The organism is Luteimonas sp. TWI382, from assembly GCF_039674545.1.
In the GTDB taxonomy this organism is placed as follows: domain Bacteria; phylum Pseudomonadota; class Gammaproteobacteria; order Xanthomonadales; family Xanthomonadaceae; genus Luteimonas.
Map to the genome: position 1 here is coordinate 1 of NZ_JBDJNS010000023.1, position 57,671 is coordinate 57,671.

General features: G+C 69.3%; 44 protein-coding genes and 1 riboswitch (1 of these 45 running past the window's edge). Of the genes, 25 read left to right on the forward strand and 19 right to left on the reverse strand.

Features of this window, described 5'->3' with window-relative positions; genetic code table 11:
- Positions 1–106: 106 nt before the first annotated feature.
- On the reverse strand, positions 107–520 hold the full coding sequence (locus tag ABE505_RS13280) for a hypothetical protein (RefSeq protein WP_346445050.1): 414 nt from the start codon (positions 518–520) through the stop codon (positions 107–109).
- Positions 521–618: 98 nt separating this feature from the next.
- On the opposite strand from ABE505_RS13280, the gene sufT reads away from it, so the two are divergent.
- The 4 genes from sufT to ABE505_RS13300 all read left to right on the forward strand — a co-directional run bounded on the left by sufT (position 619) and on the right by ABE505_RS13300 (position 6,404).
- Complete coding sequence (gene sufT, locus ABE505_RS13285; protein ID WP_346445113.1) at positions 619–1,170, forward strand: putative Fe-S cluster assembly protein SufT; 552 nt, start codon at positions 619–621, stop codon at positions 1,168–1,170.
- A gap of 436 nt (positions 1,171–1,606) precedes the next feature.
- A complete protein-coding gene (locus ABE505_RS13290) occupies positions 1,607–3,340 on the forward strand; it encodes a S8 family peptidase (RefSeq protein ID WP_346445052.1) in 1,734 nt (577 codons plus the stop codon).
- Between the two features lie 133 nt (positions 3,341–3,473).
- The gene (locus ABE505_RS13295) at positions 3,474–5,795 is read left to right on the forward strand and encodes a pre-peptidase C-terminal domain-containing protein (protein WP_346445054.1); all 2,322 of its coding nucleotides are present in this window, start codon (positions 3,474–3,476) and stop codon (positions 5,793–5,795) included.
- A gap of 204 nt (positions 5,796–5,999) precedes the next feature.
- The gene (locus ABE505_RS13300; RefSeq protein ID WP_346445056.1) at positions 6,000–6,404 is read left to right on the forward strand and encodes a hypothetical protein; all 405 of its coding nucleotides are present in this window, start codon (positions 6,000–6,002) and stop codon (positions 6,402–6,404) included.
- 15 nt (positions 6,405–6,419) lie between these two features.
- Here the strand turns inward: ABE505_RS13300 and ABE505_RS13305 are convergent, their stop codons facing one another.
- From ABE505_RS13305 to wrbA, 3 genes are all read right to left on the reverse strand, one after another.
- On the reverse strand, positions 6,420–6,908 hold the full coding sequence (locus tag ABE505_RS13305) for an asparaginase domain-containing protein (RefSeq protein ID WP_346445058.1): 489 nt from the start codon (positions 6,906–6,908) through the stop codon (positions 6,420–6,422).
- A 109-nt stretch (positions 6,909–7,017) separates the two neighbouring features.
- The gene (locus tag ABE505_RS13310) at positions 7,018–7,365 is read right to left on the reverse strand and encodes a DUF2069 domain-containing protein (protein WP_346445060.1); all 348 of its coding nucleotides are present in this window, start codon (positions 7,363–7,365) and stop codon (positions 7,018–7,020) included.
- Positions 7,362–7,955 (reverse strand): NAD(P)H:quinone oxidoreductase, encoded by a 594-nt coding sequence (wrbA, locus tag ABE505_RS13315; RefSeq protein WP_346445062.1) that lies wholly within the window; start codon positions 7,953–7,955, stop codon positions 7,362–7,364. Before wrbA ends, ABE505_RS13310 begins: the two co-directional genes overlap by 4 nt.
- 109 nt (positions 7,956–8,064) lie before the next feature.
- On the opposite strand from wrbA, the gene ABE505_RS13320 reads away from it, so the two are divergent.
- Both ABE505_RS13320 and ABE505_RS13325 read left to right on the forward strand, forming a co-directional pair.
- Entirely contained in the window at positions 8,065–9,339 is a 1,275-nt protein-coding gene (locus tag ABE505_RS13320) for a YihY family inner membrane protein (protein WP_346445064.1), read from the forward strand.
- Entirely contained in the window at positions 9,336–9,890 is a 555-nt protein-coding gene (locus ABE505_RS13325) for a TlpA disulfide reductase family protein (RefSeq protein ID WP_346445066.1), read from the forward strand. The genes ABE505_RS13320 and ABE505_RS13325 overlap by 4 nt, the downstream gene beginning before the upstream one ends.
- 39 nt (positions 9,891–9,929) lie before the next feature.
- On the opposite strand, the gene ABE505_RS13330 is transcribed toward ABE505_RS13325, so the two are convergent.
- Positions 9,930–11,345 carry a serine hydrolase domain-containing protein gene (locus ABE505_RS13330; RefSeq protein ID WP_346445068.1) on the reverse strand — a complete coding sequence of 472 codons (1,416 nt, stop codon included), beginning with the start codon at positions 11,343–11,345 and terminating at the stop codon, positions 9,930–9,932.
- Between the two features lie 84 nt (positions 11,346–11,429).
- On the opposite strand from ABE505_RS13330, the gene ABE505_RS13335 reads away from it, so the two are divergent.
- A complete protein-coding gene (locus ABE505_RS13335) occupies positions 11,430–12,032 on the forward strand; it encodes a LemA family protein (RefSeq protein ID WP_346445070.1) in 603 nt (200 codons plus the stop codon).
- A 92-nt stretch (positions 12,033–12,124) separates the two neighbouring features.
- The gene (locus ABE505_RS13340) at positions 12,125–14,035 is read left to right on the forward strand and encodes a M48 family metallopeptidase (RefSeq protein WP_346445072.1); all 1,911 of its coding nucleotides are present in this window, start codon (positions 12,125–12,127) and stop codon (positions 14,033–14,035) included.
- On the opposite strand, the gene ABE505_RS13345 is transcribed toward ABE505_RS13340, so the two are convergent.
- The gene (locus ABE505_RS13345; RefSeq protein ID WP_346445073.1) at positions 14,036–15,628 is read right to left on the reverse strand and encodes a GMC family oxidoreductase N-terminal domain-containing protein; all 1,593 of its coding nucleotides are present in this window, start codon (positions 15,626–15,628) and stop codon (positions 14,036–14,038) included. It lies immediately after the preceding gene.
- A gap of 116 nt (positions 15,629–15,744) precedes the next feature.
- Between ABE505_RS13345 and ABE505_RS13350 the strand changes: the two genes are divergently transcribed.
- A complete protein-coding gene (locus tag ABE505_RS13350; protein WP_346445075.1) occupies positions 15,745–17,091 on the forward strand; it encodes an MFS transporter in 1,347 nt (448 codons plus the stop codon).
- A 31-nt stretch (positions 17,092–17,122) separates the two neighbouring features.
- On the opposite strand, the gene ABE505_RS13355 is transcribed toward ABE505_RS13350, so the two are convergent.
- Together ABE505_RS13355 and ABE505_RS13360 are read right to left on the reverse strand one after the other, a co-directional pair.
- On the reverse strand, positions 17,123–17,536 hold the full coding sequence (locus ABE505_RS13355) for a hypothetical protein (RefSeq protein WP_346445077.1): 414 nt from the start codon (positions 17,534–17,536) through the stop codon (positions 17,123–17,125).
- A gap of 73 nt (positions 17,537–17,609) precedes the next feature.
- Positions 17,610–20,093, reverse strand: a complete 2,484-nt coding sequence (locus ABE505_RS13360) for an acyl-CoA dehydrogenase (RefSeq protein ID WP_346445079.1) — start codon at positions 20,091–20,093, stop codon at positions 17,610–17,612.
- 180 nt (positions 20,094–20,273) lie between these two features.
- Between ABE505_RS13360 and ABE505_RS13365 the strand changes: the two genes are divergently transcribed.
- Positions 20,274–20,894, forward strand: a complete 621-nt coding sequence (locus ABE505_RS13365; protein WP_346445081.1) for a TetR/AcrR family transcriptional regulator — start codon at positions 20,274–20,276, stop codon at positions 20,892–20,894.
- A 134-nt stretch (positions 20,895–21,028) separates the two neighbouring features.
- Here the strand turns inward: ABE505_RS13365 and ABE505_RS13370 are convergent, their stop codons facing one another.
- From ABE505_RS13370 to ABE505_RS13380, 3 genes are all read right to left on the reverse strand, one after another.
- Complete coding sequence (locus tag ABE505_RS13370) at positions 21,029–23,980, reverse strand: TonB-dependent receptor (RefSeq protein ID WP_346445083.1); 2,952 nt, start codon at positions 23,978–23,980, stop codon at positions 21,029–21,031.
- 252 nt (positions 23,981–24,232) lie between these two features.
- Positions 24,233–25,084, reverse strand: a complete 852-nt coding sequence (locus tag ABE505_RS13375; protein WP_346445085.1) for a hypothetical protein — start codon at positions 25,082–25,084, stop codon at positions 24,233–24,235.
- Between the two features lie 105 nt (positions 25,085–25,189).
- Complete coding sequence (locus tag ABE505_RS13380) at positions 25,190–26,095, reverse strand: Hsp33 family molecular chaperone HslO (protein ID WP_346445086.1); 906 nt, start codon at positions 26,093–26,095, stop codon at positions 25,190–25,192.
- Positions 26,096–26,224: 129 nt separating this feature from the next.
- Here ABE505_RS13380 and mtgA point away from each other — a divergent pair, with 129 nt between their 5' ends.
- Both mtgA and ABE505_RS13390 read left to right on the forward strand, forming a co-directional pair.
- The gene (mtgA, locus tag ABE505_RS13385) at positions 26,225–26,932 is read left to right on the forward strand and encodes a monofunctional biosynthetic peptidoglycan transglycosylase (RefSeq protein ID WP_346445088.1); all 708 of its coding nucleotides are present in this window, start codon (positions 26,225–26,227) and stop codon (positions 26,930–26,932) included.
- Positions 26,933–26,940: 8 nt separating this feature from the next.
- Positions 26,941–27,933, forward strand: coding sequence for a glycosyltransferase family 2 protein (locus tag ABE505_RS13390; RefSeq protein WP_346445114.1), 993 nt, complete (start codon positions 26,941–26,943; stop codon positions 27,931–27,933).
- Between the two features lie 3 nt (positions 27,934–27,936).
- Here the strand turns inward: ABE505_RS13390 and ABE505_RS13395 are convergent, their stop codons facing one another.
- The 4 genes from ABE505_RS13395 to ABE505_RS13410 all read right to left on the reverse strand — a co-directional run bounded on the left by ABE505_RS13395 (position 27,937) and on the right by ABE505_RS13410 (position 33,141).
- Positions 27,937–29,916, reverse strand: a complete 1,980-nt coding sequence (locus tag ABE505_RS13395; protein WP_346445090.1) for an AsmA family protein — start codon at positions 29,914–29,916, stop codon at positions 27,937–27,939.
- Between the two features lie 115 nt (positions 29,917–30,031).
- On the reverse strand, positions 30,032–30,685 hold the full coding sequence (locus ABE505_RS13400) for a hemolysin III family protein (protein ID WP_346445092.1): 654 nt from the start codon (positions 30,683–30,685) through the stop codon (positions 30,032–30,034).
- 84 nt (positions 30,686–30,769) lie between these two features.
- Entirely contained in the window at positions 30,770–32,374 is a 1,605-nt protein-coding gene (locus tag ABE505_RS13405; protein WP_346445093.1) for a peptide chain release factor 3, read from the reverse strand.
- Between the two features lie 71 nt (positions 32,375–32,445).
- Positions 32,446–33,141, reverse strand: coding sequence for a M23 family metallopeptidase (locus ABE505_RS13410; RefSeq protein ID WP_346445094.1), 696 nt, complete (start codon positions 33,139–33,141; stop codon positions 32,446–32,448).
- A gap of 409 nt (positions 33,142–33,550) precedes the next feature.
- Positions 33,551–33,679, forward strand: a riboswitch (SAM riboswitch).
- Between the two features lie 96 nt (positions 33,680–33,775).
- Between ABE505_RS13410 and ABE505_RS13415 the strand changes: the two genes are divergently transcribed.
- The 4 genes from ABE505_RS13415 (at position 33,776) to ABE505_RS13430 (ending at position 38,025) form a co-directional block, all read left to right on the forward strand.
- Positions 33,776–34,834, forward strand: coding sequence for a homoserine O-succinyltransferase (locus tag ABE505_RS13415; protein WP_346445095.1), 1,059 nt, complete (start codon positions 33,776–33,778; stop codon positions 34,832–34,834).
- Positions 34,831–36,066 (forward strand): O-succinylhomoserine (thiol)-lyase, encoded by a 1,236-nt coding sequence (locus ABE505_RS13420; protein ID WP_346445096.1) that lies wholly within the window; start codon positions 34,831–34,833, stop codon positions 36,064–36,066. Before ABE505_RS13415 ends, ABE505_RS13420 begins: the two co-directional genes overlap by 4 nt.
- Positions 36,063–37,151: a homoserine dehydrogenase gene (locus ABE505_RS13425; protein WP_346445097.1), complete on the forward strand. Its 1,089-nt coding sequence runs from the start codon at positions 36,063–36,065 to the stop codon at positions 37,149–37,151. Before ABE505_RS13420 ends, ABE505_RS13425 begins: the two co-directional genes overlap by 4 nt.
- 139 nt (positions 37,152–37,290) lie before the next feature.
- Positions 37,291–38,025: a DUF1521 domain-containing protein gene (locus tag ABE505_RS13430; RefSeq protein ID WP_346445098.1), complete on the forward strand. Its 735-nt coding sequence runs from the start codon at positions 37,291–37,293 to the stop codon at positions 38,023–38,025.
- Positions 38,026–38,106: 81 nt separating this feature from the next.
- Here ABE505_RS13430 and ABE505_RS13435 read toward each other — a convergent pair whose 3' ends face one another.
- Positions 38,107–39,489 carry an L-serine ammonia-lyase gene (locus tag ABE505_RS13435; protein ID WP_346445099.1) on the reverse strand — a complete coding sequence of 461 codons (1,383 nt, stop codon included), beginning with the start codon at positions 39,487–39,489 and terminating at the stop codon, positions 38,107–38,109.
- A 49-nt stretch (positions 39,490–39,538) separates the two neighbouring features.
- Between ABE505_RS13435 and ABE505_RS13440 the strand changes: the two genes are divergently transcribed.
- Complete coding sequence (locus ABE505_RS13440) at positions 39,539–39,772, forward strand: glutaredoxin family protein (protein WP_346445100.1); 234 nt, start codon at positions 39,539–39,541, stop codon at positions 39,770–39,772.
- A gap of 17 nt (positions 39,773–39,789) precedes the next feature.
- Here the strand turns inward: ABE505_RS13440 and ABE505_RS13445 are convergent, their stop codons facing one another.
- From ABE505_RS13445 to ABE505_RS13455, 3 genes are read right to left on the reverse strand one after another with little or no spacing between them, the layout of a single operon-like run.
- Positions 39,790–40,350 carry a YceI family protein gene (locus tag ABE505_RS13445; RefSeq protein WP_346445101.1) on the reverse strand — a complete coding sequence of 187 codons (561 nt, stop codon included), beginning with the start codon at positions 40,348–40,350 and terminating at the stop codon, positions 39,790–39,792.
- Positions 40,351–40,353: 3 nt separating this feature from the next.
- Positions 40,354–40,932: a cytochrome b gene (locus tag ABE505_RS13450; protein WP_346445102.1), complete on the reverse strand. Its 579-nt coding sequence runs from the start codon at positions 40,930–40,932 to the stop codon at positions 40,354–40,356.
- Positions 40,929–41,594 carry a YceI family protein gene (locus ABE505_RS13455; protein WP_346445103.1) on the reverse strand — a complete coding sequence of 222 codons (666 nt, stop codon included), beginning with the start codon at positions 41,592–41,594 and terminating at the stop codon, positions 40,929–40,931. Before ABE505_RS13455 ends, ABE505_RS13450 begins: the two co-directional genes overlap by 4 nt.
- A 151-nt stretch (positions 41,595–41,745) precedes the next feature.
- Between ABE505_RS13455 and ABE505_RS13460 the strand changes: the two genes are divergently transcribed.
- The 8 genes from ABE505_RS13460 to ABE505_RS13495 all read left to right on the forward strand — a co-directional run.
- Positions 41,746–45,297 carry an ATP-binding protein gene (locus ABE505_RS13460; RefSeq protein ID WP_346445104.1) on the forward strand — a complete coding sequence of 1,184 codons (3,552 nt, stop codon included), beginning with the start codon at positions 41,746–41,748 and terminating at the stop codon, positions 45,295–45,297.
- A gap of 80 nt (positions 45,298–45,377) precedes the next feature.
- On the forward strand, positions 45,378–46,382 hold the full coding sequence (locus ABE505_RS13465; RefSeq protein ID WP_346445115.1) for a ligase-associated DNA damage response exonuclease: 1,005 nt from the start codon (positions 45,378–45,380) through the stop codon (positions 46,380–46,382).
- 25 nt (positions 46,383–46,407) lie between these two features.
- Positions 46,408–48,114, forward strand: a complete 1,707-nt coding sequence (locus tag ABE505_RS13470) for an ATP-dependent DNA ligase (RefSeq protein WP_346445105.1) — start codon at positions 46,408–46,410, stop codon at positions 48,112–48,114.
- Between the two features lie 61 nt (positions 48,115–48,175).
- Positions 48,176–50,674, forward strand: a complete 2,499-nt coding sequence (locus ABE505_RS13475; protein ID WP_346446217.1) for a ligase-associated DNA damage response DEXH box helicase — start codon at positions 48,176–48,178, stop codon at positions 50,672–50,674.
- Positions 50,667–51,341, forward strand: a complete 675-nt coding sequence (gene pdeM / locus ABE505_RS13480) for a ligase-associated DNA damage response endonuclease PdeM (protein ID WP_346445107.1) — start codon at positions 50,667–50,669, stop codon at positions 51,339–51,341. Before ABE505_RS13475 ends, pdeM begins: the two co-directional genes overlap by 8 nt.
- 146 nt (positions 51,342–51,487) lie before the next feature.
- Positions 51,488–52,120, forward strand: coding sequence for a hypothetical protein (locus tag ABE505_RS13485; protein ID WP_346458285.1), 633 nt, complete (start codon positions 51,488–51,490; stop codon positions 52,118–52,120).
- A gap of 48 nt (positions 52,121–52,168) precedes the next feature.
- Positions 52,169–54,154 (forward strand): hypothetical protein, encoded by a 1,986-nt coding sequence (locus ABE505_RS13490; protein ID WP_346445109.1) that lies wholly within the window; start codon positions 52,169–52,171, stop codon positions 54,152–54,154.
- A gap of 105 nt (positions 54,155–54,259) precedes the next feature.
- On the forward strand, positions 54,260–57,671 hold the 5' portion of the coding sequence (locus ABE505_RS13495; protein WP_346445110.1) for a DNA repair ATPase. The gene runs 1,907 nt beyond the window's last position; the window shows 3,412 of its 5,319 coding nt (coding positions 1–3,412); the start codon lies at positions 54,260–54,262; the stop codon falls past the right edge of the window.

Here is a 57,671-nt window from a genome sequence, read left to right on the forward strand (position 1 = left end):
GGGCATGTTTATGCAGGTTCATCCGGGGCTCCTGGGGCTGGGTTGGCTTCGTAACCCCCCATCTTCCAGAGACGCCCCGGATGAACAACCTACTGAAAGATCACACCTAGCGGGCGAGGACCGCCGCGATCACCAGCCCTGCGCCGAGCCACGCCAGATCAGTCGGCGTATTGGCCAGGCCGGCCAGCGTCCAGGCGTGGTGCGGCCCGAGCTTGAGTGCCGACTCCCAGGGCATGAGCCCCATCGGGCGGGCGAGCTGGGTGGCGACGATGCCCCAGTTGGCGATGACGATCGCCAGCAGCGTCGCGGCCGTGCCGGCGAGTGCACGTACCAGCCCGGGGCGGAGCCGGGCCAGGCGCACCAGCAGCGCGGCATCGAGCGCGGCCACCACGGCCATCCAGGCGCCTTGCGCGCCCAGCGCGTCGGCCAGCAGGATCCAGGCGGCGGCGATGCCGGCGCTGCCGAGCAGCAGCAGACCGATCGCCAGCGGCCAGCGCCGGGCGCGGGCGGGTTCGGACATGGAAGACAGCATCGCGGGAATGGTGGGTCAGCATACCGGCGCGCGGCGATACAATGACAGCCTTGTCGCGGCCACTTCCGGCCCTCATGTCCTGGGCCATGTACTCCCGCAGCAGCGAACCCGTCCGTTTCGAACGCGATTGCGAAGCCGTCCTCGTTCCCCAAGGCGAGGAGGTGACGCTGCCTGCCGGCAGTGCCGGCTACATCACCCAGGCGTTGGGCGGCAGCTACACCGTGTTCGTCGAGGGCAACCTGTTCCGGATCGCGGGCCGCGATGCCGATGCGATCGGCAAAGAGCCGCCGGTGCCGCTGGAACTGCCCGACGACGCCGACGACGCTGCGGTCGAACGCATGGTCTGGCACCAACTGCGCACCTGCTTCGACCCCGAGATCCCGATCAACGTCGTCGACCTGGGCCTGGTCTACGAGGCCGTGGTGATTCCTGTCGACAATGGGCACCGCAAGGTCGAGGTGCGGATGACGCTGACAGCGCCGGGCTGCGGCATGGGCGAGATCCTGGTCGACGACGTGCGCAGCAAGATCGAGCTCATCCCGACAGTCGACGAGGCCGACGTCGAGCTGGTGTTCGATCCGCCGTGGAACCGGTCGATGATGTCCGAGGCCGCGCAGCTCGAGACCGGCATGCTCTGACGGCGCCACCGCGCCGCGCATCCTCAGATCCCAGGGCCAGGCGCGCCGGGCGTGCGGCTGCGTGCCGGTGGGCGCGGTGATCCGATGCCAACGGCACGTGCCTGCCGGTATGCCGTGCACCCGCCCCAATGCGTTCTGACGTATCGCGCGCGGTGCGCGACACCTGCCCGGGCCACCTCCAAGCCGTCAGGGGTCAGAGGTGCTGCTCACATGGCTGAACGCAAGGCATCATGCAGAAGTGTGATGCCAGTCGCATTTATTATCGAAAAATTAATGGAAACCGCCATTGCACGCGAACATGGCTGTCGCGTAGCGTCAGTTTGCGGTCAGTTTCGTCATGTCCGCGTTCGTTGCGGGCCGGCCATCGCCATCGCGATGCACCCGGCTCCGGCCCCGCGCCGCGGCTCCGGCGCACCCACCGTCTCGGGGGTTTTCCATGTCGAACACGTTCATTCCCTCCCGCCGCCTTCGGCGCCGCGTGCTTGCGGCGGCCACGCTGGTGGCCCTTGCCGCGCCGCTGGCCGCGACCCAGGCCGTCGAGCGGCTCGATCTTGCGGGGTTGCAGTCGGCCGAACAGCACGATCGCTTCATCGTCAAATACCGTGAGGGCAGCGCCGCGCAGGCACAGCCGGCCTCGATCAACGCGGCGCTGGGGACCGTGGCCGGTCGCCTGGCCGTCGGCGGCGGCAAGCAGCTGCGGCTCGAGCACCTGCGACGCACCGCGGTCGGCGCCGATGTCGTGCGCACCAGCCGCAAGCTGGACCGGGCCGATGCCGAGTCGGTGATGCGCCAACTCGCGGCCGATCCCGATGTCGAGTACGTCGAGGTCGACAAGCGCAACCGCGTGTTCTGGACCCCCAACGATCCGCGCTTCAACCAGCAGTACGGCTTCGGTACCGGCCCCGGGGGCATTCGTGCGACCACCGCCTGGGACGTGACGCGCGGTGCGGGTGCCGTCGTCGCGGTGCTCGATACCGGCATCACCTCGCACAGCGATCTCAATGCCAACATCCTGCCCGGCTACGACTTCATCACCGATCCGGCGATCGCAGGCGATGGCAACGGTCGCGATGCCGACCCCAGCGACCCGGGCGATTTCGACGGCATTTATCCCTCGAGCTGGCACGGCACGCACGTCGCGGGCACGGTCGCGGCGGTGACCAACAACGGCATCGGCGTTGCCGGCACGGCGCCGCTGGCCAAGGTGGTGCCCGTCCGTGTCCTCGGCCGTGGCGGCGGCTACGACTCCGACATCGCCGACGCGGTGATCTGGGCCTCGGGCGGCACGGTCGCCGGGGTGCCCGTGAACCAGAATCCGGCCGAGGTCATCAACCTGAGCCTGGGCGGACGCGGCACCTGCGGCAACACGATGCAGAGTGCGATCAACGGCGCGGTCGGTCGCGGCACCACGCTGGTGATCGCCGCCGGCAACAGCAACGCGAACGTCTCGGGCTTCTCGCCGGCCAACTGCGCCAACGTCATCGCGGTGGCCTCCAACACCAGCACCGGCGCACGTTCGAGCTTCTCCAACTACGGCACCGGGATCACGCTCTCGGCGCCCGGCTCAGGGATCGTGTCCACGCTCAACAGCGGCCAGACCACGCCGGGCAGCGAGAGCTACGCCTCTTACGACGGCACCTCGATGGCGGCGCCGCATGTCGCCGGTGTGGTCGCGCTGGTGCAGTCGGTGTCCAATCCGGCCAAGACGCCGGCCCAGATCAAGGCCCTGCTGACCAGCACGGCACGCCCGTTCCCCTCGACGCCGTCCCAGCCGATCGGCGCGGGCATCGTCGATGCGAAGGCCGCGGTGGATGCCGCGTCGGGGGGCGGCGGCACCGGCCCGGGGCCCGATCCGGGCGATGGCAGCCTGGTCGTCGGCACGCCGATCACCGGCCTGTCGGGCGGCACCGGCAGCAGCCAGTTCTGGACGGTGAATGTGCCGTCGGGGGCGACCAACCTCGTCATCGCGCTGTCTGGGGGCAGCGGCGATGCCGACCTGTACGTCCGGTACGGTGCGCAGCCGACGACCTCGACCTGGGACTGCCGTCCCTATCGGTCGGGCAACAACGAAAGCTGCGCGTTCGCCGCGCCGCAGGCCGGGACGTACCACGTCCTGGTGCGCGGTTATTCATCGTTCTCGGGGGTCACGTTGCGCGCCGATCACGACTAGCGCGGCGGGGATGCAGGGCTCGGGGATAGAGGGCAGGCGGCACGCCATGATCGTCGCGCGTGTCGCCGGCGGAGCACACCGGTCTTCGGCGTGCTCCGTTTTTTCGGTGCAATCCAACGAGGGGTAGAAAGGGATGAAGACTCTGATCGCAAGCCTCACCGCCGGCGCGTTGTCGCTCGGCATCGCGACGGCGGCACCGCGCGACGCGCGACCCGCGGCGTTCGCCAACCGGTTGCCGGCCGAACACACCGTCGAGCTCAAGCGCATGCCGGGCGTGGATGTCGCCCGGCTGCGCGCCGAGGACGCCCGGCAATCGCGCACCCAGGGGCTGCGCCCGGTGCGGTTTGCCGCACCGCTGGCCGTCGACCTGACCCCGGGCGATGCCGGTGACTGGGACGAGATCGCCGGCGGCAACCTGGTCTGGCGGCTGCGTGTGGAATCGAAGGATGCGCTGTCGTTGAACTTCGGCTTCTCCGAATACCACATGCCCGAGGGCGGGCGTCTGCTGGTCTATCCGGCGGGCCTGGACCGCAACGCCGACCCCGAGGCGATCCGCGCTTTCGACGCCGCCGACAACAAGCCGCACGGCGCGCTGTGGACGCCGATCGTGCCGGGCGACAGCGCGGTGCTGGAGGTCGTGGTGCCGAAGGCCAAGCTGCCCCAACTCAAGCTGCGGCTGACCAGTGTCAACCACGACTATGTCGGCTTCGGCCGGCTCGCGCGCGAGGGCGCGCTGGCGCAGACCAAGGGCGCGTCGGGCAGCTGCAACGTCGATGTGGTGTGCCCCGACGGCGACGACTTCCGTGAGGAGATCCCCTCGGTCGGTGCGTACTCGCGCTTCGGTATGTTCTATTGCAGCGGATCGTTGCTCAACAACACCGCCGGCGACCGCAAGATGTACTTCCTGACCGCGCACCACTGCAACATGGGCACGGCGGACGCGGCGGCCAGCATCGTCGTGTACTGGAACTACGAGAACTCGACCTGCCGCACGCCGGGCAGTTCCGCCAGTGGGGCCAACGGCGATGGCAGCCTGGCGCAGAACCAGACCGGTGCGGTCGTGCGCGCGACCAACGCAGGCTCGGACTTCACCCTGCTCGAGCTCGACACGCCGGCCGACCCGGCGTTCGCACTGAGCTGGTCGGGCTGGGACCGCCGCGACCTCGCCCCGAGCGGCGCCACCGGCATCCACCACCCGCGGGTGGCCGAGAAGCGCATCACCCATTCCGACAATCCGTTGCGCGTGGAAGGCTATCTGGGCGCCAGCGGTAACAGCCATCTGTGGGTGCAGTGGAACCCGCGCGGCACCACCGAAGGCGGATCCTCGGGCTCGCCGCTCTACAGCCCCGAGGGCCGTGTGATCGGTCAGCTCCACGGCGGCTACGCCTCGTGCACGACGACCGGCGCCGACCACGTCGACTGGTACGGCCGGCTGTTCACCTCCTGGACCGGCGGCGGCACCGCGGCGACCTCGCTGGCGAGCTGGCTCGATGCGAGCGGCACCGGGGCGCAGTTCGTCGACACCCTGACCGCCGACGGCGGCCTCGAGCCGGGTGCGCCGACCGCCGACTTCACCTACGCGATCGATGCCGACACGCTGACCGTGACCTTCACTGACACCTCCAGCGCAGGCGAGGACGCAATCGACAGCCGCGCCTGGACGTTCGGCGACGGGGCCAGCTCGACCCAGGCCAGCCCGGTGCACACCTATGCCGAGGCCGGGACCTACACGGTCACGCTGACGGTCACCGACACCGAGGGCCGCAGCCACAGCCGCAGCGAGACGCTCGAGGTCGGCGACACCGGGCCGGACGCGATCGCGATCGAGAATGGCGTGGCGGTCCCGGGCCTGGGCGGCGCGGCGGGCAGCGAGCAGCTCTACAGCCTCGTCGTGCCCGAAGGCGTCAGTGGCCCGCTGCTGATCACGACCTCGGGCGGCACCGGCAACGTTTCGCTGTACGTCAGCCGCGACGCCGAACCTACGGTGGAGGCGTTCGACTTCCGTTCGCAGCGTCCGGGCAACAACGAGTCGGTCCGCATCGTCGACCCCGAGGCCGGCACCTACTACATCAAGCTGGTCGGCGCCGCGGCCTTCGCCAACGTCACGCTCCAGGCGCGCCATGCCGAGCCCAGCGACGGGGGCGGCCAGGGGTCGTTGCGCAATGGGGTGCCGGTGACCGGCATCTCGGGCGAGGCGGGCAGCGCGCAGTACTGGACGGTGCAGGTGCCGGCTGGCGCCACGAACCTGACCGTCACGATGACAGGCGGCACCGGCGATGGCGACCTGTACGTGCGCCGTGGCGAACAGCCCACCACCAGCGAGTACGACTGCCGGCCCTTTCGCTTCGGCAACGAGGAGACCTGTACGTTCGTCAATCCGCAGGCCGGCACGTGGCACGTGATGGTGCATGCGTACTCGGCGATCTCGGGCGTCACGCTGACGGCGACGTACTGAGTGAGGTCGGCGCCCGGTCGCGGTGGTCGCTGGCAGCCAGGCCTGCGCGCGATCGTCGATCGACCGGGCGATGCGGCCATTCGCGGCGGTCCAGCGGGGTCGTCCGGCATGTCGCACAACCGTCTTGCGGCCTTCATCCCGGCATCGCCGGGATGAGGGCATGCTTGATCCCGCCGCAGTCCGCGGTTTCGACAGGGCAGGGCCATGCGTCCGATTTCAATGGGCTACGCGATCCTCGCCGTGGCGGTGCTGTGCGCACCGGTCGCGGCGCTGATGGCCTCGCGTGGCCCCGACGCGCCCACGCCGCACAATGAGCCCGCCATGCAGCAGCGTTTCATCGTCAAGTACCGGGCCGGCACCGAGCCGGCGCGCGATCCGCATGCGGTGCAGGCGCACCTGGATCAGGTCGCCGAGGCGCTGCCGCGGAGCGGCAAGGCGGGCTCGACGCTCAGGCTGTCGTGGCTGCGGCGCCTGGCGGTCGGGGCGGATGTGTTCTCGGTCGATCCCGCGCTCGATGCGGACGGCACCCGGCGTCTGCTCGACGCGCTGCAGGCCGACGGCGAGGTCGACTACGCCGAACCCGACGGCATCATGACCATTCAGCGCTGAGGCGCGGCCGCTCGCTCAGGCCACCGGCTCGAAGCGATTGGCCTCGACATTCTTGCGGACTTTGAGCGGATCCCAGATCCGACCGTTCATCGCCACATAGACCCCCGGCGGCTTGGACTGTACGGCGCCCACGGCGGTGCCGATATTGAACTCCGCATCCGAGCCGCGGAAGCGCGCCGGGCTCAGCGCCCCGGTCAGCACAATGGTCTTGTCGGTGATCGAGGCCAGTACCTTCGCGGTCTCGACCATCGAGTCGGTGCCGTGGGTCAGCAGCACATGGCGTGCGGGCTGCGCGGCGATCGTTGCGCGGATCAACTCGCGGTCCTCGTCGGTGATGTGCAGCGAGTCCTTGCGGATGATCGGGATGACCCGGAACCGAAACGCGACGCCCAACTCCTCGAGCATGCGTCCGATCTGCGGTTCGCCGACCTGGTAGTCCGACTTGTCGTCGAAGTAGATCTTGTCGATCGTGCCACCGGTGGTGACGATCAGCAGCTCGTCCATTGCCATGAAGTCTGTGTGGAGTAGTGGGAATGATAGCGGGGGCGATTGGTGCTGCGCGATCGGCGATGGAAAACCCAATGCGGCCGGCTCGGCTTCGCCCCGTCTGCGATCATGGATTGCCGCGCTTGCGCGAGAAGCGCGCGCGCATGCCCGGCAGGCTGGCCGAGAACACGACGATCAGCGACAGCGCGATGCCGGCCCAGGCCAAGCGCCCCTGCTCGGGCTGCGACCAGGCGTACATCACCCCGTGCGAGAACCAGAACAGCGCCGCAATGCCCGACCACAACGGCGCGCTGGGCGCGCCGCGCAGCACGCCGGCCAGCAGCAACAGCGGCGGCAGCACGAACACCAGCAAGGCCGCACCGAAATGGGCATCGCCCCAGTGCCAGGCCAGGTACAGCAACGCGATCGCGGCCAGGGCGCCGGCGAGCGCGGGACGCGAGCCTCCGACCCTCATGCCGCGAGCTTGCCGGCCAGCATCGCGATGCGCCGGCCCAGCGCCCGGGCGAGGACGGCCTCGTCCTCGCTTGGTTGCGGGTCGTCCTGCTGGCCGGCGACGTGGCTGGCGCCGTAGGGCGTGCCGCCGCTGCGCGTGCTGGTGAGCGCGGGCTCGGTGTAGGGAATGCCGGCGATCACGCAGCCGTGGTGCAGCAATGGCACGAGCATCGTCAATAGCGTTGCCTCCTGGCCGCCATGCTGGGTGGCGGTCGAGGTGAACACCCCGGCCGGCTTGCCGACCAGCGTGCCGCTCGCCCATTCGGCGCCCAGACCGTCGAGGAAGTGCTTGAGCGGGGCGGCCATGTTGCCGAACCGGGTCGGGCTGCCGAGCAGCAGGCCGGCGCACTCGGCCAGGTCGGCGCGTTCGACATACGGCGCGCCGTCCTCGGGCACCGGGGGCGCGGCAGTCTGGGTAACGGCGGCGACCGGCGGCACGGTACGCAGCCTTGCCTGCATGCCGTCGACTTCGCCGATGCCGCGCGCAATCTGGCGGGCAAGGCGGGCGACCGAGCCGTTGCGGCTGTAGTAGAGGACGAGGATCTCGGGCATCGATGCAATCTGCGGTCCAGGACGTTCAGTGTGACAGGCCGGGGCGGCGGTGTCCGGGCGCGGCCGGGCTTCGGTGCTGCCCGCGTCACCGCTTTGCTACGCTGCGTCGATGGAACCGCTCGACACCCTGAGCCGCTGGAGCGAGCGCATCACCGACCGCGCGCGGGCGCTGTCGTTCGCGCGTTTTCTGTGGCGGCGCTTTCTCGACGACCGGCTGTTCGAGGCCGCCGGCGCGCTGGCCTTCACGACCGTGTTCGCGCTGGTGCCGCTGTCGATGGTGGTGTTCGGCGTGCTGACCGCGTTCCCCGCATTCGGCCAGTGGCGCGACCAGCTCAGCGACTACATCTTCTCCAACTTCGTGCCCAGCAGCGCACGCGCGGTGGAAGCGGTGCTGCTGCAACTGTCGGCCAACACCGGGCAGCTGACGACCATCGGCGTCGTGGCGCTGGTGATCTCGGTGCTGGTGACGCTGCTCAGCGTCGAGGGCACCTTCAACCGGATTTGGCGGGTGAAGTCGGCGCGGCCGACGGTCGGCCGTTTCCTGGTGTACTGGACTGTGCTCACGCTCGGCGCGCTGATCGCGACCGCGAGCCTGGCGGTGTCGGCACGGTTCTTCGCGCTGGAGATCTTCAGCACCGATTCGGGGCGCTGGTTGCGCGGTGCGATGCTGTGGGCGGCGCCGATGCTGATCGAACTGGTCGCGTTCGCGACGATCTTCCGGGTCGTGCCGCATCGCACCGTGCAGTGGCGGCACGCGTTCGCCGGCGCCGCGCTGTCGGTGCTGCTGTCGGAACTGGTGAAGTGGGGCATCGGTCTGTATCTGGGCAGCTTCAGCGCCTACGAAAAGATCTACGGCCAGATCGCGTTCCTGCCGATCTTCCTGCTGTGGGTGTATCTGGGCTGGGTCGCGATCCTGCTCGGGGCCTCGTTCGCCTCGTCGATCTCGGCCTTCCGTTACCAGCCGGCGCACCTGCGGCTGCCGCGCGGCTATGAGCTCTACGGCCTGCTGCGCATGCTCGGCCGTTTCGCCGAGGCCCGTCCTGCCGGCCGTGGGCTGCACAGCGACGAGATCCAGACGCTCGAACCGATGCTGACCGACGCGCTGGTCCAGCAGATGCTCGCGCAACTGGAGGACATCCAGTTGTTGCGCCGCGCCGAGACCGGGGAGTGGCTGCTGGCCCGCGACCTCGATGGCCTGAGCCTGGCCGAGCTCTACGAAGCCTGTCATCTGCGCATCCCGATCGAGGAAGCGCATCTGCCGTGTCGCGACGACCGCCTGGGCGTGGCCGCATCGGCCGCTCTCGACGACCTGCGCATCCCCTTGCGCGACCTGCTCAAGCGCCGGGTTGCCGGCGTCTACGCCCCACCGGAGACTTCTGCATGATTCGCCGCCTCGTTCCTTGCCTCGCCCTCGCCGCCGCCCTTGCCGCCTGCCAGCGCGGCGAAGAGGCCGCCGCTCCGGTCGACGACCGCGCCGCGGCGACGCCTGCCGGCGACTCCGCGCCGGCGTCGTCGCACGAACGACCGGCACTCCGCGTCGAGACGATCGATGGCGGCACGTTCGATCTGGCCGAGCACCGCGGGCAGTGGGTCGTCGTCAATTTCTGGGCCACCTGGTGCGCGCCATGCCTGAAGGAGATGCCCGAACTGTCGGCGCTCGATGCGATGCGCGAGCACGTGCAGGTCGTAGGATTGGCCTACGAGGACACCACCGCCGAAGACTTGCGCACGTTCCTCGAGGCGCGTCCGGTGGTCTATCCGATCGCGATCGTCGACACCTTCGAGCCGCCGGCCGATTTCGAGACGCCCAAGGGCCTGCCGATGACCTATCTCATCGGGCCCGATGGACGGGTGGTCGAGAAGATCCTCGGGCCGGTCACCGCGGCGAGGCTCGAGGAACTGATCGTGCAGGCGGGCGGGCCCGCAGTCGGCTGAGCCGCGCGACGCGGCCCGGCGCGTGCCGGGCCGTCAGGATCATTCCGGCGTGGCCGCCGCGCGGTACGTGGTGCTGCCGCCGCTTGCCGTGTGCGGCGGTGCGGGGCCGCGCTGGGCGTGCAGCAACTCGATGTTGGGATCGACATCGAGCCAGCGCTGCGGCGGCAGGCCGATGGCGCGGTCGAGGATCGTCGGCATCAGCCCGGACGGCAGGCCGCTTTCGCTGTTCCACAGCACGACGATGCCCAGATCGCGCTCGGGCATCATCGCCATCAGGCCGCGGTAGCCCTGGACGGCGCCGCCGTGGAACACCACGCGCTCGCCCGAGTAGTCGAACACGCGCCAGCCCAGCCCGTAGCCGGCGGCCTCGAGCCGGTCGCGGCGCCAGGATGAGTTGCGCATCTCCGGCGGGGTGCCGACGATCGGTGCCTGCAGCGTCGCCAGCAGAGGGGCCGGCAGCACGTCGGGGCGGTGCCCGGTCTGGCCGAGCATCCACTGCGCCATGTCGGCGATGCTGGCGTTGACGCCCGCGGCCGGCGCGAGTCGGTAATAGGTGGGCTTGGGCATCAACGAGGTCCAGCCTCCGCCCGCGCGCACGTGCGGCTTGGCCCAGCGCGGGCTGGCCTGGATGCCCTCCAAGCCGTAGCTGGCGTCGTTCATGCCCAGCGGCTTGAAGATCCGCCGTGACACCGCCTCGCTGAAGAATTGCCCGGAGGTCGCGAACACGACGTCGCCGATCAGGCTGAAGGCGACGTTCTGATAGGCATAGCAGTTGCCGGGCTGGCAGGTCATCGGTGCCGCCGAGAGTCGCTGTACCAGGTCGTGATAGTCGGCATTGCGCTCGATGTCACGGTCGTAGGTGTTGCGGCCCAGGCCGACGCGATGGCTCAGCACGTCGGCGACGGTGAGCTGCTGGGCGGCCGAAGGATCGGAAAAACGCAGCGACGGCATGTAATCGACCACATGGCTGTCCCAGCGCAGCGCGCCTTCGGACACCAGCAGGCCGGTGATCGTGCCGGCGAAGGATTTCGACAGCGAAGCGAGCCGGAACACGGTGTGCGCATCGACCGGCTCGGCGGACTTGACGTCGGTGATGCCGTAGCCGCGCGCGCTCAGCACCTGGCCGTTGTGGACGATCGCCATCGCCAGGCCGGGCACGCGTTGATTGGCGACCAGGTCCTGCGCCATCGCCTCGAACAACGCGACATCGAAGCCGCTGGCCAGCGGCTTGGGCTGGCGTACCGGCATCAGCGGCTCGGGCTTGACCGCGTCCTCGCGACTGCGGGCCATCGGGCGCTCGTTCAACGGCACCACCGAGGCGACTTCGGCAATGTCGTCGGCCGCTTCGCTCTCCGCAGGCGGACTTTGCGCCGCCGAGCCGAGCGCGGCGGGCAACAGCAGGCCGATCAGACCGATCCGGGCCAGTGGGCGGCGAGCTGGATGTCGGCTTTTCATCGGGCCTTCCCCCTGCGTATGCTCCGGCGATGCGGGGATGATATAGCGCGTCAAATCCAATTTGCATGAACAAGGGGAAGTTTGATGGGTAGCCCGCTGATCCTGCTCGTTTTTGTCGGTGCGGTCGTTGCACTCGTGCTCTGGGGCATCGGGATCTACAACGCACTCATCACCGCCCGCAACGCCTACCGCAACGCGTTCTCGCAGATCGATGTACAGCTGCAGCGTCGGTTCGACCTGATTCCCAACCTCGTGGAGACCGCCAAGGGCTATCTGCAGCACGAGCGGCAGACGCTCGAGGCGGTCGTCGCCGCACGCGGCGCGGCGCAGGCCGGGCTCGCGGCCGCCAAGGCCGCGCCGGGCGACCCGGCCGCGATGGGCCGACTGGCGCAGTCCCAGGGGGCGCTCGATGGCGCGCTGGGCCGGTTGTTGGCGGTGTCGGAGGCCTATCCCGAGCTCAAGGCCAGCCAAACCATGCTGCAGCTGACCGAGGAACTGGCCAGCACGGAGAACAAGGTGGCGTTCGCGCGGCAGGCCTACAACGATGCGGTCATGGCCTACAACAACCGGCGTGAGGTGTTCCCCTCGAGCCTGGTCGCCAACAACTTCCGCTTCCGGCCGGCGGCGCTGCTCGACATTCCCGCCGATCGCGCGGAAATTCGCGACGCGCCCAAGGTGCGCTTCTGAGCCACGGGGAACGGGACTCTTGCATCGGGGACGGGCGCGCGGCGCGCCGCCTGCTTGAGTTTCCGGTTCCGGTGTCCTGATCCCGGTCTGCCATGAACTTCTTCGAACGCCAGGCACGGGCCAGACGGCAATCGACACGGCTGGTGGTGCTGCTGTCGCTGGCCGTGATCGCGATCGTCGCAATCGTCGACGCCGCGGTGTGGTGGCTGCTCGGACCGCACGTCGTCGCGCTGGCCTGGGCGACGGCGCTGACCGCCGGCACGATCGCGCTCGGCTCGCTGTACCGCATCGCGACGCTGCGCGGCGGCGGCGACCGGGTCGCACGCCAGCTCGGCGGCATACCGGTCGCCGAGGACACCCACGACCTGCATCTGCAGCGGCTTCGCAATGTCGTCGAAGAAATGGCCATCGCGTCCGGCGTCCCGGTGCCGCGCATCTATGTGCTCGAGCACGAACCGGGCATCAATGCGTTTGCCGCCGGTTACACCGCGTCCGACGCCGTGGTCGCGGTGACGCGCGGGACCCTCGACCGGCTCAATCGCGACGAACTGCAGGGCGTGGTCGCCCACGAGTTCAGCCATATCCTCAACGGCGACATGCGCTTGAACGTGCGACTGATGGGCGTGCTGTTCGGCATCCTGATGCTCGGGGTCGCCGGCCGCAAGGTGCTGGTTTACGGCCGCCACGCACGCATCAGCCTGTTCGCCGCGCTGTTGGGCCTGGCCGCCGTGGCGATCATCGTAGGCAGCGTCGGCACGTTGTTCGCGCGCATGATCAAGGCTGGCGTGAGCCGCAGCCGCGAGGAACTGGCCGATGCCTCGGCCGTGCAGTTCACGCGCCAGACCGCCGGTCTTGCCGGTGCGCTGAAGAAGATTGCGGGCGTGACGGACGGATCGCGCTTCCAGCACCGCGGCGCGGCAGAGGAGGTCAGCCACATGCTGTTCGGCGACGGGCTGGGGTTGCGCGGGCTGTTCGCCACCCACCCGCCGTTGCTACAGCGCATCCAGGCGTTGGAACCGGGATTCGATGCCGCGCAGCTCACGCGGCTGCAGGTGCAGTGGTGGCAGTCGCCGCCCGACGGATTGGGCGAGGACGCTGCGCTGGGCCTGCTGCCCGCGGTGCAGGCCTTGCCGCAGGCCGGCGGGTCGATGGCGCTGGACCCGCGCACGGTGTCGGCCCAGGTCGCGCAACCGCACCAGGACGATTACGCGCGGGCGCATGCCCTGGTGTCGGCGATCGGTGACGACCTGCGTGCGGTGGCCCTGCATCGAGACTCGGCCATGCCGCTGCTGCTGGGACTGTTGCTCGACGACGATGCGGGCGTGCGCGGCCTGCAGCACGAGGCGATCGCGAGCCGGCTCGGTCAGGCCTCGGCGATCGAGGCCGACCACCTGCGCCAGTCCCATCTGCGTACGCTCCATCCGATGTTGCGCCTGCCACTGGCCGCACTGGCCTTCCCGGTCCTGCGCCGGCAGACGCGGCTGGCGCTCGCGGCGTTCCTGGACACCGTCCATGCGGTCGTGCACGCCGACGAGCATGTCTCTCTGTTCGAGTACTGCCTGGCGCGACTGCTGAACACGCAGGTCCGTGAGGCGCTCGCGCCGGCGCGCCATGTCCGCTTCGGGCGTCGCAAGCCGGGCAACGTCAAGCACGAGTTCGCGACCTTGCTCGCGGTGGTCGCGCAGGCGGGCCATCCCGGCGACCCGGCCGCGGCCCGGCGCGCCTATCTGGCCGGCATGCAGCGGGTCTTGCCGCGCGATCATCTTCCCTACGCGCCGCCGATCGCGGGCGTGCAGGCACTCGATGCGGTCTGGGCACCGCTCGACGCCCTCGATCCACTGGCCAAGCAGGTGATGGTCGAGGCCATCACCGCAGCCGCGAGCCATGATGGCCGCATCCGCGTCGCCGAGTCCGAACTGCTGCGCACGATCTGCGGCGTGCTGCACTGTCCGTTGCCCGCCGCGCTCGAGCCGGCCCCGGAGCGCCTGCTCGGCGCGGCGTGATCAGGCCTTCAGGATCAGTGCGGCGGCGCGCTCGGCGAGCATGACGACCGGTGCATTGAGATCGCCACCAGGCAGCGTGGGCATGACTGAGGTATCGACCACGCGCAGGGCGGCGACACCGCGGACCCGCAGCTGCGGATCGACGACGGCCTGCGCGTCGTCGCCCATGCGGCAGGTGCCGACCGCGCGATGGACCGATTCGGCCTGGTCGCGCACGAATGTGGCCAGGGCGGCCTCCGAGGTGCCGTCGCCCGGCGGCAGCGGTGCGCTGCGGATGCCGTCGAAGGCGGGCTGCGCCAGGATCGTACGCGCAATGCGTGCGCATTCGACCAGCATTCGCAGGTCGAAGCCCGCCGGATCGGTGAGGTAGCCGGGGTCGATCCGCGGTCGGTCGGCGATCCGGTTGCCGGTCAGCTGGACATGGCCGCGGCTGCGCGGTCGCAGGACGCAGGCGCGCAGGCTGCAGCCCGCACCGAGCGTCGCGTCATGTGCCTCGAGCTGCGCCGGCGCGAAGTGGAGCTGGATGTCGGCGCGGTCGTCGCTGGCGAGTGATGAACGGAAGAAGCCGCCCGCCTCGAACCCATTGCTGGTCCCCGCGCCGCGCCGGCCGCGCACGAAGTAGTCCCAGGCCATCGCGACCTCGCGCAGGCGGCGATGGCGCGCGGCACTGTCGCTCCGGAGCGCGATGCGGATGCCGAGCGCGTCGCGCAGGTGGCGACCGACATCCGGTGCGTCGTGCACCACCGGCAGCCCATGCCGACGCAGCGCCATCGCCGGGCCGATGCCCGAGAGCATCAGCAATTGCGGCGAGTTGATCGCGCCGCCGCACAGCAGCACCTCGCGCGTCGCCGGCTGGTGGAACGCGCCGCGCGCGGTGGCGTAGACCACGCCCGATGCGCGGCCGTGCTCGAACGTCACGCGGTTGACCCGCGCCCCAGTCACGATCGTGAGGTTGGGGCGTGCCCTGGTCGCGCGGTCGAGATACGCGGTGGCCGCCGAGCAGCGTGCGCCCTCGCGCTGGGTCACCTGGTACAGGCCCACGCCGTGTGGGTCGGGGCCATTGAAATCGGTCGTGGCCGGCAGCCCGGCCTGGCGCGCTGCTTCGATGAACATCCGCGTGCGTGGGTCGACATGGCGCAGGTCGGAGACCGTCAGCGGCCCATCGCCGCCGTGCAGCATGTCGCCGCCGCGGATGTTGCCTTCGGCCCGTCGGAACCACGGCAGCACGTCGCGCCAGGCCCAGCCCTCGGCGCCGTGGGCGGCCCAGTCGTCGTAGTCGGCCGGGGCGCCGCGGGTGTAGCACATCGCGTCGATCGCGCTCGAGCCGCCCAGCACCCGCCCGTGCGGCCATCGCAGGGTGCGTCCGGCGAGCTGCGGCTGCGGCGCGGTGGTGTCGTCCCAGGTCACGCCCCGGCCGCGGAGCTTGCCCGCCGCCGCGGGCATGTGCAGGAACGGGTGGGTGTCGTTCGGGCCGGCTTCGAGCAGCAGCACCTGGAGCTGCGGATCGGCGCTGAGCCGGTGCGCGAGTACGCAACCGGCGGCGCCGGCGCCGACGATGATGTAGTCGTAGACGGGCGGAGGCGTTGGGGGCATCGGATGCGTGGGCAGGGCGGGGCGACAAGGATAGGCGGGCGCGGTGCACAGCGCTGGCGGTAGCCGGGGTCATCGGCTAACGTGCGCGTCGACAGCCGCCTCCCGCACGTGTCCCGATGACCGACGTTGACGCCGATGCTCCCCACGGGCGCGGCCAGTTCCGGCGTGCGCTGCGCGAGTCGCCGCCGCTGTGGTGGGCGCTGCTGTACTTCTTCTGCCTGCTGTGCGGCTACTACGTGCTGCGCCCGGTGCGTGATGCGATGGGCGCCTCAACCGACGCGGTCGCCATCTTCCCAGGCTTCATGCTCGACTGGGCCGCCTCGCGCGGGATCGCACTGGGCGAGCTCACGCTCCAGGTGCTGTTCACCGGCACCTTCTTCGTGATGCTGGTGTTGCAGCCGCTCTACGGCGCGCTGGTGTCGCGTTTTCCCAGGCGGGTCTTCCTGCCTGTGGTCTATCTGATCTTCATCGCGTGTCTCATGGCGTTCCGGTGGGCCTTCGACAGCGCCTTGCCCGGGCGCGGCGCGCTGTTCTTCATCTGGATCGCGGTGTTCAACCTGTTCGCGGTCAGCGTGTTCTGGAGCTTCATGGCCGACGTGTTCGATGATGCGCACGCCAAACGCTGCTACGGCTACATCGGCGCGGGCGGGACGATCGGCGCGTTTCTCGGGCCCCTGATCACGACATTGCTGGTCGGACGCATCGGGGTCGGGAACCTGCCGCTGATCAGCGCAGGCTTTCTGGCCGTCTGCCTGCTGTGCATCCTCAAGCTGCGGGCCTGGGCACGCCGCAACGAGGCGCGCCGCGCCGCGCAGGACGAGCGTGCGATCGGCGGCTCGGTCTGGGCCGGGCTGAAGTTGATCGTCCGCGATCCGCTGCTGCGCGGGCTGGCGCTGCTGATGTTCTTCGGTGTCGGCGTCGGAACGCTGCTCTACAACGAACAGGCGGCGATCGTGCGCGCGTCGTACGCGACTGCCGAGGCGGCCACGCGCTATTACTCGACGATCGACTGGGCCGTGAACGGGCTGACGATCCTCGTCCAGTTGCTGCTCACCCGCTGGTTGCTGCGCCGCTTCGGTGTGGCGCCGCTGCTGCTGTTGCCGGCCTGCGCAATTCTGGTCGGCTTCTCGCTCCTCGCGGCCTCGCCGTATCCGCTGCTGGTGGCGGTGGTCCAGGTCGCGACCCGGGCCAGCGAGTTCTCGCTGTCGAAGCCGGCACGCGAGACGCTCTACACCCGGGTGGATCGCGAGTCGCGCTACAAGGCCAAGGCGGTCATCGACACCGCGGTCTATCGCGGCGGCGATGTCACTTTCGTCTGGGTGCACAAGGCCTTGGCCGCGCTGGGTTCGCAGGTGGTGTTCCTGGCCGGCGTGGGCATCGCCGCAGGCATGCTGGCCGGCGCCTGGCGCGTGGTCCGTGCCGAGCGCCGGCTGCCCGATCGCGAGCGCGATCCGATCATCTAGCTTCGCCTGTGCAGTGGCGCGCGACCGGTGTTCAACCCGATGCGAACCCACGCACCGCCAGGGCGGTGAACATCAGCGCGCCGAGCAGGAACAGCGCGCTGAGCAGGTGCACCAGTCGATGGTGCACACGGAGCCAGACGAACTGCATCGTCAGCCGCAGCCAACAAAAGGCCGCTATGCCGGCGAGCATCGCATGGCCCAGCGACGTGCCGGCGAGTGCGCCCGGCATCGCCAGGCACAGCCACGCGACACCGAAGAACACCAGCACGAGCTGCGCATTGGCAATCTGCACGATCGCGCGGTTGGCGACTGTCGTGGCGTGCAGCGTGCACGGCCACCCGAACAAGCGCCAGAACGCAAAGTGGAAGACCGCAAAGGCCAGGCTGTGCACGCCGCAGGCGATGAGCAGGGCGGCGTCGAAAGCAGCAAGGCTGCTCGATGGCATGCCGGGCTCCAGAGACGAAAACGGGCACGGCCTGCAGGAGGACCGTGCCCGTTGGGGAACGCAGATCGCAGCCTCAGGCTGCTTCGCGTGACCCGTCTTCCCGGCGGCGTGCGACCAGGTCGCGATAGCCGGCCGAGCGCAGTTCCTCGGGGTCGAAGTCGTCAACGGTGATCGTGTCGAGCGTCAGCGCGCGCAGTTCCTCGAGCAGCCCACGCTCCTCGGCACTAATATGGCCTTCGCGCACGGCCTCATCCAACTGGGCGTCGTAGTCCAGCGCCTCGATGCCCTTGCTCTTGAGCGCCTTGAGGAACTTGCGCTCCACCGGCTCGGCCGCGACCGCCTTGGCGAGGTAGCTGGCGATGCGGCCGCCGGGATTGCGCTCGGTCGGCTGCAGGAACACGCCATCGGCCAGGCGCTCGCGCGCATCGTTGAGACTCATCAGCAAGGCCGCCACACGGTGCCCCAAGCGGTCGCCGGGCGCCTCGGCGCGGCGGCCGAGCGGGAAGATCAGTGCCCACATCAGCCAGCCGACCGGACGGATCGGGAAGTTGCGCAGCGCCGCCGACAGCGCGGTCTCGATCTTGTGCACGCTGTCGTGGAATGCCCAGGCCAGCAGCGGCTTGTCCGCTTCGGGCGCGCCCTCGTCGTGATAACGCTTGAGGATCGCACTGGTCATGTAGATGTGGCTGAGCACATCGCCGAGCCGGCCCGACAGCGACTCCTTGAACTTCAGCTTGCCGCCGAGCATCAGCATCGACACGTCGGCCATCAGCGCAAGATTGGCCGAGTAGCGGTCGAGCTTGCGGAAGTAGCGCCGGGTGTAGGCATCGCCGGGTGCCGCGCCGATCCGTGCGCCGGTCAGGCCGAACCAGAACGAGCGCACCGCATTGGAGATTGCAAAGCCGATGTGCCCGAACAGGCTGCGATCGAACGCCTCCAGGCCCGCCGCGGTATCGGGGTCCTGCGCGGCCTTCATCTCCTTCATGACCCACGGATGGCACAGGATCGCACCCTGGCCGAAGATCAACAGGCTGCGCGTCATGATGTTCGCGCCCTCGACGGTGATCGCGATCGGCGCGGCCTGCCAGTTGCGGCCGGCGAAGTTGCGCGGCCCCAGGATGATGCCCTTGCCGCCGATCACGTCCATCACGTCGCTGATGACCTCGCGGCTCATCGTCGTACAGTGGTACTTGGCGATCGCCGACGGCACCGACGGCACATCGCCACGGTCCACCGCGGCTGCCGTGGCCTGCGACAGCGCGCTGATCGCGTAGGCCTTGGCGCCGATGCGCGCCAGCGCTTCCTCGACACCCTCGAAGCGTCCGACCGACAGCCCGAACTGCTTGCGGATGCGCGCATAGGCGCCGGTGATCACCGCGCCGGCCTTCGCACCGCCGCTCGCCGTCGACGGCAGCGTGATCGAACGGCCGACCGCCAGGCACTCGTTGAGCATGTTCCAGCCCTTGCCGGCCATCTCGGCGCCGCCGATCAACTGGCTCAGCGGAATGAAGACATCCTTGCCGCGGATCGGGCCGTTCTGGAACGGCGAGTTGAGCGGGAAATGGCGGCGGCCGATCTCAACGCCAGGGGTGTCGCGCGGCAGCAGCGCCAGCGTGATGCCGATGTCCTGGGTATCGCCGATCAGACCCTCGGGGTCGTACATGCGGAAGGCCAGACCGATCAAGGTGGCGACCGGCGCCAGCGTGATGTAGCGCTTGTCGAACGTCAGCCGCACACCAAGCACGTTGGCGCCGTTCCACTCGCCCTTGCAGACGATGCCGTAGTCGGGGATCGAGGTCGCGTCCGAGCCGGCGAACGGACCGGTCAGGCCGAAGCAGGGCACCTCCTGGCCGACCGCCAGGCGCGGCAGGTAGTAGTCCTTCTGCTCCTGGGTGCCGTAATGGTTGAGCAGCTCGCCCGGACCGAGCGAGTTCGGCACGCCGACCGTGGAGCTGACCACACTCGAGACCGACGCCAGCTTCTGGATGACCTTGTGGTGCGCGAGCGCCGAGAAGCCCAGACCGCCGTAGGCCTTGGGGATGATCATCCCGAAGAAGCGGTTCTCCTTGATGTAGGCCCACAACTCGGGCGGCAGGTCGGCATGGACATGGGTCAGCTCCCAGTCGTCGACCATCGCGCACAGCGTCTCGACCGGCCCATCGAGGAAGGCCTGTTCCTCGGCGGTGAGCTGCGGCTTGGGATAGTTCAGCAGAATGTTCCAGTCCGGATCGCCGGTGAACAGCTCGCCCTCGAAGCCGACCGAACCGGTTTCCAGCGCGATGCGCTCGGTCTTCGACAGCGGCGGCAGTACCTTGCGAAAGAACGTCAGCAGCGGCGCGGTGATCAGCGCCTTGCGCACCGGCGCGATCAACAGCGGCACCGCGATCAGCGCGACGACGACGGCGGCGACGACGGTCGCCGTGGCATTGGCGCCAAGCAGCCAGCAGGCCAGCAACAACGTGATCGTGATCGCGGCCCAGTAGGCGAGTCGCAGCCGGTGGTAGGCGGCGAACGCGCCGGCAAGGAGAAAGGCGAGGAAGGGGATCGCGACACTCATCATGGACTCCGACAGTCGGCGAGGCAGGCGGGAGGGCGACGGAGACGTCGCCCCAATGGGCCGATCTTGACCGTACGGTCGAGTATGGTAATGCGAACGACCGAAGTCAATGCTGCGCCGCGGCGCGTCTTCGCAGCGTCGATACTGTTGCCGACGCAGGCGTATGGATAGACTGTCGCGATGAGCAAATCCGCTTCACCGCCCGCCGCGGGCACCGCCCGGACCGGCACCACTGCGCCCGAGCGCCAGGGGCGCCTGAGCGCCGACGACTGGGCCCAGGCGGCGCTGGACCTGATCGCCGAAGCCGGCGTGCAGGCCGTCGCCGTCGAACCCCTGGCCCGCCGCCTCGGCGTGACCAAGGGCAGCTTCTACTGGCATTTCCCGTCCCGAGACGCCTTGTTGCAGGCCGCGCTCGAGCGCTGGGAGAACGTCGAGCAGGAGGCCCTGTTCGGCGCGCTCGAATCGATGCCCGACGCACGCGAGCGCCTGCGCGCGCTGTTCCACATGGTCGCGCGCGAGTACAAATCGCACGTCATCTACAGCGCCCTGCTCAAGGCGCAGGATCACGCCACGGTGCAGCCGGTCATCGAGCGCGTGTCCAAGCGCCGCCTGGACTACCTGACCGCGTCGTTCCGCCAGGCCGGACTCGCCCGCGAGGACGCCCAGCACCGCGCGCGCCTGACCTACGCCGCCTACGTCGGCTTCCTGCAGCTGAACCTGCAATTGCACCAGGCCCGCATGCAGCAGGAGGAGTTCGACGCCTATGTCGAGCACTTGGCGAGGACGCTGGTGCCGAGGTGAGGGCTTCTTCGCTTGCTCTGTGCTGCACGTAAGATGTGCCCACGAGGAAGAAACTACTCAGGCAAGGCGGTAAAAAAGCGACGGCTCCATATGGAGCCGTCGCTTTACTGCCTAGATGTGAATCTAGTAATGCCTCAGAAGTTCTGCTGGTAGTTGAAGTAAATGAACCTGCCGGGGATCAAGTACTGAGCGTCAAAGGTGTTTGAGAACGCGTTAGAAGACAGCGGCGGTTCTTTATCGAACAGATTACGAACGCCTGCCGTGATCTTCGAGTTCCAAGGCGACTTCCAGCTCGCCTGGGCATGCGTGTAGGTGACGCCTCCAAAATAGTTCGTGGGTGCCCTGCGAGGAACCCCAATGACGGTGCTGGAGCCGGGAACAAACTCGTACTGGTCCACAATGCGGTCGGGGTCCGAACACATGTTCACAAGGTCCAGGTACTGTGGATCGACTGCGCCCAGCGCAAGTGCCGTATCGCGGAACATGGTGCAGCTTTCACGAACGCGACTGCGATACTCCAACGTAACAGAGGCGTTGAAGTCGGCGTACTGCCAATTCGCAGTCAGGCTGGAGCGCAAGCGGTGACGCGGAGCGCCGGTCGACGAGTTCCCTGCCACGGTGCCGACTACATTGCCAGCGGAGATGCGGCCATCGCCGTTGAGTTCGCCGCGCTGGATTTGACCCACGTCACCGAAGTAGCTCACGTAGGTGTTGTCCATGCGGAGCTGGAAATTTCCAAGCCGAGCAGTTTCGAACCTATAGGCCGCGCCGAAATCAAAACCTTCAGTCTCCAGGCCGCCAACGAAGTTCGTGTTCTGGGCCATAATGGCGGAAACTTCGCCGATGTTGCCATTGACCGCGCCGGCGGTATCGCGAGTGATCAACGAGCAACTGTTGAGGTTGAGCTGCTGGTAGCATTCGTTGAGAATAGTCTGCGCCGCTGACGATCCGACTGCATTGCGAATGGTGATGTTGTACCAGTCGACGTACGTATCGAAACCCGGAAGCCATTGCGGTGAGTAAACCAGTCCAAGTGTCTTGGATACGGAGGTTTCAGGCTGGAGGTTGGTGTTGCCACCGGTGGTTGCGTATGTTTGAGACAGGCGAGAGACAAAGCCCTCTGGAGCGCCCGTTGCGCGACACAGTTCACGAGTCGCCGCACTGGATTGGAACGTTGGATTTGTTGCATTGCAGGGGTCAGAGAAGGACGGGCGACCCGTCGCCGAGCCCGCAAACAACTCCGATACAGAGGGTGCGCGGAATCCTTCACCCCATGAGCCTCTGACGAGCAGGTCGTCTACCATCTGCCAGCGAAAGCTAGCCTTAGGGTTGGTGGTGTCGCCGAATGTGGAGTAGTCCGAATAACGGCCCGCAAGTGACAGCTCGAGCGACTTGGCCAAGAATGCGTCTTTCAGCAGGGGGACTTGGAGTTCGAGATAGGCTTCGTCGACGCTGTAGCTGCCGCGCGTCGGCAGGAATGGATTGTCGCCGAGCACCAAACCCGCGGCGGTCAACGGGTCAGGTTCGTTTGAGCCGAACTCTTTCCTATGTTCGAGTCCAAATGCGAAGGCAAGCATGCCTGCCGGAAGTTCGAACAGTTCGCCGCTGAGGTTGGCGGTTGCTGATTCCAAGGTGGACTTCTGGACATTCTTCGGATTGACCGCGATCCAATCGAACATGTCCTGCGTGAAGCCGGTTGGGCCGCCCAGTACGTTCATGGGCACGCAATTGGCGATGATCTGCGTCGGGGTTCCGCAGCGGGCTACACCAGCGCTGTCGATGAATGAGGGGCCGGTTGCTTGATTGACGCGCGTGGAGAAGTAGAAACCGTTCTTCGGCTGCAATTGCTTGTTCTGAGAGTATGAGTATCCAACGTCCCAGTTGAAGAAGCGTTCGCCGAGTTCGAAGAAGCCATCAAGGCCTGCGCTAAAGCGCCATGTATCCTGCTCCTGTCCGTACACGCGCGGGAAATTGGTGGGCCGGAAGGCGGCCCCGACGATATCCACGCCGAAGGGGTTGTAAATGCTGGCCGAGGAGATGGTCAGGGGTGACAGAGGCTGAGCTGCCAGCTGAGCTTCACCAGTGCGATTGGTGTAGAACACGTCACTAGTGAAGCGGACGGCGTCGTGAAGCTGGTAGCCGACTTGGCCGAAAACGGAGTAGGTTTTTTGCGGCTGAACCAGATAGTTGTCGGGCGCAAAGTTGTAGCCGTCGGTGAGGAAGTTAAATGGCCGGAAGTCAGACTGCGTTGTTGGGGAACAGACTTGATTGGGTAAGCAGCCCGAGTTCGAGGGGTCGAGAATGAGGTTGCGTCCTGCAACTGTGAAGTTGCCATATGGGCCGACCGGGCTCGCGCGTCCCGGAGCCGATACCGTCGCCGGGAACCCATAAAGCGGAACCGCGGAGATCGCCCGATCGCCGGCAGAGATCGAATCTTGCTTGTTGTAGGACAAGCTCAGAAGGCCGGAGAAGCGCTCAGTCGTTCCGCCAACCGTAAAGTCATAGGATTCCCGAGCGCCGTCGCCCTGCGAGTACTGCCCGTAGTTCGCGTTGAACTGCGCGCCATCAAAATCCCGGCGGGTTTGGATGTTGACGACGCCGCAGATTGCGTCCGAGCCGTACAGAGCTGAAGCGCCGTCTTTCAGAACTTCTACCCGCTCAACCGCAGCGAATGGAATCGAATTGAGGTCCACCGAGCCGCTGAGGCCGTTGTCACTCACCCAGCGTCGGCCGTTCACCAGCACCAGCGTGCGATTGGCCGCGCAATTACGGAGATTGACGCTGGAGTTGCCACTCGTGTTGCCGTTGTTGGTGTTCAGGCTGAGGGATGGGCCGTTTGCGCTGATCTCGCGAAGGACGTCAGATACCTGAGTGAGGCCAGTGGCTTCTAACTCTTGCCTGGTGATTGCGAGCACGGGCAATGCAGCCTCGGACTCTGAGCGCTGAATGCGGGATCCCAGTACCTCGACACGATCTAGCGTTTGGGCTTCCTGCGCACTCGCGGTACTTGTAGCTGCAGACGCCGTTGCGCCGGCGACAAGCGCGAACGCAATCGCGCCGCCAAGCTTTGTGGTCTTCAACTTCATTCCTCTCTCCAAGTCAGTCTTGGGATTTCCCCAGGGGAACCCGCCGCAGGCGTCAAGCGAAACGCCAAATCCAGCAAGGTTGCACCCGATACTAGCGAGGGCGAGAGAAAAATTAAAGCTCCGTTAACGAAATGCTTGCGCGGCGTGAAATTGCGGAGATCGGCGATATCACGCCCTTCAAGCTGAATAGGCATTCAGTCTGTCTGCTCGCATGGAAAGGGGCAAGACAAAAAAGGGCGCCGATGGCGCCCTTCACAGATCCTGCTGGTACCGGATGTACGGCACGGCGCCGTCGTCGTCGGGCAGGTCGGCCATGCGCGAGAACGGGTTCTTTCCGCGGGTGACGACGTTCTCGGCGCCGACGGTGAGCTGGCCGCTCCAGGGCGTGCGCCAGCTGACGCCTACGCCCAGGCCTTCCCACTTCGGAAGCCCCGGGGTGTCGACCACCTGGCCGACGATGTTGGCGCTGAAGCGCCCGATGCCGCCGCCGACGCTGACGCTGCTGCTGGTCCAATGTCCGCTGAGGTCGGCCGGGGCGGTCGCCGACGGGATCAGGGTGGCCTTGGCGAGTGTCCCGGCCAGCGAGACATACGCGTCGTCGCCGATGTTCTTCCTGGCAAACACGGTCAGGTCGTGGACGTCGACCCGGCCGGCGGAGCCGCCTCGTGCCGGGGTCAGCCAGCCGGGAAGGGTGTCGCGGCCTTCGCCGAGCGTCACGCCGGCGCCGCCACTGGGGCGGCTGAAGGACGCGGTCGCGGTCGCCCGACGGTTGCCGGGGGCCGGGTCGTCGAGCGAAGCGAGTTGGCAGTTGCGCGCCAGGCTGCTCACGGCGCCGTTGAAGCTGCTGCCCGGGCTGCACAGCAAGGCCAGCGAGCTGCCGGGTTCCAGGCCGAAGGCGGCGTCGAATCGGTTTTCGCCCATGCGCCAGCGTCCGCCCGCCTGGTGCGGCGTGGCCGGTTCGAGGACGAGGAAGGCTTCGACCTTGCCGGAAGTGTCGAGGACCGGCAGCACGGTCTGGTTGCGCCTTTCCTGCGCATGCGCACCCGTCGCCATGCACAGCGCGAGGGACGAGGCGAGCAGCAGTGGCGTCAAGGACAGTCGCATGGCCGATGTGACCCGGTCGTTGCCGGGAAGTTCCCCAGATTCACCGACCCTACTCTAGAGGGTTTATGTTTATTTAACAATCCTGCCGCTGTTCCGGCAGGGCCCCTACTGCAACCGGTCCGAGACCTCGCCGCTGGCCACCGGGGCCGCGAGCAAGCGCTCGATCTCGTCCTCGGAGAATCGGTAGACACGACCGCAGAACTCGCAAGTCACTGACGCCTCGCCATCGATGGCCGCCGCGCGGGCCTCCGTTTCGCCCAGCGAGACCAGCATCGCCTCCACGCGCTCGCGCGAACACGAGCAGGCGAAGGCCAGCGGGCGTTCGCCGAGCAACTGCGGATCGTCGTCGGGAAACAAGCGCGCCAACAGCGTCTCGACGGGCCATCGAAGCAGTTCGCCGGTCGAGAGCGTGTCAAACAGGATGCTCGCCCGGTTCCAGCCGTCCTCGTCGCCCTCGTCGCCCGGCAGCTTCTGCAGCATCAGCCCGGCGGCGTGGTCGCCTTCGACCGCGAGCAGCACGCGCGTGGGCAGTTGTTCGGACTGGCGGAAGTAGTCTTCGAACGCACCCGACAGCGATTCGGATTGCAGGCCGACCAGGCCCTGGTAGCGCATCGGGTCGCGGCCCTGGGCGGGGTTTTCGATCGTCAGCGCCAGGATCGCGTCGTCGCCGAGCGCGCGCAGGTCGCGCGAGATGGTCGCAGCGCCCGTCTCGGCGATCCGCGCGATGCCGCGGATGGTGCCGGCGGCAGTGCATTCGGCAAACAGCGCGCGCAGCGGGCCGGATGCGCGCAGTTGCACCGACAGCCGCCCATCGACCTTGGCATGGCCGGTGAACAGTGCGGCGGCCGCGCAGGCCTCGCCCAGCAGGACTTCGACCGAGGCGGGATAGCGGGCGTTCGCCAGGACCCGGCGCCAGGTCTCGGTCAGGTGCACGCGGACGCCGCGCACGCCGGCGCGCTGGAGCAGGAAGCGGGACAGCCGGTCGCTGTCGGGAGCGGAGGTTTCGGTCATGGGTTCGTCGGAAAGCGGCGGCGATTGGCGGCATCGGGCGTGCCCGATACAGTGGCCGCCATGATGCAGTCGGTTCGAGAAGATGGGGGCGAGGGCAACGCGGCGCAAGCAGGCGTTGGACATCGGGATGTGGCACCGCGTCGGCGCCGGTGGCTGCGCCGGCTGCTGTGGCTGCCGGTGCTGGCGATCGGGTTCACCGTGCTGCAGGTCCTGGTGCTGCGCGTGATCGATCCGCCGTTCTCGACGGTCATGGCGCTCCGCCAGGTCGAGGCCTGGACCGGCGGCGAGGCCGATTTCGTGCTCTACCACCAGTGGCGCGATCTGGATCAGATCGCGCCGTCGCTCGCGGTCTCGGTGATCGCCGCCGAGGACCAGAACTTCGCGCGGCACCGCGGCTTCGATCTCGAGGCGATCGAGCGTGCACGCGCGCACAACGCGCGTGGCCGCTCGACCCGGGGCGCGAGCACGATCAGCCAGCAGACGGCGAAGAACCTGTTTCTGTGGAGCGGGCGCAGTTGGGTGCGCAAGGGGCTGGAGGCCTGGTACACGGTGCTGATCGAACTGCTCTGGCCCAAGACCCGGATCTTGGAGGTCTACTTGAACGTCGCCGAGTTCGGCGACGGCATCTACGGCGCCCAGGCGGCCGCGCGCGCGCATTTCGGCAAGGACGCGGCGCAACTATCGCGTGCGCAGAGTGCGCGGCTGGCGGCGGTACTGCCGAGTCCGCGGCGCTACAACGCCGCGCGTCCGGGTCCGTATGTGCAGCGCCGGGCACAGTGGATTGAACGCAATGCGCGCCAGATCGGCGGCGAGGGCTATCTGGAGGCGCTGCGATGAGCGCCGGCGTGCAGGCCGAGCGGCTGACGATCGTCATCGCCGCGTTCGACGAGGCGCGGTCGCTACCGCTGTTGCACCCCAGGATCGCGGCGGTCATGGACACGCTCGCCGACGACGGGATCGATGTCGGCGTGCTGTATGTCGACGACGGCAGTACCGACGGAACCTGGGAGGTGCTGCAGGGGCTGGCGGTATCGGATCGCCGCGTGTCGCTGCTACGGCTGTCGCGCAACTTCGGCAAGGAGATCGCGCTGACCGCCGGCCTGGACCTGGTCACGGAGGGGGCGGCGATGATCCTCGATGCCGACGGCCAGGATCCGCCGGAACTGATCCCGCGCTTCGTCGCGCTGTGGCGCCAGGGCTACGACGATGTCCACGGGACCCGGGTCAGCCGCGAGGGCGAGCGGTGGATCAAGAAGCTCACCGCGCACGTGTTCTATCGGGTGATGCAGCGGCTCGCCAAGACACCCGTGCCGGCCGATACGGGCGACTACCGGTTGCTCTCGCCGCGTGCGCTGGCCGCGCTGCGCCAGTTGCGCGAGCGGCACCGCTTTATGAAGGGGCTGTTCGGCTGGATCGGATTCAACCGCGTCGCGTTGCCTTACCAGCGGCATGCGCGTCTGGCGGGGCGCACGAAGTTCGGCTTCTGGCGGCTGTGGAACTTCGCGCTCGAAGGCGTGACCAGTTTCTCGACCGCGCCGTTGCGCCTGGCGACCTACGTGGGTGTGTTCACCGCGTTCGGGGCCTTCGCGTTCGCGCTGTGGGTCATCGCCAAGGCGATGCTGTTCGGCGACCGCGTGGCCGGTTGGCCGACGATGATGGCCGTGATCCTGTTCCTGGGCGCCGTGCAACTGGTGGCGCTGGGCGTGATCGGGGAGTACTTGGGCCGCCTGTACGAGGAGTCCAAGCAGCGTCCGCTCTACTTCATCCGCGACTGGCACCCGGCGGGGGCTGCCGCGCCGGCGGTCGACAATCCAGGCGACGACCGCCACGGCCGCTGAGGCTCACTTGGCGTAGGCGCCGCCGCAGTCGCTGTCCTCGCCGCCGCCCAACTCCAGGGTCGCCAGCAGTGCTGCAGGCGGCGCGATCGAGCCGAGCGCAAGGGCGATCGCGCCACGCAGGCCCAGGCGGGCCATGTCGGGGCGGAAACTGGGATCGGCGAAGGTGCCGCCGATCACCAGCGGCGAGCGCAGCGCGAGGATGCTGCGGTCCTTGGGCCGCGGGCGCAGTTCCAGGTCCAGCGTCTCCTGGCCGAGATCGATGCGGCCGTCGCCGACGATGAGCGTGTCGGTGGTGTCGAATGCTAGCGCGCGACTTTGCATGACGCCCTTCTGTACGCCGAAATCAGCGAATGCGCAGCGCACCGGAATCTGCTTGTCCTTGCCGATCAGGTACTTCAGGGTTTCGTAGATGTCGATCCCCGCCAATTCGACGAGCATGTTGCTGACCCGGCCCTTGCCCATTCCGACGGCGATGTCGCCATTGGCGCTGCCCAGCATCGCGGCAACCGAGTTGCCGGTGCCGGCGAGGGTGAAATCGCCGCCGATCTTGCCCACTGCCTGGCTGGCGAGGGCGGTGTCGGGGAACAGGCCGCCCAGGTCGACGCGGCGGACGCTGGCCTGGAGCCGGGTGTCGATGGTGTCGTTGCGCGCATCCATCCGGATGGTCGAGCGGATGTTGCCGCCCGCGACGCCGAAGTTCAGCGGATCGAGCCGGAGCAGTCCGGCCTCGAGCTTGAGGTGGGCATCCATGTCGTCGATCGGCAGTTTGGGGGCATTGATGCGTTGCGCACGCAAACGCACGTCGGCGTCCATCGAGCGCAACTTGCCCAGTTCATAGGGGGTGTCGGGAATCACCTTGCCCTTTGCGGCCAGCGCCTGTTCGCGCTGGACGAGTTCGGGATCCAGTGGGGTATCGCCTTCGGCGTCCGGGGTGCCGCCGATGAAGCCGGCCAGATCATCGAAATCCAGGCGTCTGGACACCAGGTCGGCCTTCAGGAACGGTCGCTCGCCGCCGACGGTGAAAGCGGCCGACCCGCCGAGGTCGCTCTGGCCGACCTTGCCGGTGAAGCCATCGTAATGCCAGGTCTGGCCGTCGCGAGTCAGGCGCCCGTCGAGGGCGTAGGGCGGGGTGTCGGGCAACGCGACGCCGACCAGTGGGTACAGATGGTCCAGGTTGCGGCCCGACAGCGCGAACTGCAGGTCGAAGTCGCGCAGTTCGAACGGCGCGGTGAGGCTGCCGCGCGCGTGTGCGTGGGTCGTGCCCGCCGACGCGCGCAGGTCGAGGTGGTAGGGCTTGTCTTCGTCCTGCAGCGCGAGCGGCGACTCGGCCACGCCTTCGAGCGTGAAGCGGTTGCCGCTCCACTGGCCGTCACCCTCGATCGCAATCGCCGGCGCGGCGTCGGCGCCCGCGCGCGAGGGCCGGCTGGCCAGGCGTACATCGACGCGGGTCTTGCTCGGTGCGTCGACGAAGCGCAGGCGCCCATCGTCGACCCAGAGACGGCGGATCTGCATCGGCTCGCCGTCGCCATCGCCCATGTCGAGCGTCCAGTTGCCGCCACCGCCGTCGGGATTGGTCTCGAGCAGCAGGACCGGGCGCGCCAGCCGAATCTCGGGCAGTCGAATACGGCCACGCAGCAGCGGGAAGACCTCGACCTGCAGCTCCAGCCGGTCTGCCGCGGCCATGGTCCTGTCCTTGGCCCAGTCGGCGTTGGCGAAACGCAGACGGTCCGCACGCACGGTGGTCACCCGACCCAGGTCGACATCGAGGTCGCCGCCGATCTGCAGCACGCGTCCTGTCTGCGCGTGGACGATGCGCTCGACCGGGCGTTTGAACCAGTTCCAGTCCCAGAAGATGAGCAGCAGCAGCACCAGGACTGCGATCACCCCCAGCACGATGCGCCCTGGGTGTCCGGAGAACGCGCCGCGCAGGCGTGCGGCGGGCGGACGCTGCGGCGGTACGGCAGTGGGCGTGGAATCGGTCATCGCGGCTCGCATCCTGTTTGCGAGGCACCATCCCGCCGGATCGATCAAGCCCGGGTGAATCCGTTGCGGCGCGTTCAGCGCCCGGCTGCGCGGTCGGCGCCGCCAGCCATTGGCTTCAGCGTGCCGGGACGACCTGCGCCAGCACCGCGACGTAGTGGCAGACGCTGCCGGCGATGCAGAACAGGTGCCAGATCGCATGCGCGTAGGGAATCGACTCGCGCATATAGAAGAACGTGCCCAGGGTGTAGAACACGCCGCCGGCGATGATCCAGCTCAGCGTCCAGGTATCGAGCGCAGCGGCGACCGGGCCGATCGCAATCACCACCAGCCAGCCCATCGCCACATAGATCGCGGTCGACAGGCCACGGAAGCGGCCGGTGTAGAACAGCTTGAAGACAACGCCGGCCAATGCCAGCGTCCAGATGGTGCCAAACAGCCACCAGCCCAGTGTGCCGCGCAGCCCGATCAGCGTGAACGGGGTGTAGGTGCCGGCGATCAGCAGGTAGATCGCGCAATGGTCGAACACCTTCAGCCGGCCCTTGAGGACCGGATGGTGGACGGCGTGATAGAGCGTCGAGGCCAGGTAGAGCAGCAGCAGCGTGACGCCGAAGACGATCGAGGCGCCGAGCTGCCAGCCGTTGCCGAACAGCGCGGCGAGCGTGATCAGCACTGCGCTCGCCGCCAGTGCGGCGGTCGCGCCGAGGCCGTGGGTCAGCGCGCTGGCGAATTCCTCGCGCTTCTCGCGGAGCGACAGGGCGGGGGAGGGCATGATGGGTGTCCGGCGGGGGAGGGACCGACCGGATTATGACCCCCGCGGCGCGGTCCTGTCAGACCGCGCCGGTCGAGCCGGCCGTCAGACGGCCGGCATCGCGTGCGCATGCTCGCGCGTGGCCAGGAACTCGACACCCGGTGCGCGCTCTTCGGCCAGTTGCAGGTTCACCCGGGTCGGCGCCAGATAGACCAACTGGTCGGCCGCGTCGATCGCGAGATTGCCTGCGTGCTTGTCGCGGAAGTCCTCGAGCGTCTTGGGGTCCGCGCAGCGGATCCAGCGCGCAGTCGAGACCTGCACCTGCTCGAAGATCGCGTCCACGCCGTACTCGTCCTTGAGCCGGTAGGCGACCACGTCGAACTGCAGCACGCCGACCGCGCCCAGGATCAGGTCGTTGCTCATCAGCGGCTTGAAGAACTGGGTCGCGCCTTCCTCGCTGAGCTGCGCCAGGCCCTTCTGCAACTGCTTGAGCTTGAGCGGGTCACGCAGGCGCGCACGGCGGAACAGCTCGGGCGCGAAGTTGGGGATGCCGGTGAAGGCGATCGGTTCGCCTTCGGTGAACGTGTCGCCGATCGAGATCGTGCCGTGGTTGTGGATGCCGATCACATCGCCCGGATAGGCCTCGGCGGCGATTTCGCGGTCGCTGGCCATGAACGTCAGCGCATTGGCGAGCTTGAGCTCCTTGCCGCTGCGCGCGTGGAAGGCCTTCATGCCGGCGGCGAACCGACCCGAGCACACGCGCATGAACGCGACCCGGTCGCGGTGCTGCGGGTCCATGTTGGCCTGGATCTTGAACACGAAGCCGGTTAGCTTGTCTTCCTGCGGCGCCACCGTACGCGTGGTGGTCGGCCGCGGTTGCGGCGGCGGTGCGTGTTCGACGAAGAAATCGAGCAGCGGCTGCACACCGAAGTTGTTGACGCCCGAGCCGAAGAACACCGGCGTCTGCCGCCCGGCGCGATAGGCCGCAAGGTCGAACGGATGGCTGGCGCCCTGCACCAGCTCCAGTTCGTCGCGCAGGTCGGCCAGCATCGCCTCGCCGATCCGCGCGGCCAGGCCGGGCGCGTCCAGCGACGGGAAGATCGTCGAGTCCTGGCGGGTGAAGTTGCGTCCCTGCTCGTAGAGGTGCACCTCGCCGGTGAGCAGGTGCACGACGCCCTTCAGGCGCTGGCCCATGCCGATCGGCCAGGTCACCGGGGCGCACTGGATGCCGAGCACCCGCTCGACCTCGTCGAGCAGGTCGACCGGGTCCTTGCCCTCGCGGTCGAGCTTGTTGATGAAGGTCATGATCGGTGTGTCGCGCATGCGGCACACCTCCATCAGCTTGATCGTGCGCTCCTCGACGCCCTTGGCGACGTCGATGACCATCAAGGCCGAATCGACCGCGGTCAACACGCGATAGGTGTCCTCGCCGAAGTCGGCGTGGCCGGGCGTGTCGAGCAGGTTGACGATGCGGCCCTCGTAGGGGAACTGCATCACCGAACTGGTGACCGAGATGCCGCGCTCCTTCTCCAGCGCCATCCAGTCGGATGTCGCATGGCGGGCGGCCTTGCGCCCTTTGACCGAGCCGGCCATCTGGATCGCACCGCCGAACAGCAGCAGTTTCTCGGTGAGGGTGGTCTTGCCGGCGTCGGGATGCGAGATGATCGCGAAGGTACGGCGGCGGGCGGCTTCGGTGGCGACGTCGGGCATGCAGGCGACGCACGCGCGCGCGTGCGGTCTCGAGGCTTCAGGGAGCCGGCGATTATACGCGGCGGGTCGGTTCAGTCCGGTGGAGGCGCGGAGAAGCGCAGGATTCCGCCGGGGCCGAACATGCGGAACGGCAGCGATTCCAGGCGCAGGCCGCGGTTGGCCTGGACCGCGAAATGCAGGTGCGGGCCGGTGCTGGCGCCGGTGTCGCCGGAAAAGCCGAGGATCTGGCCGCGGCGCACGCGCTCGCCCGGCGCGACGATCACGCCGCCGCGCTGCAGGTGCGCGTACAGCGCCATCGTGCCGTCGTCGTGCAGCACCCGCACGAAGTTCGCGCGGGCCGGGTCGTCGTGCGCCGTGCCGATGCGCGTATTGCCCCCGATCGCGACCTCGGTCTGCATGACGGTGCCGTCGCGCGCGGCCAGGACCGGCGTGCCTGCGTCGACCGCGAAATCCACGGCGTAGGCGTGCTCGGGGGCGCGATGGCTGAAGCCACCGCCGAAGCCCTGGGCGACCCGCAGCGGGGCGCCGCGCAGCGGGTAGCCGTACTCGACATCGCGCGGGCGCGCGCCGGGATGGCCGGGCACGGCGGTGAGCGCGAGAGTGACCGCACTGTCGGCGGCATCGGGCAGCCAGGCCACGAGCGTGCGGCCATACGCCGGGACGGTCGCCCGGGCCGGCAGCGGCGGATCGCTGCCCGGCGTCGCGCCGTCGGCGGTCAGCAGCACTTCCACCGGGCCGGCCAGGGTGTTCTCCGCGACGATGCTCACGCGCCTGCCAACGGGCTGCCGCTGCAGCCGGACAACTGGCGGCACGGCGGTTCCCGGCGACCACTGGGTGGGCGCAGGCGGCGATGCCGGCCATGCGCCACTGGACGGCGTCTGGGCCGAAACGACGGCCGGTGGCAGCGCAAGCGCCAGGCCCGCAAGGCCGCTGGCGAGCGCGGCACCGACTCTCGGGCCGCGGGGGCTCGCGCGCCGGGCCTGACCGGGAGGAGGGAAGCGGCGCATGCACTCGATTATGCCGGGCCATCGCCCGTCGGCTATTGGCCTGATGTTCCTGGGCGCCGGCGCCATCGGTGGCGCAGCGGCAGATCCGCGGCATTGCTCCGTACGAATTCCATCGCTGCATCCGGATGAAGCGATTGACATCGTGGGTGGACGCTGGCAACCTGCGCGACATCCATCGAGACCGGCGGAGGGACAGGCCCTTTGATGCCGGGGCAACCTGATGGGATCCGCGCGCCGCGCGGGCCCCGTCGCGGTGCCAAGTCCTGCGGGGACCTGTGCGTCCACCGGAAGATGGTTGTGTGTTGCTTCGACATCGAGGCAACGCATCCGCCGAGTCGGCGGCTTCCGGCATCCCCCGCAAGACGCGATGGTCCGTTCCCACCTGGACATCGCCATGAGTCTTGTCGACACCGCGCCCCGCTATCTCGATGCCGGTCCCGATCCGGCCTTCTTGCCCACGTCGCCGCCCTCCAACGCCGCGACCGAAGACCGCGCCGTGCGCGGCCGCATCGATATCGCGCTGCCGATGCGCCACGCTGGGCTGCGCCACGTCGGCCTGCGCTACGAACTGCGCGGCAGGCCCGGTGCGCCGGTGGTGTTCGTGGCCGGCGGGATCTCCGCGCATCGCCATGTCGCCTCGAGCGCTTCGTATTCCGAGCCGGGCTGGTCCGAGGCGCTGGTCGGGAAGGGACGTGCGCTCGACCCGGCGCGTGCGCAGGTGCTGGCCTTCGATTTCATCGGCGCCGACGGCGCGCTCGATGCGCCGATCGACACCACCGACCAGGCCGATGCGATCGCTGCGCTGCTCGACGCGCTCGACATCCCGGTGCTGCACGCCTTTGTCGGCTATTCCTACGGTGCGCTGGTCGGACTGCAGTTCGCGGTGCGCCACGGCGGCCGGCTGCAGCGGCTGGTCGCGGTCAGCGGCGCGCACCGCGCACATCCCTATGCCGCCGCGTGGCGTGCGCTGCAGCGCCAGACCGTCGCGCTGGGGCAGTTGCAGTGCGCCGACGCGCAAGGCCTGTCGCTGGCCCGGCAGTTCGCGATGCTCAGCTACCGCACGCCCGAGGAGTTCGCCGAGCGCTTCGACGCTGCGCCCGAGGTCGTCAACGGCCGCGTGCGCGTGGCGGCCGAGGACTATCTCGACGCCGCCGGTGCGCGCTACGTCGCCCGTACACCGATCGCCGCCTGGCTGCGGTTGTCCGAATCGATCGACCTGCATCGGATCGAGCCGGCGCAGATCCGGGTGCCGACGACCGTCGTCGCGGTCGAGGGTGACCGGCTGGTACCGCTGGCCGACGCGGTGACGCTGCTCGAGGGCCTTGGCCCGCACGGCCGGCTGCGCGTGCTGCGCTCGCCCTACGGCCATGACGCCTTCCTCAAGGAAACCGATCGCATCGACGCCATCCTGGCCGTCGCCCTGCGCGACACCGACCACGGAGATCCTGCATGAGCATCCAGAGCCCGTCCTTCGATCCGGCCGCGTGCCGCCCCGGCACACGCGCGGTGCGCGCCGGCATCGACCGCGATCCGGCCTACGGCGCGGTGACCCCGCCGATCGTGCTGTCGAGCAACTTCAGCTTCGAGGGCTTCGAGCGCAAGCGCGAGTACGACTACACGCGCAGCGGCAACCCCACCCGCGACCTGCTCGGCGAGGCGCTGGCCGCGCTCGAGGGCGGCGCCGGCGCGGTGGTCACACCGACCGGCATGGCCGCGATCACGCTGGTGCTCAATACGCTGTTGCAGCCCGGCGACCGGCTGGTGGTGCCGCACGACGCCTACGGCGGCAGCTGGCGGCTGTTCGATGCGCTGGCGCGCAAGGGGCATTTCGAACTGGTCACCGCCGATCTCACCGACCCGCGCGCGCTGGCCGATGCGCTGGCCCGCAGGCCGAAGCTGGTGCTGATCGAGACGCCCTCCAATCCCTTGCTGCGCATCACCGACCTGCGTTTCGTCATCGAGGCCGCGCAGCGCGCCGGTGCGCTGACCGTGGTCGACAACACCTTCCTGTCGCCGGCGCTGCAGCGGCCGATCGCGTTCGGCGCCGACGTGGTGCTGCATTCGACCACCAAGTACATCAACGGGCATAGCGACGTCGTCGGCGGCGCGGTGGTCGCGCGCGATGCCGAGGTGCACGCGCAACTGGCGTGGTGGGCGAATGCGCTGGGCATCACCGGCTCGCCGTTCGACAGCTTCCTGACCCTGCGCGGGCTGCGCACGCTCGATGCGCGGCTGCGCGTGCACCAGGAGAACACCGCTGGCATCGTCGACTTGCTGGACGCGCATCCGACGGTGGCGAAGGTGCACTACCCGGGCCTGGCCTCGCACCCCGGGCACGCGGTCGCCGCGCGCCAGCAGTCGGGATTCGGCGCGATGCTGTCGTTCGAACTGTCGGGTCCCGATCCGCGCGCGGCGGTGCGCGCGTTCGTCGACGGTCTGCAGTACTTCACGCTGGCCGAGTCGCTGGGCGGCGTCGAGAGCCTGGTCGCGCATCCGGCGACGATGACCCACGCCGCGATGAGCGCGCAGGCGCGCGAGGCGGCCGGCATTTCCGAGGGCCTGTTGCGGCTGTCGGTCGGCATCGAGGCGCTCGACGATCTGCTCGCCGACTTGCAGGCAGCGCTGGCGCGCGCGGCCACGGTCGCCGGCCAGGCGCCGGCGATCCGCGCCGGAGCCGACGCATGAGCACGGTCGTGGCCCTGCGCCGTGCGCGCCGGACGCAGCCGCAGCCCGCCCGGCTCGCATTGCTGGGCACCGGCACCGTCGGCAGTGCCTTCGTCGCGCGCTATCAGCGGCTGGCCGCGCAGGGCGTGGCGCTGCCGGCCGTGGCACGGATCTGCAACTCGCGCACGCAGATCGCCTGCGGCGACGATCCGGTGGCGGTGCTCGAACAGGCGCGCATCGCGGCGAGTCGGCGCAACGGCTTTCCGCCCTGGGCCGAGGGTGAGAGCCCGCGGCCGGGCGATATCGTCGTCGATGCGACTGCCAGCGAGACCGTCGCCGACTGGCATCCCGAGTGGCTGGCGCGCGGCGTGCACGTGGTCACCGCCAACAAGCTCGGCACCGGCGGCGAGCTCGGCCGGGCGCAGGCGATTGCCGAGGCGGTCGGCAGTGAAGGCGGCGGCCGCTACGGCGACAGTGCCACGGTCGGCGCGGGGCTGCCGTTGCTGCGCAGCCTGCGCGCGCTGGTCGCCGGCGGCGACCGCATCCACGCGGTCGAGGGGGTGCTGTCGGGGTCGCTGGCCTGGTTGTTCGCCCGGTTCGACGGTAGCCGCCCGTTTTCGACGTGGGTGCAGGAGGCCCGCGCCGCCGGCTTCACCGAGCCCGATCCGCGCATCGATCTGTCGGGCGAGGACGTGCGCCGCAAGCTGCTGATTCTCGCGCGGGCGTCGGGCCTGCCGCTGTCCGCGCACCAGGTGGCGGTCGAATCGCTGGTGCCGCCGGCGTTGGCCCGATGCGCTGCCGCAGCGCTCGATGACGGCTTCGCCGAGCTCGATGCCGCGCTTGAGGCGCGCTGGACCGCCGCGTCCGCTGAAGGGCTGCGGCTGTGCGTGGTGGGGCGTTTCGATGCGGTTGGTGGTGCCAGCGTCGGCCTGCGTGCGCTGCCCGTGCTGCACCCCCTGTGCGCAGGCGGCGGGACCGACAACCGTGTGGCGATCCACAGCGACCGCTACCGCGAACAGCCGCTGGTGATCCAGGGCCCGGGCGCTGGCGCGGAGGTCACCGCGGCCGCGCTGCTCGACGATGTCCTGGCCTGCACGCGGCGCTGACCCGCGACAAGGGTGGGGCAAGCCCTAGATGGGGTTGGCCCGGATGGCGGCAGGCTGAACGGCGCGCTGGAATGGCGTCATTCAGTTTCCATGTCGATCACAGGGGTATCCCATCATGTCCAACCCATCCTCCTTGAGCATGTCCGTCTCGTTGAGCGTCAGCGGCCAGTTGCCGTCGACACAGAGCTCGGCCAGCACCCAGCGCACCGCCGACGGCCGTGTGCAGTTCGAGAACGACAACTACCGCATCACCGCCGGCGACAACGACGAGGTGGTGGTGTTCAACAAGAACACGGGTGAGAACTACCGGATCTGGGGCGATCCCCACGTCGAGATCGACGGCAAGCACGCCTTCGATTTCTGGGGCCAGACCACGTTCCTGCTCGACGACGGGACCAAGGTCACGATCGAGACCACGCCGTGGGAGCAGGGCGGCAATGGCGCGACAGTGGCCTCGGTGGTGACGATCACCGACGGCGACTACGGCGTGCAGATCTCCGGCGTCGACAGCAACACCTACGGCGACCTGTCGTTCCAGGAATTCGCCGGCGGCGGCCGGCTGCTCGATGCCGCCGTGCGCGACGGCAATGTGCTGCTGGAGAACGAGAACGGCAGTGGCTTCATCGCCGTCGACCAGAACGGCAACATCCAGAATGTCGACCAGGCCTTCATCAATGCCACCGACGAGCTGAAGAACGGCGGCCCGAACTTCCTGGCCCATTTTGCCGAGATCTTCTCGTTCTTCACCGGCCTGATGTCGATCGGTTTCAACGGCGGCCTGGCGCTGGGCAGCGACAACCCCGACCGTGCGCCCGAGCCGAACGCCCAGCCGGTGCCGTGGCAGTTCAGCCTGACGCTGTCGATCCGCGCCTGATCCACGCGTCTCCCAAAACGGCGTGCCGCGACCGCGGCGCGCCGTTTCCGTTTGCGGTAGGCAAGGCGCCGCGCAGGCGGCTCAGCACTCGATGACGTTCACCGCCAGACCGCCGCGCGAGGTTTCCTTGTACTTGTCGCGCATGTCGCGGCCGGTCTCGCGCATCGTGCGGATGACCTTGTCCAGGCTGACCTTGTGCTTGCCGTCGCCGCGGAAGGCCATGCGCGAGGCGTTGATCGCCTTCACCGCCCCCATCGCATTGCGCTCGATGCACGGAATCTGCACCAGGCCGCCGATCGGATCGCAGGTCAGGCCCAGGTTGTGCTCCATCCCGATCTCGGCGGCGTTCTCGATCTGGCTCGGTGTGCCGCCCAGCGCCGCGGTCAGTCCGGCGGCCGCCATCGAGCAGGCCACGCCGACCTCGCCCTGGCAGCCGACCTCGGCGCCGGAGATCGAGGCGTTCTCCTTGTAGAGGATGCCCACCGCGGCCGCGGTCAGCAGGAAGTCGAACACGCCCTGCTCGTTGGCATTGGGGATGAAGCGGTCGTAGTAGTGCAGCACCGCCGGCAGGATGCCGGCCGCACCGTTGGTCGGCGCGGTGACCACGCGTCCGCCCGCCGCATTCTCCTCGTTGACCGCGAGCGCGTAGAGATTGACCCAGTCGAGTACGGTCAGCGGGTCGCGCATCGCCGCTTCGGGCTTGGCGGCGAGCTCGGCATGCAGCGCCGGCGCGCGGCGGGTGACGTGCAGCCCCCCTGGCAGGGTGCCGCCCTCGCGGATGCCGCGCGCGACGCACGACTGCATCGCCGCCCACAGTTCGCGCAGGCCATCGAGGATCTCGGTCTCGCTGCGCCAGACTTTTTCGTTCTCCAGCATCAGCCGGGCGATGCCCAGACCGCTGTCCTGCGCCTGGCGGATCAGCTCGTCGCCGCTGGCGAACGGGTAGGGCACCTGGGTGGTGTCGGCGACGATGCGGTCTTCGGCCGCCTCGTCCTGGTTGACGACGAAGCCGCCGCCGACCGAGTAGTAATCGCGCGTGGCGATCACCGCATCGTCGGCACCGTAGGCGGTGAAGCGCATGCCGTTGGTGTGGAACGGCAGCTTCTGGCGCTTGTTCATCACCAGATCGCGCTTCTCGTCGAAGTCGATCTCGTGGGTCCCGCCCAGCCGCAGCCGGCGTTCGCCGCGGATGCGCGCCAGCGCATCGGGGATGATGTCCGGGTCGATGCGGTTGGGCATGTGCCCTTCCAGCCCCATCATCAGCGCCTTGTCGGTGCCGTGGCCGCGGCCGGTCAGCGCCAGCGAGCCGAAGACCTCCGCGCGCACGCGCACGACCTCGTGCAGGCGGCCGGGCTCGGTGAGCCAGCGCGCGACGAAGCGGGCACCGGCGCGCATCGGCCCGACGGTGTGCGAGGAGCTCGGCCCGATGCCGATCTTGTAGAGGTCGAAGGTGCTGACAGCCATCGCGCTATTCTACGGCCCGCTTCCCGTTTTATGCCTGACGCGACGCCGCATGACGACCCCGGCCCTGATCCTGTACCAGCGCGACGACTGTCATCTGTGCGATCTCGCGCTCGAGGTGCTGGCGCAGGCGCGCGCGCCTGCGTTCGACAGCGTCTTCATCGATGACGACGACGCGCTTGAGATGCGCTACGGCAGCCGGGTGCCCGTACTGCACGATGCCACGCGCGGCGTCGAACTGGACTGGCCGTTCGACGCCGACGCGGTGCGGCGGATGCTGGCCTGACGGCGGGCGGCGCGACGTCAGTTCGCAGGCTTGAGGTAGACCCGGGTGGCGACCGCGATTTCGTCGGGGATCGTGCCGGTGTCGGCCCATTCGCCGCCGCCGACGCCGAAATCCAGGCGACGCACGGTTGCCCGGCCCGAGAGCAGCGGGCGCGGGCCCGGGGTCCAGGTGAAGGTCAGCGTGACCGGCTTGCGCACGCCGCGCAGCGCGAGCTCGCCGTCGGCGGCGTATCGGCCGTTGCCCAGGTCGCGGAACCGGGTCGCGGTGTAGGTCGCCTGCGCGAAGCGGGCGGCATCGAAGAACGACGCGCCGCGCATCTCGCCGTCGTAGTCGTCGTTGCGGGTGGTCGCGGTCGCGATCGGGATCGTCACTTCAAGCTTGGCGCCGGTCAGGTCGGCCGGATCGAACGCGAGCGTCGTGCCAAAGTCGGGGAACGTGCCGGTGAACACCTCGCCCTGGTACTTGCCGGCGAAGGCCAACGACGAGCCGGCGGCCTGCACGTAATCGGCGGCGGAGGCGGAGAGCGGCATCGCGACGGCGAGCGCGGCCGCGAACAGAAAGCGGGGAGCGAGGGGCATCGGTCAGTCCTGGGATGAGGGTGGGGAGGCAGAGCGTAACCAGCCACGCGGCAGCATCCGTGCCAGCGTGGCATCGCGCAGGAACAGGTGGTGATACAGCGCGGCTGCCGCATGCAGCAGCGCCAATGCCACCAGCGTCCAGAACAGCAACTCGTGCGCCTGGCCGGCCAGGCCGCGCAAGTCCGGGCTGCGCGCGACCAGCGCCGGCAGGTTGAACAGGCCGAACCACTGCAGCGGGTAGCCGGCGGCCGAATTGAACGTCCAGCCGCTGAGCGGGATCGCCAACAGCAGCGCGTACAGCAGCCAATGCGTGAGCGTGGCGAGGCGGTCCTGCCAGCGCGGGGTGCCGGCGACCGGGCGCGGCGCGCCGGCGAACAGCCGCCAGACCAGCCGCAATGCGGCGAGTGCGAGGATCGTCAGGCCCAGCGATTTGTGCAGCGCATAGACCTGGACCTTGGTCGGGCTGGGCCGCATGTCGCCCATCGTCAGGCCGATGATGCCGACCGCCAGGATCAGCACCACGACGGTCCAATGCAGCAGTTGACTGACCGCGCCCCAGCGCTCGACATTCTTCAGGGTCATGGGGTGTCGTCTCCAGGCGAGCGGGTGCCCGCCGCCGCGTCGTCCGCATCCGCGTCGGCATCGTCGCGGCTCGCGCCGCGCTCGCGCACCGCTTCGAGTTCGATGCGCAGGCCGACCGTGTCGCCGATCATCGACGGCCAGGCGTCGATCCCGAAGTCCGCCCGCGACAGCTGTGCGGTCGCCGAGAATCCGACCATGCGTCGGAACGGCGGCATCGGGTGGCGACGTGCGGCGTTGAACGTCGCATCGAGCGCGACCTCGCGGGACACGCCGCGCAACGTCAGCGTGCCGTGGACGATGGCATGCGTGGCATCGCGCGGCTCGATGCGGCTGGAGACGAACGTGGCGGACGGATGCTGCTCGGTGTCGAGCAGATTGCGCGCGCGGACGGCGCGGTTCCAGCGGTCGTCGCCGAAGTCGACGCGCTCGAGCGGCACCGAGACCTCGACCCGCGCGCTCGACCAGTCCGCAGGATCGAAGATCAGCGTGCCCTGGCTGCCCGACACCGTGCCGATCGCCTTCGACAGGCCGGCGTGTTCGATGTCGAGCATCACCCGGGTGTGCACCGGGTCGAGCGCGTACTGCACCGGTCGCGCGGCCGCTGGCGCGCAGCTCAGCGCCAGCAGCAGGCAGGGGACAAACAGGCGCCGCGGCAGTCGCATCGTCTCAGGCTCCGGTCGCCGCGGACGGCATGCGTGGATTCTAGGCCCGAATCGCACGGTCGCGCAGCTGCGGCGCCGCTTGCATCCGGGACGATGCGTTGCGAGCATCGCGCGTTGCGGGCAAGGCCGCGGGGAAAGGGATGTCGGGCCCATGTGGAAGCGTGTCGCCGCTCTGGCGCTGATCTGGACGTTCGCCTGCGGTGTCCTGGCCGCGACGCCGGAGATGCCGCGCCTGCGGGTGCTCGGCGTCGCCGACGGCCTGCCCACGTCAGACGTCACCGGCATCGCCCAGGACAGCGACGGCTTCGTCTGGATCGCCACCGCAGATGGCCTGGCCCGCTACGACGGCGCCGGGTTTGTGGTCTGGCAGCATGATCCCGAAGCGGCGGACGCCTTCCCCGGCAACAATCTGCAGGCGCTGCACGTCGACCACGAGGACCGCGTCTGGGTGGCCGCCCAGGAAGGCGGCGTGGCGGTGATGGACCGCGACCGCTCGGCGGGCTTTCGACCCTATCGGATCGACGCCCATCCCGAAGCGCGGCTCGGCGATGTCTGGGATTTCGCCAGCCGCCCGGGCGAGATCTGGATGGGCCTGGGCACCGATGGTGTCTACGGCCTGCGCGCCGATGGCAGCTTCGTGCATCTGCGTCATGATCCCGGCGACCCGCGCACGCTGCCCAGCGACAACGTCGTCAGTCTGTCATTCGACAGCGACGGCATGCTGTGGATCGCGACGATGGCGGGCCTGGCCCGTTACGACGGTCGCCGCGTCTGGCGCGAGCCGCTGCCGGGCGGCGACATGCCGCTGACGGTCACCGACGTCCAGGCGATGGGCGACGAAGTCTGGGCCTCGAGCGCGCGCGGGCTGTTTGTGCGCACGCGCGATGGTCAGTGGCACTGGCGTCCGTGGTCGGGCATGTTCGCCCGCCCCAACAGCGTGCTGTCGATGCTTGCCGATCCGCGCGGCGGCTACTGGCTGGGCACGCGTCGCGGCCTGTGGCGGTTGTCCGAGGATGGGATCCCGACCCCGGTGCCGGTCGGCAGGGACGCCTCGCGGCCGTTTCCGGCGCGGGCGATGTTCCTGCAGCCCGACGGCGCGCTGTGGGCATCGGCGCCGGGCGAGGGCGTCGGCTTCCTGCGCTCGGACTGGCGGCACGTCGCCGAACTGGTACGCGGAGAGCGCGGCCTGCAGGGCCACGGGTACGCGACGATCGCGCCGGCCAACGACGGCGGGCTGTGGCTGGGATCGGAAACCGGCGTCGTGGAGCACGTCGACCAGGCGCTGCAGGTCTCCCGGCTCGACGGCACAGCACGCGCGCGCCTGGCCAACCAGCGCATCCTCGGCATGGCCGAGACGCGCAGCGGCGTGTTGTGGATCGGGCATGTCGGCGGGCTGTTCCGGCACGGACCCGACGGCACGCTGAGCGAGTGGGAGGGCGAGCCGGGCACCTCGGTCGCGCACGGCGTGGGCTACAACATCGTGCGCGCCGCCCCCGACGGCACGTTGTGGACCGGCAGCATGGGCGGCTACGGGGTCGAGCACCGCGACGGCGACACCGGCCGCATGCTGTGGCAGGCCGGCGACGATCCGCTGGTCCATGAGGGCGTCTACGGCTTCGACGTCGCGCCCGACAACACCGCCTGGGCGGCGTCCGTTCCAGGACTGGGCTACTTCGACCCGCAGGCCGGTCGGTTCGTGATCGTCAGCGGCGAGCAGCCGTACTACGCGGTCGCGGTGCAGGGCGAGGACACCGTCTGGGCGGCCGGGCGCGACGGCCTGGAGCGCTGGCAGCGCGCGGGCGGGAGTTGGGCGCGGCAGGAGCGGATCGGCACGCGCGAGGGGCTGCCGTCGGTGATGCCGATGGGGCTGGCGGTCGACGTGCGCGGACGGGTCTGGGTCTCCACCCGGCGCGGGCTCTACCGTTGGGATCCGCAGGCCCGGCGCATGCGCCGCTACGGCAGCGAGCACGGCCTGTCGTCGCAAGAGATGCTGTTCCGCTCGATCGCGGTCAGCAGCAGCGGCCTGCTCGCGGCCGGCACCGCGGTCGACTCGGTGGCCATCATCAACACCGCTTCGGAGGAGACCGGTCGGGTGGACGAGCCGAAGCTGCGCGTCCTGGGTCTGGACGTGCGCCGCGACGGGCTGTGGCAACCGCTGGACGGCACCAACCCCGAACTGTTCCCCGACGACCGCGAACTGCGCGTTTCGGCCCGGCTGCTGTCCTACGACGACCCGGGGTCGAACCACTACTGGACCTGGCTCCAGGGGCTGGACACTGGCTGGATCGACCAGGGCGCAAACGGCGACCGGGTGTTCTCGAGCCTACGACCCGGCAACTACGTGCTGCGCATCCGCGCCAGCGACGCCTATGGCAACGCCGCGCCGATGCAGGAACTGCGGTTCCGGGTGTTGCCGCCGTGGTGGCAGACCTGGTGGGCGCTTACCTTGTTGATCTGCGCGATGGGGGTGTTCGCACTGTGGGGCGCATCGATCTATCGCCGGCGTGTGCGGCGGCGCGCGGAACTGCAACTGGCCGGACGCCAGCGCGAACTTGCCGAGCAGGCGTCGCTGGCCAAGAGCCGGTTTCTGGCCACGCTCGGCCACGAGGTCCGCACGCCGATGACCGGTGTGCTGGGCATGAGCGAGTTGTTGCTCGACACGCCGCTCGATGCCCGGCAGCGCGGCTACACCGAATCCATCCGCCGCGCCGGCGACCACCTGATGCGCCTGGTCAACGATGCGCTGGATCTGGCGCGGATCGAAGCGGGCAAGCTCGAACTCGATCCACAGCCATTCGAGCTACGCGCGCTGATCGAGGACATCGTCTCGCTCTCCGCGCCGATGGCCCGGCACAAGGCACTGGGCTTTGAGGTCGTCTTCGACGATGGCGTGCCGGCCTGGGTGCACGGCGATGCGGTGCGTGTGCGGCAGATCCTGCTGAACCTGATCGGCAATGCGATCAAGTTCACCGACGATGGGCGGGTGGGGCTGCGAATCGCGCGTCCGCCCGAGGGCCTGCGCTTCCAGATCAGCGACACCGGGCCGGGACTCAGCCCCGAGCAATGCCAGCGGCTGTTCCGGCGCTTCGAGCAGGCCGACGGTGCGCGGACCGCGGCGCGCTACGGCGGCAGCGGCCTGGGGCTGGCGATCAGCCAGGAGCTGTCGCTGGCGATGGGCGGCCGGATCGATGTCGAGAGCACCCTCGGCGAAGGCACCCGGTTCACGGTCGTGCTGCCGCTGGCCGAGGTCGCCACGCCGCCGCGGCGCACGCGCTTCGAAGGCCACGAGCGCATCACTGCGGCGGTCGGGCTGGTGGTCCTGCTGGTCGAGGACGACCAGACCGTGGCCGACGTGATCCGGGGCCTGCTCGAGGCGCAGGGCCACCGGGTCGCGCATGCGATGCACGGGCTCGCCGCGCTGACCGAAGTGCGGACCCAGGTGTTCGACATCGCGCTGCTCGACCTGGACCTGCCCGGCATCGACGGCCTGACGCTGGCCGGCATGCTGCGTGCCCAGGGCTTCGACCGCCCGCTGGTCGCGGTGACCGCGCGCGCCGATGCCGAGGCCGAGCCGGCGGCGCGTGCGGCCGGTTTCGACGGCTTTTTGCGCAAGCCGCTGACCGGCGAGATGCTGGCCGACGCCCTGGCCCAGAGTTGGCGGCCGATCCACGAAGGCGGCGGCCTGGACGACCTCGAGGACTGAGCGGCGGCTTGGCATCGCCTGCACGGCGGCGTCGCCAGACTGCCGCCATGGCCGCTTCCCGTCCGCCGTCCACCGCCCGCATGCCGAAAGCGCGGCGCGACGACCTCATCCAGTTGCGCCCCGAGGGCCTGTACTGCCCGGCCGGCGATTTCCATATCGATCCGTGGCGTCCGGTGCCGCGGGCGGTGATCACCCATGGCCACGGCGACCATGCGCGCACTGGCATGGGCGCCTACCACACCGCGCGCGCCGGGCTGCCGATCCTGGAGTGGCGCCTGGGCGAGCAGATCTACGTCGCGCACGACTACGGCGCGCCGTTCCAGATGGGCGCGGCGATGGTCTCGCTGCATCCGGCCGGCCACGTGCTGGGCTCGGCCCAGGTGCGGGTGGAGGTCGATGGCGAGGTGTGGGTCGCCTCGGGCGACTACAAGCGCCAGCACGACCCGACCTGCGCACCGTTCGAGATCGTGCGCTGCGACACCTTCATCACCGAGGCCACGTTCGGCCTGCCGGTGTACCGCTGGCCCGACACCGCGGAGGTTGCCGGTGAGATCGAGGCCTGGCGCGCGCAATGCGAGACGCGGGGCGAAGCGGCGGTGCTGTTCTGCTATGCGCTGGGCAAGGCGCAACGCGTGCTGGCCGAACTGGCCGCGCACACCGATCGGCCGGCGCTGCTGCACGGTGCGGTCGCGGCCGGCGTCGAAGTCTACAGGCGCGCCGGCATCGCGATGCTCGACACGCTGCCGGTCGCCGAGACCGACCGGGGCGCGGACCTCGCTGGCCGGTTGATCATCGCGCCGCCATCGGCGGCTGGCAGCGCGTGGATGCGCCGGTTCCGGCGCGCGCAGCAGGGCTTCGCATCGGGTTGGATGCGCATCCGCGGCAACCGGCGCCGCCGCAACTACGATCGCGGCTTCGTGGTGTCCGATCACGCCGACTGGCCCGATCTGATGCGGACCGTGCGCGAGACCGGCGCCGCGCGGGTGATCGCGACCCACGGCAACACCGATGCGATCATCCGCGCGCTGCGCGAAGACGGCATCGCGGCCGAAGCCTTCCGCACCGATTTCGGGGACGAAGAATGAGCGTCGGGCGCAGGAGGGCGGGCGTATGAGGCGTTTCGCCCGTCTGTACCGGGAGCTCGACCGCAGCACCGCCACGCTCGACAAGCGCGCGGCACTGGTCGACTACTTCCGCGACACGCCACCGCACGACGCGGCCTGGGCGTTGTTTCTGCTGGCCGGCGGCAAGGTGGCCGGGGCGGGCCGGCGCATCGCCAACACCCGCGAATTGCGCGAGTGGATCGGCCAGGTCGCAGGGCTGCCCGATTGGCTGGTCGACGACAGCTACGACCAGGTCGGCGACCTGGCCGAGACGTTGGCGCTGCTGCTCGATGACCCCACGGCGCCGGCCGAGGACGTGTCGTTGGCAGACTGGATCGAACGGCGGCTGATTCCGGTCGCCAATCGCGATCTCGAAGTCCGGCGCACGCTGGTGGTCGAGGCCTGGGCCTCGCTGGCCTTCGATGAGCGACTGGTGTTCAACAAATTGCTGACCGGTGCGCTGCGCGTGGGCGTCTCGCAGCGACTGGTGCAGCAGGCGCTGGCGGAGATGAGCGGGTTGGACATCGCGCGCATCGCCCAGCGCATGCTCGGCAGCTGGACGCCAAGCGCGCAGTTCCTGCGTGACCTGCTTTCGCCCGACGAACTGCCCGGCGATCGGCGCCAGCCGTATCCGTTCTTCCTCGCCTCGCCGCTGGAGCAGGCGCTGCGTCCCGACGCGGCGGGCGAGGACGCGGGCACCGATGTCGAGGCGGCTCCCGATACGGATGCTGCGGCACCGGCGCTGGCGAACGATCCCGATGCGGTCGCGCGCGCACTCGGTCCGATCGACGACTGGCTGCTGGAATGGAAGTGGGATGGCATCCGCCTGCAGCTGATCCGCCGCGGCGCGGACATCGCGCTGTGGTCGCGCGGCGAGGAACGCCTCGACGGGCGCTTCCCCGAGATCGAGGCGGCGGCACTGACGCTGCCGCGCGATTGCGTTTTCGACGGCGAACTCCTCGCCTGGCGGCCGGGCGAACCCGCGCCGATGCCATTCACCGCGCTGCAGACCCGCATCCAGCGCCGCAAGCCCGGGCCCAAGACGCTGGCCGACACGCCGGTCCGCGTGCAGGTCTACGATCTGCTTGAACTCGACGGCGAGGACTGGCGCGACCGGCCGCAGGCCGAGCGTCGGGCGATGCTCGAGGCCCTGGTCGCCGCGCACGACGATCCGCGCATCGTGATCTCGCCGCGCGTGGACGCCGCCGACTGGGCGCAGGCCGCCGCGCTGCGCGCCGATGCCCGCGCGCGCGGCGTCGAGGGCTTGATGCTCAAGCGCGCCGACGCCCGCTACCAGGCCGGCCGGCGTCGCGGCGACTGGTGGAAGTGGAAGATCGACCCGCTGACCATCGACGCGGTGCTGATCTACGCACAGGCCGGCCACGGCCGGCGCAGCACGCTCTACACCGACTACACCTTCGCGCTGTGGGACGGCGACGCGCTGGTGCCGGTCGCCAAGGCCTACTCGGGGCTGGACGACCGCGAAATCCTCGCGCTCGACAAGTGGATCCGCGCCCATACCCTGGAGCGCTTCGGCCCGGTGCGTTCGGTCACCGCGCACCACGTCTTCGAGCTCGGCTTCGAGGCGGTCAACCGTTCGAGCCGGCACAAATCCGGCATCGCCGTGCGCTTTCCGCGCATCCTGCGCTGGCGCCGCGACAAGCCGATCGCCGAGGCCGATCGGCTCGAGACCTTGCGGGCGCTCGCGCGGTGACGGCGTCGTCCGGCGATCGCGCTCGGGCTTGGCGCCTGTGGCTGCGTCGTGGTGCGGGCCAATGACGCGGCTGCGCGGCCCCGATGCGCCGCTGCGCGCCTGGTTCGCCGCCCAGGGTTGGCGTCCGGCGCCGTTCCAGCGTGAGGTCTGGCGCCGGTATCTCGCTGGCGAGTCGGGCCTGTTGCAGACCCCGACCGGCAGCGGCAAGACGCTGGCGGCTTTCGGCGGGCCGTTGCTCGAAGCGCTGGCCGCGCGTCGGCGCGCGTCCGGCCGAGCACCGGCGGCCCCGGTGAAGCGCCCTGCGCGCGGTGGCAAGGACGCGGCGCGCAGGCTGCAGGTGCTGTGGATCACGCCGCTGCGCGCGCTTGCCGTCGACACCGTGCGCGCGTTGCGCGCGCCGATCGAGGCGGTCGGCCTGGACTGGACGGTCGCCATGCGCACTGGAGACGCCAGCGCGCGCGACCGTCGGCTGGCGCGCAGCGGCCAGGCCGAGGTGCTGGTGACCACCCCCGAATCGCTGTCGCTGCTGCTGTCCTATGCCGACACCGCGCCGCTGCTGGCGTCCGTGCGCTGCGTGATCGTCGACGAATGGCACGAACTGCTCGGCAACAAGCGCGGCGTGCTGCTGCAGCTGGCGCTGGCGCGGCTGCGTCGGCTCGAACCGGCGCTGCGCATCTGGGGCGTGTCGGCGACGCTCGGCAATCTGGAGCAGGCGCGCGATGCGTTGCTGCCGCATTGTCCGCAGGCCCAGGTGGTCGCGGGCGTGGCGCCCAAGCGTTTCACGCTCGACACGCTGCTGCCCGGCGAAGACGAGCGCTTTCCGTGGGCCGGCCATCTGGGCCTGGCGCAGCTGCCGCGCGTGCTCGAGCGCTTGATGGCCGAGCGCACCAGCCTGCTGTTCGCCAACACCCGATCGCAGGCCGAACTGTGGCACCGCGCGCTGTCGGCGGTATGGCCGGAGGCGCCCGAGACACTGGCGCTGCATCACGGCTCGCTCGACCCGAAGCTGCGGGCGGCCGCCGAGCAGGGCCTGCGCGCCGGCAGCGTGCGCTGCGTGGTCGCCACCTCCAGCCTCGATCTGGGCGTCGACTTTCCCGCCGTCGACCAGGTGCTGCAGATCGGCAGCCCGAAAGGCGTGTCGCGGTTGCTGCAGCGTGCCGGGCGTGCGCGCCACCGCCCGGGCGAGGCCGGCCACGTGGTCTGTGTGCCCACGCATGCACTGGAGCTAGTCGAGTACGCCGCCGCCCGCGCCGCCGTTGCCGCGGGCACCATCGAATCGCGTCCGCCGCCGGTGCTCAGCCTCGATGTGCTGGCCCAGCATTGCGTGACGCTGGCACTGGGGGGCGGCTTCGAGGCCGATGCACTTTACGAGGAGGTCCGCAGGACCCATGCATTTCGCACGCTCGACCCGCTGGCCTGGCGCGCGGTGCTCGATTTCATCGTCCAGGGCGGCGCGGCGCTGGCGCATTACCCCGACTTCCGCCGCGTGGTGCGCGGCGAGGACGGGGTCTATCGGGTCGAGGACCGGCGCATCGCCCTGCGCCATCGGCTGTCGATCGGCACGATCGCCAGCGACGGCGCGGTGCGTGTGAAGCTGCTGCGCGGTGGTGGACTGGGCTCGGTCGAGGAAAGTTTCGTCGGTCGGTTGCGACCGCACGACCGGTTCCAGTTCGCCGGCCGCACGCTGGAGCTGGTGCGGCTGGAGGACATGACCGCGTACGTGCGCGTGGCCAAGGCGGGCAGCGGCACGGTGCCCAAGTGGCAGGGCGGACGGATGTCGTTGTCGGGCACGCTGGCGCACGAGGTCGAGCGTCTGTTCGCCGGCCCGCGCGATGCGCCGGAATTGCGCGCGATCGGTCGGCTGCTGGACCTGCAGCAGCGGCTGTCGGCGCTGCCGGCGCCGGGCCGCCTGCTGGTGGAATGGATCCGCGCGCGCGGTGCGCGGCACCTGTTCGTGTTCCCGTTTGCCGGGCGTCAGGTGCATGAGGGCCTGGCCGCGCTGCTGGCGCTGCGCTGGGGGCGCCTGCACGCCAACAGCTTCTCGTTCGCCGCCAACGATTACGGGTTGGTGCTCTCGCCGGCGCAGGAGGTCGAGTTGGACGCGCTCGATGTCGAGACGATGCTCTCGCCCGAGGCGCTGATCGACGACCTGCGCGAAAGCCTGAATCTGGCCGAGCTCGCCCGCCGCCAGTTCCGCGACATCGCCCGCGTCGCCGGTCTGCTGCCGCCGTCGCTGCCCGGACGCGCGCCGCGCTCGATGCGCCAACTGCAGGCCTCCAGCGGCCTGCTGTTCGACGTGCTGCGCCGGCACGACCCCGATCACATGCTGCTGGCGCTGGCCGAGCGCGAGGTGTTTGCCGCGCAACTGGACGTGGTGCATCTGCGCACCACGCTCGAGGACTGCAGTGCCCGCAGGCTCGACCTGCACCCGCTGCGGACGTTCACCCCGCTGTCGTTCCCGCTATGGGCCGAGTCGATGCGCGGCCAGCTCAGCACCGAGGACTGGCGCACACGCGTGCAGCGCGCCGCCGCACAACTGGAGCGGCGCAACCGTGGCTGACGGCACTCTGGAGATCGAGATCGGCGGCGAACCGCTGCGGCTGTTCGCCGAGCGTGCGCTGCTGTGGCCGCGGCGGCGCACGCTGGTCGTGGCCGACGTGCATCTGGGCAAGGCGCAGCACTTTCGCGAGGCCGGCATCGCGCTGCCGCGGGGCGGGACCGAGCACGACCTCGAACGGCTCGACAGGCTGATCGAAGCCAGCGGCGCGACGCGACTGCTGGTGCTCGGCGACCTGCTGCACGCGGGTGCGCGCGACGCGCCATGGCGCGCAGCCTGGCAGGCCTGGCGCGCCGGCCATCCCGCGCTGTCGGTCGACCTGGTCGGCGGCAATCACGATCGCGCCTTGCGCGCCGCGCCCGAGCTGGCGCGCACGCTCGGCCTGCGCCTGCACGGCGCGCTGTTGCACGAGCCGCCGTTCGCGTTCGTGCATGACGTCGACGACGCGGTTGCGGCCGATGTCGCGGGCTACCGCCTCGGCGGACACCTGCATCCGGTGGTGCGTCTGCCGGGCCTGCCCCGCTTGCCGGCCTTCGTATTCGCGCACGATGCCGGCCTGCTGCCGGCGTTCACCGCGTTCGCCGGCGGCCTGCCGATCGCACCATCGCCGGGCCTGCGTCTTTATCCCTGCGCGCCGGGGGCGGTGGTGGCGCTGCCGGCGTCGCTCTGAGCGCATCCGTCGCTGGCCTCCATCCGCTGGCTTGACGGCGACCGTAGCCGGGCTGGCATGATGGCGAGCCCATCGACCGGATGTTCGGCGGGAGCGGCCTGCGCGGGGAGTGTGGGCTGGCCAGGACACAGGAGTGCTTCGCCGACATGCCCGAATTCGTCGCCACCGCGCTCGGATACCCCACGCTCGTCTACAGCGTGCTGTTGGGCGTGTGCGCGCTCTACTGGCTGATCGCGGCGCTGGGATTGGTGGACATCGGTGGCCTCGATCTCGACCTCGACCTGCCCGATGGCGCGGACGCGCATGGACTGGCTGGCGTTCTGGCACGGCTGGGACTGGACCGGCTGCCGATCATGCTGGTACTCACGCTGGTCGTCTTCTTCGGCTGGTTCTGCACCTACTTCATCCATCTGTTCCTGCTCGCGCCGCTGTGGGGCTGGCTGCGCTGGACGCTGGGCACGCTCACTGCGCTGCTCGCACTGCTGCCGGGCGCACTGCTGACCACCGCGGCGCTGCGACCGTTGCGGCGCTGGCTGTCGAAGTTGCAACCGGTCGCCGAACCCTCGCTGCTGGGACGGGTGGCCGTCGTGCGGACGCCGCCGGTGTCGGCGTCCGCCGGCATGGCCGATGTCGACGACGGCGGTGCCGGCCTCGTCCTGCAGGTGCGCGCCGAAGGGGCCCATGTCCACCGCCGCGGCGAACGCGTGGTGCTGGTCGAGTTCGATCCTGTGGGGCATTGCTACCGGGTCGTGCCCAAAGCCGATTACCGTCACATCTGATCCGTACGGTCCGCGGAATGCGGACCCCAAGCGAAGGAGAAACACCCGATGAGTGTCGCCACGCTCGCCCCGTTCCTGATCGGCCTGGGCATCGTCATGGTCGTGCTGCTCGGCGCGGCCGGCCTGTTCAAGGCCTTCTACAAGAAGGTCGACCAGGGCACCGCGCTGATCGTCAACGATATGAGCACCCAGCCCAAGGTGCGCTTCACTGGTGCGCTCATCATCCCGGTCCTCTACCGCGCCGAGCTGATGAAGATCAGCCTGATCACGCTGCAGATCGACCGCCGGGGCAAGGAGGGGCTGATCTGCCGCGACAACATGCGCGCCGACATCGCGGTGGCATTCTACCTGCGCGTCAACGAGACCCAGGCCGACGTGCTGCGCGTGGCCAAGGCGCTCGGCGCCGACCGGGCCTCGGACAAGCATGCGGTCGATGAACTGTTCAACGCCAAGTTCTCCGAGGCGCTCAAGACCGTCGGCAAGAAGTTCGACTTCACCGACCTGTTCGAAAAGCGCCAGGAGTTCCGCGACGAGATCATCGCGGTCATCGGCAACGACCTCAATGGCTATGTGCTCGAGGACGTGGCGATCGACTACCTCGAGCAGACGCCAAAGAGCGTGCTCGATCCGTACAACATCCTCGACGCCGAGGGCATCCGCAAGATCACCGAGCTGACCGCTTCGCAGAACGTGGTCACCAACGAGCTCGAGCAGAACGAGCGGTTGGCGATCACCAAGAAGAACGTCGAGACGCGGGAGGCGACCCTGTCGCTCGAACGTCAGCAGGCCGAGGCCGAGGCGCGCCAGCAGCGCGAGATCGAGACCATCCGCGCGCGCGAGGAAGCCGAGACCGCGAAGGTGCAGGAGGAACAACGCCAGGTCGCCGAGAACGCCCGCATCGAAGCCCAGCAGCTGATCGACATCCGCGAGGAGAACCGCCTGCGCGAGGTCGAGGTCGCAGCGCAGAACCGCCAGCGTGCGGTCGCGATCGAGGCCGAGCGCGTCGAGCGCGCCCGCCAGCTCGAGCAGGTCACCACCGACCGTGAAGTGCAACTGCAGGGCGTGGAGCGCGACAAGGTCGTCGAGCAGGGCCGGATGGATGTGGCCAACATCACCCGCGAACGCATCGCCATCGACAAGACCGTGGCCCAGGAGGAGGAACGGATCAAGGAAGTGCGCGAGGTGTCGGAGGCGGACCGTCTCAAGCAGGTCACGATCCTCGACGCCGAGGCCAAGGCCCAGGAGGCGTTGGTGCGTCAGGTCAAGGAGGCCGAGGCGCGCGAGACCGCCGCGCGGCACCGTGCGGTCGAGGTCACCACGCTCGCACAGGCCGATTTCGAGGCGGCCGGCAAGCAGGCCGAAGCCAAGAAGCTGCTCGCCGAAGGCGTGCGCGCCGAGCGTGCCGCGCCAGGTCTGGCCGAGGCGCAGGTGCAGGAGGCTGGTGCGGTCGCGATCGAGAAGGTCGGCGTTGCCGAGGCGCGCGTCATCGAGGCCAAGGCGGATGCCAACCTCAAGCAGGGGACGGCGGAGGCGCGGGTGCTGGCCGAAACCTTGTCCGCGCAGGCCCAGGGCGAATCGCAGATGGGTCGTGCGAAGGCCGAAGCGGTCGAGTCGATCGGCAGCGCCGAGGCCACCGTGGTCGAGAAGAAGCTCTCGGCCGAGGCCGAGGGGCTGACCCGCAAGTTCCAGGCGATCGACGCGCTCAGCGATACCGCGCGCGGTCACGAGGAGTTCCGCATGGCGCTCGACACAGGGCTCCGGCAGGCGCTGGCGTCGATCGAGGCGGGCAAGGAGATCTCGCGCGAGAATGCCGAGGTCATCGCCAGCGCGCTGCGCAACGCCGATATCGATCTGGTCGGCGGTGATGGCGGCATGTTCGAGAACCTGGTCAAGGCGGTCTCGCTGGGGCGGTCGATCGAGGGCCTGGCCGGCAAGAGTCCGATCGTGCAGGACCTGATGCAGCGCTACCTTGGCGTCGCCGCCCCCGGTGCCGACACCGAGCGCCGCGCGCTCGTCGAGGACGGCGCGGCCTGAGGCCGCTCCGCAACGTCGCCGAGGCGGTCATCGGCCGCCGGTGACGCGCCGCGATCCACCGGGCATGCCACTGCGTATGCCCGTCACAGCGCAGGATGAGTCGCGATGTCAGAACCCACGCCCGACGCCGGGCAGCAGACGCCCACGACGGCCAGCCACGTCGACCAGGCAGTCGCCCAGGGCGGCGCCTACGAGGTGCTGCGACGGCGGCTGGCCGAGCAGGGCGCACGCCTGCGCGCGTTGGCCGAGTCGCTCAACGCGCGCCGACTGCAGACGTTCGGCGACAGTCGCATGGAGGTCGTTGGACGTTTCCGCATCCGCACCGAGAACAACTGCGTCGGTCGTGACATCGTCCAGGTGCTCGGCGATCACCTGCTGTTCGGCTACAACGTCTATATCGGCCTGCGGACCCAGACCCGCGTCGAGGATGTCTTCGCGCTCTACCGCCTGACCGAGGAGGCGGACGGCTACGACGTGGTGCCGGTCGATCCGGCCGGCAGCTTCCTCGGCGATGCCGGCTTCGTTCGCGACTTCGGCGAGCTCTACGCGTACTACAAACACGCCCGCCTGCTGCAGCTGATCGTGCGCGAGGGCCGGTTGCTGGCCGCCTTCCAGATCGGCGAACGCAGTACCGACGTGCGCGTGTTCCGCTGGCAGATCGCCAACTCCGGCGAGCTGCGTTACCTGGACGCGCGCGGCGAGCGCGACATCGCGCTGCCGCCGCCGTTCGACTTCGAGTGGACTCGCGCGACCCGTGAGTTGGCGGTCGACGGGCGCCACCCGCATCTCAACATCCTCGACACGATCTTCGTGGAGACCACCGGCGGCGACTTGACCGTCAAGATCGAAAACAACACGCAGACCGGGCAGGGGATCTATGCCGAGGCGGTCGAGGACCGCACGCAGTCGATCGACGATGCCACCTTCGATTTCGCCCAGGTCGGGTCGCTGATCCTGCTCAAGGTGCTGCCCTACCGCGAACAGGCTTGGCGTGGGCTGATCTACAACACCCTGACCGGCACGATCGTGCGCAACGACGCCATCGTCCAGGCCTGCGTGCAGTTGCCCGAGGACCACGGGATCATCTTCCCGGGCGGTTACTACCTGCAAAGCGGCGAGCACAAGGCCTTCGATGCGCAAATGGACGGTATGCAGTTCAAGCGCGCGATCCGCTCGCCCAACGGCGAGGACGTCATGTACGTCTTCTACGATCGCGAGGCCGGGCGCTCGGCGCTGTTCGTCTACAACACGATCCAGCGCGCGCTGCAGAATCCGGTGTTCGGCCACGGCTACGCGATCCTGGCCGACGGACGCATGGTGCTGTTCCATGCCGAGGGCGATGCGCCGACCCGGATCCATCCGATGCAGGTCTGGCAGACGCCGTTCACCAGCGACGAGTACGCCGCGCGTGCGCCCACGTCCAATAGTTTCATGGGCCGCATCGGCAATCCCGAGCTGGTACGCGGCATCTCCAATCTGTTCGATCTCGCGCGCGAGATCGACGGCCGCGAGGTGTCGGTCCAGCGCTACCAGGTGCTGGTGCACAACGCCCGGCGCATGTTCGACGCTCACCACTGGCTCGAGGACGAGGCGAGCGAAGGGGCCGGGCCGTTGCTGCACGAGATCGCCGCGACCGGTGAGTCGGTGCTCGACGAGTACGAAAAGGTCGAGGGGATCCGGCAGCAGTCCGACCGTGCAATGCGCGAGGCCGAGGCCGAGCATCGCACGTTGCTCGGGCGGCTGCAGACCGACGACTGGGATCGGATCGAGGACTTCGTCGAGGCGCTCGGTGCGATCGGGCGACTGCGCGGCCACCTGCTGACGATCCGCGACCTGCGCTACATCGACACCGCGGCCATCGACCGCATGGGCGAAGCCCTGCAGGCGGCCCAGGACCGCGTGGGCGCCGCGACGGGCGCCTTCCTGGCGGGTGAGACCGCATTGCAGCCGCTGGCCGAGCGTCTGCAGGTGCTCGACGGCGAGGCGCAAGCCGCGCAGACCGCGCGGGCGCTGATCGAGCGCATCGACGCGATGCAGGCGTTGGCGGGCGATCTGGACATGCTCTCGGAGTTGATGGCCACGTTGAAGGTCGACGATGCGACCGAACGCACGCGGGTCGTGGAGGCGATCTCTGGACTCTACGCCCGGCTCAACCAGTCGCGCGCGCGCGCCGAGCAGCGTCGACGCAGCCTAGGCTCGGCCGAGGCCGTCGCCCAGTTCGGCGCGCAGTTCGCGCTGTTCGGGCAGGCGATCGCCGGCGCGCTGGCGCTGGCGACCGATCCCGAACGCGCCGACGAGCAGCTGTCGCGGCTGACCGTGCAGCTGGAGGAACTGGAAAGCCAGTTCGGCGAGCACGAGCAGTTCCTGGCCGACATCCTCGCCAAGCGCGAGGAACTGGTGGAGACGTTCGAGGCGCATCGGCAGGCCCTGCTCGACGATCGCCAGCGCAAGGCCCAGGCGGTATTCGATGCCGCGGCGCGCATCCTCGACGGCCTGCCGCGGCGAACCGAGCGGTTCGTGAGCGCCGATGAGCTCAACGCGTTCTTCGCCGGCGATGCGCTGATCCTCAAGTTGCGCGAACTCGCCGGCCGGTTGCGCGGCTACCGCGACAACGTCAAGGCCGACGATGTCGAGGCGCGCCTGAAGGGCGTGCGCGACGAGGCGGTACGCAGCCTGCGCGACCGCAGCGACCTGTTCGAGGGCGGTGGCCAAGTGATCCGGCTCGGGCCGCGGCACCGCTTCAGTGTCAACGTCCAGCCGCTGGATCTGACCATCCTGCCGCGCGGCGACGGCCTGGCGGTGCACCTGACCGGGACCGACTTCTACGCGGCGATCCACGACGCCGAGCTCGACGCGCTGCGCGACTACTGGCAGGTGACGTTGGATTCCGAATCGCCTTCGATCGCGCGGGGCGAGTATCTGGCCGGACTTGTACTGGAGGCGGCGATCGCCGGCCGCGACGATCTGCGCCTGGAGGGCTTGGTTGCGCAGGCTGGCGACCCGGAAGCGCTCGAACGTACCGTGCGGACCTTCGCCGCACCGCGCTATCGCGAGGGTTACGAGAAGGGCATCCACGACCGCGACGCGGCGCTGATCCTGCGCGCGCTGCTGCCGCTCTACGCCGGCGCCGGCCCGCTGGTCCACCCGCCGGCGGCACGCGCGCTGGCGATGCTGTTCTGGGCGCGCGCGGGCGATGACGGCGACGTCGCGCAGTGGCCGGCGCGCACCGCCGGTGCACTGGCGATCGAACGTCTGTTCGGCTCCACCGACGGTGTGGACGCGCTGCGCGCGGAGATCGCCGAAGCGCTGTCGGGATTCCTTGCACGACACGCGCTGCCGATCGATCCGGCGTTGGCCGTGGGTGCGGCGACATACCTGATCGACGAACTGCGCGACGGCGATCCGACCTTCGGCATCAGCCACTACGCCCGACGCCTGGTCGACGCCCTGGGCGAGGCGCTCGATGCGGCCGACCTGGCCGCCGGCTTCGACACATCGCTACAGCGTCTGGCCGAGC

What these genes read in the sequence shown, in the direction of transcription:
- ABE505_RS13345 (WP_346445073.1), bottom strand. Translation starts at nt 15,628, where the DNA reads ATGCCCCCAACGCCTCCGCCCGTCTACGACTACATCATCGTCGGCGCC.
- ABE505_RS13360 (WP_346445079.1), bottom strand. Translation starts at nt 20,093, where the DNA reads ATGAGTGTCGCGATCCCCTTCCTCGCCTTTCTCCTTGCCGGCGCGTTC.
- ABE505_RS13280 (WP_346445050.1), bottom strand. Translation starts at nt 520, where the DNA reads ATGTCCGAACCCGCCCGCGCCCGGCGCTGGCCGCTGGCGATCGGTCTG.
- ABE505_RS13305 (WP_346445058.1), bottom strand. Translation starts at nt 6,908, where the DNA reads ATGGACGAGCTGCTGATCGTCACCACCGGTGGCACGATCGACAAGATC.
- ABE505_RS13375 (WP_346445085.1), bottom strand. Translation starts at nt 25,084, where the DNA reads ATGCGACTGTCCTTGACGCCACTGCTGCTCGCCTCGTCCCTCGCGCTG.
- ABE505_RS13395 (WP_346445090.1), bottom strand. Translation starts at nt 29,916, where the DNA reads ATGACCGATTCCACGCCCACTGCCGTACCGCCGCAGCGTCCGCCCGCC.
- ABE505_RS13370 (WP_346445083.1), bottom strand. Translation starts at nt 23,980, where the DNA reads ATGAAGTTGAAGACCACAAAGCTTGGCGGCGCGATTGCGTTCGCGCTT.
- ABE505_RS13465 (WP_346445115.1), top strand. Translation starts at nt 45,378, where the DNA reads ATGCCGAAAGCGCGGCGCGACGACCTCATCCAGTTGCGCCCCGAGGGC.
- ABE505_RS13400 (WP_346445092.1), bottom strand. Translation starts at nt 30,685, where the DNA reads ATGCCCTCCCCCGCCCTGTCGCTCCGCGAGAAGCGCGAGGAATTCGCC.
- ABE505_RS13325 (WP_346445066.1), top strand. Translation starts at nt 9,336, where the DNA reads ATGATTCGCCGCCTCGTTCCTTGCCTCGCCCTCGCCGCCGCCCTTGCC.
- ABE505_RS13405 (WP_346445093.1), bottom strand. Translation starts at nt 32,374, where the DNA reads ATGCCCGACGTCGCCACCGAAGCCGCCCGCCGCCGTACCTTCGCGATC.
- ABE505_RS13435 (WP_346445099.1), bottom strand. Translation starts at nt 39,489, where the DNA reads ATGGCTGTCAGCACCTTCGACCTCTACAAGATCGGCATCGGGCCGAGC.
- ABE505_RS13300 (WP_346445056.1), top strand. Translation starts at nt 6,000, where the DNA reads ATGCGTCCGATTTCAATGGGCTACGCGATCCTCGCCGTGGCGGTGCTG.
- ABE505_RS13415 (WP_346445095.1), top strand. Translation starts at nt 33,776, where the DNA reads ATGAGTCTTGTCGACACCGCGCCCCGCTATCTCGATGCCGGTCCCGAT.
- ABE505_RS13485 (WP_346458285.1), top strand. Translation starts at nt 51,488, where the DNA reads ATGCCCGAATTCGTCGCCACCGCGCTCGGATACCCCACGCTCGTCTAC.
- ABE505_RS13330 (WP_346445068.1), bottom strand. Translation starts at nt 11,345, where the DNA reads ATGAAAAGCCGACATCCAGCTCGCCGCCCACTGGCCCGGATCGGTCTG.
- ABE505_RS13350 (WP_346445075.1), top strand. Translation starts at nt 15,745, where the DNA reads ATGACCGACGTTGACGCCGATGCTCCCCACGGGCGCGGCCAGTTCCGG.
- ABE505_RS13340 (WP_346445072.1), top strand. Translation starts at nt 12,125, where the DNA reads ATGAACTTCTTCGAACGCCAGGCACGGGCCAGACGGCAATCGACACGG.
- ABE505_RS13310 (WP_346445060.1), bottom strand. Translation starts at nt 7,365, where the DNA reads ATGAGGGTCGGAGGCTCGCGTCCCGCGCTCGCCGGCGCCCTGGCCGCG.
- ABE505_RS13335 (WP_346445070.1), top strand. Translation starts at nt 11,430, where the DNA reads ATGGGTAGCCCGCTGATCCTGCTCGTTTTTGTCGGTGCGGTCGTTGCA.
- ABE505_RS13380 (WP_346445086.1), bottom strand. Translation starts at nt 26,095, where the DNA reads ATGACCGAAACCTCCGCTCCCGACAGCGACCGGCTGTCCCGCTTCCTG.
- ABE505_RS13440 (WP_346445100.1), top strand. Translation starts at nt 39,539, where the DNA reads ATGACGACCCCGGCCCTGATCCTGTACCAGCGCGACGACTGTCATCTG.
- ABE505_RS13320 (WP_346445064.1), top strand. Translation starts at nt 8,065, where the DNA reads ATGGAACCGCTCGACACCCTGAGCCGCTGGAGCGAGCGCATCACCGAC.
- ABE505_RS13295 (WP_346445054.1), top strand. Translation starts at nt 3,474, where the DNA reads ATGAAGACTCTGATCGCAAGCCTCACCGCCGGCGCGTTGTCGCTCGGC.
- ABE505_RS13290 (WP_346445052.1), top strand. Translation starts at nt 1,607, where the DNA reads ATGTCGAACACGTTCATTCCCTCCCGCCGCCTTCGGCGCCGCGTGCTT.
- ABE505_RS13430 (WP_346445098.1), top strand. Translation starts at nt 37,291, where the DNA reads ATGTCCGTCTCGTTGAGCGTCAGCGGCCAGTTGCCGTCGACACAGAGC.
- ABE505_RS13490 (WP_346445109.1), top strand. Translation starts at nt 52,169, where the DNA reads ATGAGTGTCGCCACGCTCGCCCCGTTCCTGATCGGCCTGGGCATCGTC.
- ABE505_RS13420 (WP_346445096.1), top strand. Translation starts at nt 34,831, where the DNA reads ATGAGCATCCAGAGCCCGTCCTTCGATCCGGCCGCGTGCCGCCCCGGC.
- ABE505_RS13425 (WP_346445097.1), top strand. Translation starts at nt 36,063, where the DNA reads ATGAGCACGGTCGTGGCCCTGCGCCGTGCGCGCCGGACGCAGCCGCAG.
- ABE505_RS13450 (WP_346445102.1), bottom strand. Translation starts at nt 40,932, where the DNA reads ATGACCCTGAAGAATGTCGAGCGCTGGGGCGCGGTCAGTCAACTGCTG.
- sufT (WP_346445113.1), top strand. Translation starts at nt 619, where the DNA reads ATGTACTCCCGCAGCAGCGAACCCGTCCGTTTCGAACGCGATTGCGAA.
- ABE505_RS13355 (WP_346445077.1), bottom strand. Translation starts at nt 17,536, where the DNA reads ATGCCATCGAGCAGCCTTGCTGCTTTCGACGCCGCCCTGCTCATCGCC.
- wrbA (WP_346445062.1), bottom strand. Translation starts at nt 7,955, where the DNA reads ATGCCCGAGATCCTCGTCCTCTACTACAGCCGCAACGGCTCGGTCGCC.
- ABE505_RS13455 (WP_346445103.1), bottom strand. Translation starts at nt 41,594, where the DNA reads ATGCGACTGCCGCGGCGCCTGTTTGTCCCCTGCCTGCTGCTGGCGCTG.
- ABE505_RS13475 (WP_346446217.1), top strand. Translation starts at nt 48,176, where the DNA reads ATGACGCGGCTGCGCGGCCCCGATGCGCCGCTGCGCGCCTGGTTCGCC.
- ABE505_RS13365 (WP_346445081.1), top strand. Translation starts at nt 20,274, where the DNA reads ATGAGCAAATCCGCTTCACCGCCCGCCGCGGGCACCGCCCGGACCGGC.
- ABE505_RS13445 (WP_346445101.1), bottom strand. Translation starts at nt 40,350, where the DNA reads ATGCCCCTCGCTCCCCGCTTTCTGTTCGCGGCCGCGCTCGCCGTCGCG.
- ABE505_RS13470 (WP_346445105.1), top strand. Translation starts at nt 46,408, where the DNA reads ATGAGGCGTTTCGCCCGTCTGTACCGGGAGCTCGACCGCAGCACCGCC.
- ABE505_RS13460 (WP_346445104.1), top strand. Translation starts at nt 41,746, where the DNA reads ATGTGGAAGCGTGTCGCCGCTCTGGCGCTGATCTGGACGTTCGCCTGC.